General features: G+C 40.6%; 36 protein-coding genes (1 of these 36 running past the window's edge). 1 reads left to right on the top strand and 35 read right to left on the bottom strand.

Annotated features, from left to right (window positions below):
* Positions 1 to 151: 151 nt before the first annotated feature.
* From ltrA to BLS35_RS26510, 30 genes are all read right to left on the bottom strand, one after another.
* Entirely contained in the window at positions 152 to 1,396 is a 1,245-nt protein-coding gene (gene ltrA, locus BLS35_RS26365; protein WP_217634945.1) for a group II intron reverse transcriptase/maturase, read from the bottom strand.
* A 183-nt stretch (positions 1,397 to 1,579) separates the two neighbouring features.
* Positions 1,580 to 1,732 carry a hypothetical protein gene (locus BLS35_RS27995; protein ID WP_175459582.1) on the bottom strand — a complete coding sequence of 51 codons (153 nt, stop codon included), beginning with the start codon at positions 1,730 to 1,732 and terminating at the stop codon, positions 1,580 to 1,582.
* Positions 1,733 to 1,936: 204 nt separating this feature from the next.
* Positions 1,937 to 3,793: a RagB/SusD family nutrient uptake outer membrane protein gene (locus BLS35_RS26375; protein ID WP_090787355.1), complete on the bottom strand. Its 1,857-nt coding sequence runs from the start codon at positions 3,791 to 3,793 to the stop codon at positions 1,937 to 1,939.
* Positions 3,794 to 3,812: 19 nt separating this feature from the next.
* A complete protein-coding gene (locus tag BLS35_RS26380; RefSeq protein WP_090787359.1) occupies positions 3,813 to 6,968 on the bottom strand; it encodes a SusC/RagA family TonB-linked outer membrane protein in 3,156 nt (1,051 codons plus the stop codon).
* A 175-nt stretch (positions 6,969 to 7,143) separates the two neighbouring features.
* Positions 7,144 to 7,896 carry an SDR family NAD(P)-dependent oxidoreductase gene (locus tag BLS35_RS26385; RefSeq protein ID WP_090787362.1) on the bottom strand — a complete coding sequence of 251 codons (753 nt, stop codon included), beginning with the start codon at positions 7,894 to 7,896 and terminating at the stop codon, positions 7,144 to 7,146.
* Positions 7,897 to 7,908: 12 nt separating this feature from the next.
* Entirely contained in the window at positions 7,909 to 9,174 is a 1,266-nt protein-coding gene (locus BLS35_RS26390) for an MFS transporter (RefSeq protein ID WP_090787364.1), read from the bottom strand.
* Between the two features lie 24 nt (positions 9,175 to 9,198).
* Positions 9,199 to 10,365 (bottom strand): galactonate dehydratase, encoded by a 1,167-nt coding sequence (gene dgoD, locus BLS35_RS26395; RefSeq protein ID WP_090787368.1) that lies wholly within the window; start codon positions 10,363 to 10,365, stop codon positions 9,199 to 9,201.
* 11 nt (positions 10,366 to 10,376) lie between these two features.
* Positions 10,377 to 11,087 carry an MBL fold metallo-hydrolase gene (locus tag BLS35_RS26400; protein WP_132226083.1) on the bottom strand — a complete coding sequence of 237 codons (711 nt, stop codon included), beginning with the start codon at positions 11,085 to 11,087 and terminating at the stop codon, positions 10,377 to 10,379.
* A gap of 183 nt (positions 11,088 to 11,270) precedes the next feature.
* The gene (locus BLS35_RS26405; RefSeq protein WP_132226082.1) at positions 11,271 to 11,951 is read right to left on the bottom strand and encodes a GntR family transcriptional regulator; all 681 of its coding nucleotides are present in this window, start codon (positions 11,949 to 11,951) and stop codon (positions 11,271 to 11,273) included.
* Positions 11,952 to 12,113: 162 nt separating this feature from the next.
* The gene (locus BLS35_RS26410; RefSeq protein ID WP_090787378.1) at positions 12,114 to 14,657 is read right to left on the bottom strand and encodes a zinc-dependent metalloprotease; all 2,544 of its coding nucleotides are present in this window, start codon (positions 14,655 to 14,657) and stop codon (positions 12,114 to 12,116) included.
* A 50-nt stretch (positions 14,658 to 14,707) separates the two neighbouring features.
* Positions 14,708 to 15,598 (bottom strand): peroxiredoxin family protein, encoded by an 891-nt coding sequence (locus BLS35_RS26415; protein WP_090787380.1) that lies wholly within the window; start codon positions 15,596 to 15,598, stop codon positions 14,708 to 14,710.
* Positions 15,599 to 15,631: 33 nt separating this feature from the next.
* Positions 15,632 to 17,113 (bottom strand): PKD-like family lipoprotein, encoded by a 1,482-nt coding sequence (locus tag BLS35_RS26420; protein ID WP_165973439.1) that lies wholly within the window; start codon positions 17,111 to 17,113, stop codon positions 15,632 to 15,634.
* A 30-nt stretch (positions 17,114 to 17,143) separates the two neighbouring features.
* Entirely contained in the window at positions 17,144 to 17,914 is a 771-nt protein-coding gene (locus BLS35_RS26425) for a DUF4843 domain-containing protein (RefSeq protein ID WP_090787386.1), read from the bottom strand.
* An 8-nt stretch (positions 17,915 to 17,922) separates the two neighbouring features.
* Complete coding sequence (locus BLS35_RS26430; protein ID WP_207909198.1) at positions 17,923 to 19,434, bottom strand: RagB/SusD family nutrient uptake outer membrane protein; 1,512 nt, start codon at positions 19,432 to 19,434, stop codon at positions 17,923 to 17,925.
* Positions 19,435 to 19,437: 3 nt separating this feature from the next.
* Positions 19,438 to 22,854 carry a SusC/RagA family TonB-linked outer membrane protein gene (locus tag BLS35_RS26435; RefSeq protein ID WP_165973438.1) on the bottom strand — a complete coding sequence of 1,139 codons (3,417 nt, stop codon included), beginning with the start codon at positions 22,852 to 22,854 and terminating at the stop codon, positions 19,438 to 19,440.
* 218 nt (positions 22,855 to 23,072) lie between these two features.
* Positions 23,073 to 24,251 (bottom strand): FecR family protein, encoded by a 1,179-nt coding sequence (locus BLS35_RS26440; protein ID WP_090787395.1) that lies wholly within the window; start codon positions 24,249 to 24,251, stop codon positions 23,073 to 23,075.
* Between the two features lie 48 nt (positions 24,252 to 24,299).
* The gene (locus tag BLS35_RS26445; protein ID WP_132226081.1) at positions 24,300 to 24,923 is read right to left on the bottom strand and encodes an RNA polymerase sigma factor; all 624 of its coding nucleotides are present in this window, start codon (positions 24,921 to 24,923) and stop codon (positions 24,300 to 24,302) included.
* A gap of 179 nt (positions 24,924 to 25,102) precedes the next feature.
* Positions 25,103 to 26,371 (bottom strand): amidohydrolase family protein, encoded by a 1,269-nt coding sequence (locus BLS35_RS26450; protein WP_090787401.1) that lies wholly within the window; start codon positions 26,369 to 26,371, stop codon positions 25,103 to 25,105.
* On the bottom strand, positions 26,371 to 28,659 hold the full coding sequence (locus BLS35_RS26455) for a Gldg family protein (protein ID WP_090787404.1): 2,289 nt from the start codon (positions 28,657 to 28,659) through the stop codon (positions 26,371 to 26,373). Before BLS35_RS26455 ends, BLS35_RS26450 begins: the two co-directional genes overlap by 1 nt.
* 2 nt (positions 28,660 to 28,661) lie before the next feature.
* Complete coding sequence (locus BLS35_RS26460) at positions 28,662 to 29,591, bottom strand: ABC transporter ATP-binding protein (protein WP_090787407.1); 930 nt, start codon at positions 29,589 to 29,591, stop codon at positions 28,662 to 28,664.
* 60 nt (positions 29,592 to 29,651) lie between these two features.
* Positions 29,652 to 30,752 (bottom strand): TlpA disulfide reductase family protein, encoded by a 1,101-nt coding sequence (locus BLS35_RS26465; protein WP_090787411.1) that lies wholly within the window; start codon positions 30,750 to 30,752, stop codon positions 29,652 to 29,654.
* Between the two features lie 11 nt (positions 30,753 to 30,763).
* Positions 30,764 to 33,313, bottom strand: coding sequence for a zinc-dependent metalloprotease (locus tag BLS35_RS26470; protein WP_254779154.1), 2,550 nt, complete (start codon positions 33,311 to 33,313; stop codon positions 30,764 to 30,766).
* A gap of 15 nt (positions 33,314 to 33,328) precedes the next feature.
* Positions 33,329 to 34,744, bottom strand: a complete 1,416-nt coding sequence (locus BLS35_RS26475) for a RagB/SusD family nutrient uptake outer membrane protein (protein ID WP_090787417.1) — start codon at positions 34,742 to 34,744, stop codon at positions 33,329 to 33,331.
* Between the two features lie 11 nt (positions 34,745 to 34,755).
* Positions 34,756 to 38,073 (bottom strand): TonB-dependent receptor, encoded by a 3,318-nt coding sequence (locus tag BLS35_RS26480; RefSeq protein WP_090787420.1) that lies wholly within the window; start codon positions 38,071 to 38,073, stop codon positions 34,756 to 34,758.
* Between the two features lie 116 nt (positions 38,074 to 38,189).
* Positions 38,190 to 39,407 carry a FecR family protein gene (locus tag BLS35_RS26485; protein ID WP_090787423.1) on the bottom strand — a complete coding sequence of 406 codons (1,218 nt, stop codon included), beginning with the start codon at positions 39,405 to 39,407 and terminating at the stop codon, positions 38,190 to 38,192.
* An 89-nt stretch (positions 39,408 to 39,496) separates the two neighbouring features.
* Positions 39,497 to 40,093, bottom strand: coding sequence for an RNA polymerase sigma factor (locus BLS35_RS26490; protein ID WP_090787426.1), 597 nt, complete (start codon positions 40,091 to 40,093; stop codon positions 39,497 to 39,499).
* A 216-nt stretch (positions 40,094 to 40,309) separates the two neighbouring features.
* Positions 40,310 to 41,833, bottom strand: coding sequence for a RagB/SusD family nutrient uptake outer membrane protein (locus tag BLS35_RS26495; RefSeq protein ID WP_090787429.1), 1,524 nt, complete (start codon positions 41,831 to 41,833; stop codon positions 40,310 to 40,312).
* A 45-nt stretch (positions 41,834 to 41,878) separates the two neighbouring features.
* The gene (locus BLS35_RS26500; protein WP_090787432.1) at positions 41,879 to 45,181 is read right to left on the bottom strand and encodes a TonB-dependent receptor; all 3,303 of its coding nucleotides are present in this window, start codon (positions 45,179 to 45,181) and stop codon (positions 41,879 to 41,881) included.
* A gap of 142 nt (positions 45,182 to 45,323) precedes the next feature.
* Complete coding sequence (locus BLS35_RS26505) at positions 45,324 to 46,283, bottom strand: FecR family protein (RefSeq protein ID WP_090787435.1); 960 nt, start codon at positions 46,281 to 46,283, stop codon at positions 45,324 to 45,326.
* Positions 46,284 to 46,379: 96 nt separating this feature from the next.
* Complete coding sequence (locus BLS35_RS26510) at positions 46,380 to 46,976, bottom strand: RNA polymerase sigma factor (protein WP_165973437.1); 597 nt, start codon at positions 46,974 to 46,976, stop codon at positions 46,380 to 46,382.
* Between the two features lie 190 nt (positions 46,977 to 47,166).
* Between BLS35_RS26510 and BLS35_RS26515 the strand changes: the two genes are divergently transcribed.
* Positions 47,167 to 47,538 (top strand): DUF1801 domain-containing protein, encoded by a 372-nt coding sequence (locus BLS35_RS26515; RefSeq protein ID WP_090787442.1) that lies wholly within the window; start codon positions 47,167 to 47,169, stop codon positions 47,536 to 47,538.
* A gap of 55 nt (positions 47,539 to 47,593) precedes the next feature.
* Here the strand turns inward: BLS35_RS26515 and BLS35_RS26520 are convergent, their stop codons facing one another.
* The 5 genes from BLS35_RS26520 to BLS35_RS26540 all read right to left on the bottom strand — a co-directional run.
* Positions 47,594 to 49,630, bottom strand: a complete 2,037-nt coding sequence (locus tag BLS35_RS26520) for an FAD-dependent oxidoreductase (RefSeq protein WP_090787445.1) — start codon at positions 49,628 to 49,630, stop codon at positions 47,594 to 47,596.
* Between the two features lie 10 nt (positions 49,631 to 49,640).
* Positions 49,641 to 51,680, bottom strand: coding sequence for a golvesin C-terminal-like domain-containing protein (locus tag BLS35_RS26525; protein ID WP_132226080.1), 2,040 nt, complete (start codon positions 51,678 to 51,680; stop codon positions 49,641 to 49,643).
* Positions 51,680 to 53,281, bottom strand: a complete 1,602-nt coding sequence (locus BLS35_RS26530) for a RagB/SusD family nutrient uptake outer membrane protein (protein WP_090787451.1) — start codon at positions 53,279 to 53,281, stop codon at positions 51,680 to 51,682. The genes BLS35_RS26525 and BLS35_RS26530 overlap by 1 nt, the downstream gene beginning before the upstream one ends.
* A gap of 10 nt (positions 53,282 to 53,291) precedes the next feature.
* Positions 53,292 to 56,675 carry a TonB-dependent receptor gene (locus BLS35_RS26535; RefSeq protein WP_090787454.1) on the bottom strand — a complete coding sequence of 1,128 codons (3,384 nt, stop codon included), beginning with the start codon at positions 56,673 to 56,675 and terminating at the stop codon, positions 53,292 to 53,294.
* Between the two features lie 210 nt (positions 56,676 to 56,885).
* Positions 56,886 to 57,671: the 3' portion of a FecR family protein gene (locus BLS35_RS26540; protein ID WP_090787457.1), read on the bottom strand. 363 nt of this gene lie beyond the right edge of the window; the window shows 786 of its 1,149 coding nt (coding positions 364-1,149); the start codon falls outside the window, past its right edge; its stop codon occupies positions 56,886 to 56,888.

The raw sequence follows: 57,671 nt of genomic DNA on the forward strand, positions 1-57,671 counted from the left end.
TTGTTAAGTAAACCCAGGCATTTCAGCCTGAGATTCTCATAGATCCGTACGTGATGGTCTCCCATCATACGGCTCTTATTATCCAACCATTGACTTCGTGTCAAGCATCCCGCGTGCGAAGGTTGGACTTGGATTTCTCTGTTAGTTGCCATCATCTCGGTGTTACTCCGATCTCCCAGTGTAGGAATAAGGATGGTTGTCTAACTGATAGTCCTTTAAGCCACATTATGGCTTTCAGCAAGCTCGTTCGGAGCTTCTTGTACTTGCGACGTGCCCAGCGGGCAATCATTAAGTTTACTCTTGTCATAAAGTCCTTTAATTCTGTTCGGTAAAACTTACCGTAGTAATTGATCCAGCCTCTCAAAACAGGATTGATAGCTTTCGCTATGTCTTCGATCTGTACATCTGATGCCCGAAGTATCGTCCAGCTTTTCATCTTCTCAGTCATAGATTGTTTCGATTTCCTGCTTACTGCGGGCAGCCAGTTACTGAAAGTTTCCTTGCGTCCGCTGTGTTGAGCTTGCCTCGGCCTGAATGTATAGCCGAGAAAGTCGAACTCGGCGTAGGGTGAGTTTTGCCTTCTGTTACTGTCCTTGCAGTACACGATCTTGGTCTTCTCAGGATGCATTTCCAGTCCACATTCCTGCATTCTTTCTGCTAATAATTGCAATAGCCTTTCGGCCTTTGGCCTACTTGCGCAATGGATCACACTATCATCTGCGTAACGTTCAAACGGGCAGTCAGGATGGTTCCTGCTTAGCCATAAGTCCATCACGTAATGCAGGTAGAGGTTAGCCAGTAGTGGCCCGATTACCGATCCTTGCGGAACGCCTTTCGTTCTTGCCACTATGGTTCCATCCTCCAGTTGTAATGGAGCAACCAGCCATCTTTCGATGTATAGCAGCACCCATTTGATGTCGGTGTGTTTCCTCACTGCTTTCATTAGCAACTCATGCGGAATGTTGTCAAAGTAACCGCGGATGTCCATGTCTATCACCCAATCAAACTTCCAGCAGCGCTTACGGGCTTGCTCTAGTGCCTGATGGGCTGATTTGTTTGGACGGTAGCCGTAACTGTCTTCATGGAAGATCTTGTCCATGGCCTTTTCCAGCAGGTCTTTTACTACGGTCTGACCCACTCGGTCTACTATCGTAGGAATGCCCAGCGGTCTTTTACCGCCACCTTTCTTTGGGATTTCTACCAACTTCACCGCACAGGGCATGTAACTGCCGGAACTCATCTGGTTCCACAGTTTATACAGATGGTTTGCTTTGTCTAGCTCAAAGTCTTGTAAACTCATCTGATCCACACCTCCGCTGCCTTTATTGGCTTTTACCTTTAAATAAGCATTCATTACTTCTAGTTTTCCAATTGTAAATGGTTTTGTTTTCTTCATTTCTGTACCTCCTGCCCTTAAGCAGTTTCCTTCTATGTTTTCTAAAACTTGAATAATACGCTCCCTTCCCTCCACATCCATTACAGAGGCCTCATCAGTACTACGAAGAGTTCCGCCCCCGTGAAGCGCATCGGTACTTTCCCTCTTGCTGGCACTCCGGCTTGAGGTTTTCCCTTAACATCGCTACGACAGGTTCGCACGTTCCACATTAAAGCCTGTGTTAAGATCACGCCGTCTATATGCCGGATGCCATAAGGCCAGTAAACAGGTGACTTCCTTATTGATCCCAGGTAGATATTGATCCCCGGTTCTGACATCGTCCAATCCTTTCGACACCTCTTCGATCGGTTCGCTTTCGCTCGTCTTCTTAACACTTACCTGACACCTCTTACGATGCCTTTTCCACTAACGCTCGCCACCGTGACTCTTTACCACAGCAACTTAGTGGTGGTTTGGCTTCGGCACCTGCATGCCGAGCCGAGGGGCCCGCCCTCATCTTTAACGCAGCATTGCTTGTTTCACAACTAGCATTCGTGCCACTCAATATCCCGGGTTTTGTACTAATAAATTATTCAGTTGAATATCATGGATAGGAATGGGCATGAAAATATTCCTGGATGAAACCTTGGTAGCAGCCGTAGTAATATTCGTTGCCGTTCCTGCATTGCCATTTGCATAAGTAAGAAAAGCTTTCATATCCGCTACAAATTTACCCCAGCGGATCAGATCATTTCTTCTTAAACCTTCAAAGCAAAGCTCCCTTGACCTTTCTTCCTTGATGGCATCCAACAGTAATGTTTTGCTGGATATCTCTAATGCCGACAGGTCCGCATCGGTAGATTGGGTGATGGTGGCGGTAGCGGTCGCACCTGATCCGCCACCACCAGTAATCGTAACCGTGGGTACCGTTGTATAATACGGCCCTGCAGTGGTTAAAGTTCCAGGAGAAGTAATGATGATACCAGTAACGGCCCCAGCAGAAATGGTTGCCTCGGCAGTAGCCCCGCTGCCACCACCGCCAGTAATTGTGACTGTTGGCACGCTCGTATATCCTGTTCCCCCTTTAGTTACTGCAATGTGTTTTACAACATTTCCATACAATATACCGTATGCTCTTTTACGAACCATATTCACATATTGATAGGCATTAGCAGGCCCGTTCACTTCATTTTCAGCTTCAGCAAGCATCAGCAAAACATCCGAATAACGGAGGAATGCGAAATTCTGGGAAGTGTAGTTTTTGTCTTTTGGCTCCACAATCTCGTATTCCCTGCGCCATTTCCCTGCATTCATGAGCCAAGTATTTGTAACATTCGTTTTCACAGCGGTTGCCCCTGTTCCCCAGGTATAATTGGCACAATTCCAATCCCTTCTCCAGTCAAAAGAGGCTTTATTAGGTGTGGCAGTGCTTAATGGGTTTAATTGATAGGAATTATACAATTTCCGGGTTGCATTTATTGATCCGGAGCTGAATCCTTTATTTGCATCATTGCAGGTAATTCCGCAAAACCTCCCTGTATAGGTATTTCCAAAATTGACGCCACCAGTATTGTTGCCCCAAAATTCCAGTTCCCACATGCTTTCTTTCACATCGTACTGTTCTTTTGCATATTTTAAGAATATATCTCTGTAATCTGGATTAAGTGCATGTTCAGGTACATTCCCTGTCGGATGTACCACTTTATCTGCCCAAAACAAAGCATCCTTATATTTTTCTGTATCGTTTAAAGGAAAGCCAGCCATATAAAGATAAACCCGGGCCAGCATTCCCTGCACAGCTGTGCGGGTAACTTTGCCACCCATACCTAATGCGGTAGCTGTTTGCGTTTGCAACAAGGATTCGGCCTCGATCATATCCTTGGTAATTTGTGCGTATACTGCCTTCATTGGAGTTCTTGCAATATTCACTTCGGTTACAGATGCTGTAGGCGTTAGGATCAGTGGAACATCTCCATAATTGCTAACCAACATAAAATACTGGAAACCGCGCAAAAACAAGGCCTGCCCTTTAATTACGTTTTTTGCAGTCAGGTCCATCTCCACATTATCAATCTTGGAAAGCAATAGATTAGCCCTTTGAATACCTGTATACAGACCTTTCCAGAACAGTTCGTTCTTTGCATCTGCAGCATCGTACTGATAAGTAGTAGTTAATTCTACTAGTCTTCCATAAGACTCATCTGTATTGGTATTAAACATATACAGGTAATTGTTTCCATATACCTCAATTGTACCCAATGCATTATAAACTCCATTGAGTGCACTTTGCAACTGCTCTGGTGTTTTGTAAAAAGCGTTCGGATCGATAAAATCGGTTGGACTAGTGTCCAGCGCTTTCTGACAGGAAATAGTCATCGCTGCCAGTATGATGAGGTAAAAATATTTTATCTGTTTCATACTTTTATAGTTAAATAGGTTAGAGCGATACATTTAATCCGAATATGAGTGTACTTGCACGTGGATAGGCAGAAAAATCGAATCCAGGTGTGAGTGTTGAATTTCTAACTGAGACTTCGGGATCTGGTCCGGAATAGTTTGTCCAGGTGGCAATATTCTGAGCAGAAGCATAAACCCTTAAGCTTTTAAGATTGGCCTTTTTGAATATTTTTGCTGGAAAGTTATACCCTAGTGAAACCGTTTTTAATCTAAGATATGAGCCGTCTTCAACCACTCTGCTTGAGTAATAGAATGGTCCCTGTCCACCTGTCCGGAACAAAGTATTACTAGGGTTATCAGGCTGCCATCTGTCGGCATAACTTGCATACTGGTTAAAAAATCTGGATTGTTTTCCATTACCATCAAACAGCATCCGGTTGGCATTGACAATATCATTTCCGTATGACCATTGCAAAAACACATTCAGATCAAAGCCTTTATACGTAAAGTTATTTGACAAGCCTCCAGTATGAATAGGAAGTCCGCGGCCGATTACAGTAAAATCTGATGCATTCACATTTCCATCTCCATTGATGTCTTTATACTTAATGTCGCCAGGTTGCACTGTAGGGTTCCCATTTCTTGGGAGATTGGCCTTAAGCGTATAAGTGCCTGCAGGGCTTTTGTCAAAATCTTCGTATTGGTAAACCCCGTCCCAGATGGCTCCGTACAATTGTCCTACCGGCTGTCCTACCACAGCGATATAAGGAGAAAGCGCGTTCCATTTCTGATCAAAACTTACCGGACTGGTGATTGAAGTTTGGTTTTCAGCAAGTTCCAATACTTTGTTTTGGTTGAAACTAATGTTAAAATTTGAGCTCCAACTGAATTCTTTGCTTCTGATATTAATGGTGTTCAGTGAAATCTCAAGGCCCTGATTTTGCATTTTGCCTATGTTTTTATAGGCATCTGACAATCCCGTTGTATAAGGTAATAAGGCCAATAGCAATAGGTCGTGGGTAGTTTTTCTATATAGATCTACCGTTAAATCTACCCGTTGTTTAAATAGACTTAAATCATAACCAATATTTAACTGCTTTGTGGTTTCCCATTTCAGCGTACCATTTCCAAAGGCAGTTAATATTGCCCCTTTTGAGGGAGAGCCATTACCATAAGAATATCCTGCCGAATTGGGTTGGGTAATCTGATCCAGATATGGAAAGTCTCCAACCCGGTTGTTACCAGTTTCTCCGTAACTTAAACGCAATTTTGCATCAGACACAAATTTCAATTTCTTCATAAAATTCTCGGCACTCATACGCCATGATATTGCGCCTGAAGGAAAATACCCCCAACGATTTCCAGGAGCAAATTTTGAAGATCCATCCGAACGAAAGGAGGTAGTAAAGTAATATTTTGATTTATAATTATAATTTAAACGTCCCAGATAAGATACCAAACCCGATCTTGAGCTTAACGAAGTGCCGATCTGAGAAGGAGACTCATCCAGCCCATCCAATCCCAGGGATTCATTTGGAACATTGAGGGCATTAAAACCTCTTCTTGCCATTTTGCTCCCTTGCACGGTATATCCCCCTAAAACGGTAAGGTTATGCTCTTTATTAAATACTTTTTTATAGGTAAGGGTATTCTCATTCAATAAAATTGTGCTAGGATTATCATAAACTGATCCATTCACCCCATTGGAATTTCGGAAATTACCTGCCTGTGTTAAAGAGTTGTTAAATGTTTCATTTCTCAGCACAGTATTGGTGACGCCACCTGTAACTCTTAAGGTTAGCGAGGGTATAATTTTATACTCAGCATACGCATTGGCTATCAATGCGGTGGTTAGGTTCCTGCGAAGTTCATTTTTGGCAGAAATCACTGGATTGACACGGTAATCAGCAATTACGTTGTAATCAAAACCAGGATCAAACAGTTCATCATCCAGGTTCTTGTCGGTACCCGTTACCGGACGATAGCCCCATACCGCATAAAGAAGATTGGTACTGGCCGACTGTGAGGCAGAAGCATCTTTTACTATGGTTCCACTAGAAACACTGTAGCTGTAATTCACATTTGCGCCGATTTTCAGCTTCGGGTTTACATTCTGATCCAAGGTGATACGGCCCTGGTAACGCTTAAAACCGGAATTCAAAATTACCCCGTCCTGGTCGATAAGGTTACCTGAAATCGAATAACGCGTTTTATCTGCCCCACCCCTTATCGAGATGTCGTGATTCTGCATGCCTGCAGTTCTATAAATCTGATCCTGAAAATTAAGTCCTTTTACGTTTCGATAATCTTCCAATGTTTTTCCATCTTTCATATAGGCAATCGTCGCAGCTGCCGGGTCGAGCTCCAATTGATATTTAACAAATTCATAAGGACTCATTAAATCGATGATCTTCGTGTTTTTCTGAATACCATAATAACCACTATAGGCAATCACAGGTTCACCCGCTTTCCCTCTTTTGGTCGTAATAATGATTACACCGTTCGCCCCTCTTGCACCATAAATGGCTGTCGCAGATGCATCTTTTAACACATCAATAGACTCAATATCGGCCGGACTTATAGAGTTGCTATTAGCATCTTCCAAAGGAAAACCATCCACAACGTATAAAGGGGAGTTATCCTGTGTTATAGAACCTGCGCCACGGATCACGATGTTGTTCGTTTGACCTGGCTGGCCATCAGCTCCTGAGACCTGCACACCAGCAATTCTACCGGCAAGGGCTTCGTCAAATGACCTTACTGGCGCCTTTTCAAAATCGCTCATTTTTACCTGGCCTACTGATCCTGTAAGGTCTTTCCTTGTGGTTGTACCATAGCCGATCACAACAATTTCATTCAATGCATTGTCAAGGGATTTAAGCGCAAGGTTGATGGTGCTCCTATTGTTTAAAGGAATATCTCTGGATTGGTAGCCGACATATCTGAAGGATAATGTAGCATTTGCATTTGAAACCGTGAGTACAAATTTACCATCAGCATCAGTAGAAGCTCCGGTTTTAGTACCCTTTTCAAAAACAGTGACACCAAAGAGCGGCTCATTGTCATCAGAAGTCACTTTACCTGAAATTTTCTTGCTTTGTGCACTACTTTGGGTTGATAAAGCCATTAACAATATCCAGGAAAACAATACCCTGAAAGTAATAACGCCGCAAAGCTTTAGGGGTTTAAGTAACATATTTATATTTGGTTAGTTTGAAATAAAATCAGTCTCTGATCAACATTCTAAGCGCGCTATACAAACCTAATAAATTATATATTGTATACAATATATAATTGAATAAATAGGAATATTTTAATAAAAAATAGATAAATAGATGAATTTATCAACATACAGCCTAATATTTTGCGGTTTAGCGAAAATACAGACCACCATTAATGTCTATTGTGGCTCCTGTAATGTAGTTACCTCCCTCTCCTGCCAGAAATGCAACCGCAAGTCCGATGTCACGAGGTTGTCCAATACCCAGCGGTACCCCTTCAGCTATTTTAGCGACCCCATCAATACCATGTGTTTGATTTAACAGATCAGTTTCAATAATTCCAGGAGCAATACAATTTACCCGTATCCCAAATGGCGCAGCCGTCCGTGCTAATGTTTTGGTTAGCCCTAAAATTGCACTTTTGCTCGCTGCATAATGCGCATGACCATACAAAGCACCTTGCTGTCCGACTACAGAACTGATGTTAATGATTCTTCCAGCTTTCTGTTCGCGCATCATTTCCATGGCATATTTCGAACATAAGAAACAGCTGGTTAGGTTAGTTTCGAGAATATATGACCAATCTTCAGCTGTGATTTCAAAAATATCTTTTGCCTGAGATGTACCGGCATTATTGACCAATATATCCAATTGACCAGTCTGATCTTTTACAAAATTAAAAAGTTCTGCTACTTCATCTTTTACACTTACATCTGCAGCCTTAAAAAATACTTTTCCATTAAACTTTTTAAGGGTAGTAATGAACTCCTGAAGTTCATCACTTTCTGCTCTGTCATTCAATATAATATTTGCACCTTTTTCAGCAAGGGTTAAGGCTACGCCTCTACCTATTCCTCTTAATGATCCTGTTATTAGTGCTGTTTTACCAATTAATTCACTCATTACAATACTATTTTAATTAAAATTCTGATCTGGTGATGCTTTATGTACTTCCTTAAACAAGGTAAATTTTAACGCAATAAAAATGAAAATACTACCTAATAAATAGGCAAAAGAAAGTGATGATAGACCATTAGACAATCCTAAAGTAGGTTTTAAATAGCCTAAAATCCAGGGTGCAAAGGCACCAATTAAAAAAGCAAACATGATCATCGCTCCTGAAACTGAAGCTCTGATACGAGTTGGGGTAACCAAGAACAAGGAGGCATAAATATTAGAATCATAGATCCCCCTAAAAAAGCCAAAAAGTCCCATCCCGGCATATACCCAAAACAGATCATTTGCTGAACCTAACAGATAAATGAATGGACAACCTAATAGTAACCCGAAGGCCTGTATTTTTAGTCTTGCACCCACATTAATCTTCGCGAATCTATCAGAAAAACGTCCGCCTAACAAAACACCAAGAAAAGCAAAAACATGATGATAGAACATGGACGAGAATCCTGCATTTGCCAAAGAGAGCTTAAACTTTTCATGCAAAAACGTGGGGGCCCAGGTCAAATACCCCACGTTAACAAACACCATACAAGCAAATGCAAGCGTTAACAGAATCGCCGTTTTTCTTTCAAATAATCCTTTTAAGCCGTCAAACAATGTTATTTTATGAATCGCCTCCGAGACTTCCGGCAAAATAATTTTCTTAAACCTTAACATCAGAACCCCAGAGAGTAGGATACCTATCCCACCAAAAAAATAAAATGCAGTACTCCATCCAAAACGCTCGGCAATCAATGCGCCAATCAAACCGCTCATGATGATTCCTGCATAAAGCGCAGTTTGATGTATAGCCATAGCAAGGCCCGTTTTATCTTTATATTTTTCTCCTATAAGCGCATTGGCTGCAGGAGCATAAAAAGATTCACTACTTCCTACAATACCTCTCAGAATCACAAGATGAAATAGTCCCGCACTAAGGCCTGTAAAAAAGGTAGCTGTACTCCATAATAACAAGCTAAAAATAATCACCTTTTTTTTGCTAAAAACATCCCCTACATAACCACTTAAAGGCACGCATAATCCAATTGCCCAAATAAATACTGATGCAATCATCCCCAATTCGGCATCTGTTAGCTTCAGGTCAGTCTTAATTTGGGGCAATATCACATTAAACACCTGACGATCTGCCTGGTTGAAGAAGAACACCAACCATAGCAGTACAATCAATTCCCAATTAAAGGATTTGGTGCTTAAGCCATTCTGAGCACTTTTTTTGAACATATTTGATGTTATTCTCTAGGTAAATTACTTTACAAAATAGCCCTTTGCATTGTCTGGGCGTATTTCCGTTAGTTTTCCATTGTAATGTCTTAAATCTCTTGGCTCATAAGCATATTCAGCAATTGCCTCTTCGTTGATGTCGATTCCCAGACCTGGTAAATTGTTAATTTGCATCATTCCATCCAAAAATTCAACTTTTTCAGTACTTATTTTATTGCGGTAAGGCACATCACTACTCATGGTTTCGAGGAAATGAAAGTTAGGGGTTGAAGCCGCAATATGTAAGGTTGCAGCGTTGGCTATCGGTCCACTTGGATTGTGTGGACAAAGCGGGATATAATAGCATTCGGCCATAGTTGCAATCTTTTTAAGCTCTGAGATACCACCGGCATGACTTACATCTGGTTGAATAAAATCTGCGCATTCCTGGTTTAGAAAACTTCTGTAATCCCATCTGCTATAAAGTCGTTCTCCTGCGGCAATCGGAATTTTGGTTTTCCTTCTTATTTGCGCCAGTCCCTCCATGTGATCTGGTGGAATTGGCTCCTCAAACCAGGTAATGTCAAAATCTTCAAGCGCATGGGCCACTCTTATGGCAGTAGGCATATTGAAGCGACCATGTCCTTCAATTAAAATATCAATATCACTGCCCACAGCATCTGTTACTGCGCCAATACAGGCTAAAGCATATGAAAATTCTTTTTTACTCAGGTTCATATATGCTGAACCGAACGGATCCCATTTCAATCCTTTGAATCCGTTTTTAACTGCTTCTTTGGCTTTCTCGGCAAATTCCTCCGGCGTCTTTGCAGGTGCAAACCAACCATTTGCATAACATGGCACGGCGTCCCTTACCTTCCCGCCCAATAACTGATATACCGGAACGCCCAAATCTTTTCCCTTGATATCCCATAAAGCCATATCTATAGCAGCAAGGGCACTCATTAAAACCACGCCACCACGCCAATAGGCATCGCGATAGCAATCATGCCAGATCGCTTCTATATTGTGCGGGTCTTTTCCTATTAAATATCTTTTAAGTTCATTTATAGCCTGTAAAACAGTCAGTTCCTTCATCTCGAGAGTCGCTTCACCAACTCCGTAAAGACCGGAATCCGTAATGACTTTCACAAACACCCAGTTTGTTCTGTAAGCATGACAAATAAAGGTCTTAATTTCAGTGATTTTCATAATAGCTGTGTTTATAATTCTATGCTGGTATCTATTCGCATTATTTTTGTGTTTAATCCCCGGGCATCACATAAAGTGGCAAAATATAAGGGATCAGCAGTATTCTCGGCAAACATCCCGTAATGGTTAGGAATAACAACTTCAGGATTCAAGTCGATGGAAAAACGTGCAGCATCGTCGGCATTCATGTTGCCCAACTTTCCATTGATGCAGACAAAAAATAAATCCAGTTTTGCGCCTAACAGTTTTTTGATGAGTCCGGCAAGCTCAGGTACATACTCTGTATCTCCGGAAAAATAAATAGTACGTTGTTTATCCTTAATTAATAATCCTGTAGAAAAGGGATCGGAGTGAAAAGCTGGAGTCGCGGTAAGCTTCAATTCGCCTAATGAAAGGCTTTCGTATTGCTGAATTAAAATCAGATTCCGACTGTTAATTTTTAGCCGCTTTGCATGTTCAATTACACTTGCAGGACCGATTATTTTACACTTCGGATAAAGCTTCAGCATACTGAGGATAGTTTTCGGGTCAAAGTGATCCAGATGATTATGTGTACAATAGATATAGTCAGGATGTAAATCTTCAATAGCCACAGGTATGGGAAACATCCGCTTCAATCCCTGGATTTCCTCTATTGAATTACTTAGATATGGATCTATGACTAACTTAATCCCCGCAGCATCTAAAATATAGCCGCTTTGTCCAATCCATTTTATATTCATCTGATGGTTTAATTTTTGGTTAGTATGCCCAAACGCTTTTAAATCATGCGTATCCGACAGCAATCCAAAATTAGCACATTATATATTGTATACAATATATAATTGAATATTTAACAAATTAGAAATGAATCAACAAAATAGTTAAAGATTTACTAACAAGTAAGCGAAATGATTAAAGAAATGCTATTTAAACTTATCACTCATCTGAGCCAATAGATCAGCTTTAGCGTTCACACAGTGTATTGCAGCTGCAGCTTCCGCTGCTGCTGGATTTCTGCTTTCCAAAGCTTCGAGGATAGCTCGATGCTCCTCTATAACCTCAGTTGTCCGCTTCGAACCAAAGCCATAAGTAAGACGTAATGTATTAATCAGTTGCCAATGTTTTTCCAAAATTTGCAAACCTTCACTATTATTTGCCAGTTCGTAGATAGTAGAATGGAACCTTCTGTTTAATTGTAAACAGGTGGTATAATCCTCTTTTGAAGCCGCAGCTTCGTAACTTTTTTGGATCTGATTCAGCAGCTTCAGGTCTTTCTCTTTTAAATTATCAATACATTTTACCGTGAGATACACCTCGATTAACTGCCTGATCTCGTAGATGCTTTCTAAAAACTGTCTATCTACTTTTCTCACATGAGCTCCTTTATTGGGCTCAATAATTAACAAACCTTCCCCCTGCAATTGTTGCAGAGCCTCCCGAATTGGCATTTGACTTACTTTATACCGCTCAACCAATTCTGCTATTTTTAATCTTTCTCCTGAAATAAAATATCCCGAAAGAATATCTTCCCGAAGTTTTTCTCTTACCCTGGAATAAGTAGGATTCGCCAGTTCGCTTAAATCAGATTGTAATTTGTCTTTCAATTTCGCAGTTATTTTAAATAAACATCGAATATACAATATATATTGTATACAATCAGACAGAAGGAAAGGCTATCATAAAAAAGCCACCTTTAAACGTAATTAAAGATGGCTTAGTGTTTCTCTTGAATTACAAGAGTCGAAATTTATACCTGATTCTGGAACTTATGGTGTTGGAGTTACCAGTGTTTTTGGCACTAGTCCTACATCAATTTTACGTACCATTTCTTGCAAATGGAGCTTGGTTAAACCACTCGCAGCAGGGATTGCTTTTTTGATGTCTGCTTTAAGATCTATTAGATGCGCACGCATAATACTTAGGCCATCTGATTTAGTAACATCTGGATTCAAGTAAACATTAATGCCCCCCAATTGGTTAGTCATCACAATTTCAGTAGTGGCAACAAATGTTTTTATCGCATTGCTGATGTAAATCTGCTGAAGATTTCTCCTGTAAATATCAATTGGTTGATGCTTGTAAAGCTCCCCCCAAACACCCATTTTCAGATCTTTAAGGTATTCTATAACCGTATAATTCTTCACCGGATCTGTTGCTTCCCTATTGATCATTTTAACAAAAATATCTGAGCCCATCATACGCATTAATACCGCATACTGCAGGTTACCGATGGTATTTACAGCATTCATGCCCGTTACATCTGATATCTGTTTATTAAGTAGCCAGGTTGGTGTATTAAAGAACTGATCATTGATGAATTTCATCGCTTCTTTCTGTGTAGCATAAGATACAGGCGCAAATAATCCCCCCGGCTGTTCTACACTTTTAAAAGTGATGTAATTACCTGCAAAATTTCTGATCACATGGCCAAGATATAAGGTGTATTGTTTAATTACTTCCTTATACATTTCACCTACCTTCTCATAGCCTTCGTTCGGCTCACGGTTCCAGGTCATCAGATTTGGCACTACCCTTTTCAGATTTTTGATACCATAAGCACCTGCTTTCATCGCATTATCTCCCATATCTTCACTTTGTGAGCGGGGATCTGTAAACAAGTTTTCTCCACCAAAGAACAGGCGCTTGTTCTTGCTTAAGCTGTCTATGATTAATTTATTCAAATAAGGCGTTTCTTCTTCTGCCGTTTTAAATTCAGGCATCCAGCGATAGCCAAACTGTATGGCCCATTTGTCGTAATCACCTATTCTAGGAAAAATACCCTTTTCCGAGATACCATCTTCCGGTTGTGCCACATAATTAAATCTGGCATAATCCATAATCGATGGTGTATGTCCATGCGCTTCTACAAAGGCTTTGTCTCTCAGTTTTTCTACCGGAACAGTAGAGCTTGAACCAAAGTTATGCAATAAGCCTAAGGTATGTCCCACTTCATGCGAGGAGACAAAACGGATCAATTCTCCCATTAAGGCATCGTCAAATTTAGGCTTACGTGCCCTTGCATCTAATGGACCTGCCTGGATCATGTACCAGTTTTTAAGCAGCTGCATAATATTATGATACCAGTTGATATGGCTTTCTATAATCTCCCCACTGCGTGGATCATGCACATTAGGTCCGCTGGCATTTGCTACAGCAGAAGGTTTATAAACGATAGCGCTATGTGTAGCGTCGTCAATGCTCCAGCTTGGATCATTAGTTGGAGCAGGTAGCGCCATAATGGCATTTTTAAAACCAGCTTGCTCAAACGCTTTTTGCCAGTCGTTTACTCCGGCAATTAAATAAGGTACCCATTTTTTAGGTGTTGCTGGATCAATATAATAGATGATCGGTTTTTTAGGTTCTACCAATTCTCCACGCTTGTATTTTTCAATATCTTCCTCTTTAGGTTCAAGGCGCCAGCGTACAATTACGGCCGACTGCTTTACCCCCTGGGCATCACCATCAAAATCAGTATAACCATGTGCAAAATACCCCACTCTGGCATCCGCATAACGGGTTTTCATAGGAACTTTTGGCAATAATACCATAGAGCTGTTCAGTTCGTAGGTTACCGGGATGGTAGATGTATTAGCCTGCCCGCCAATGGGGCCTCTTGAATAAGTACGAACGGTGCGTACTTCTACATTCTTTGCGAAAGCACTTACTGAACTGATATAAGATTTATCTGCCTGGAAGCCTCCAACTCCCAAGAGTGCTTTTGTGGAAGCACTAAAGAAGAAAATCTCATTCTCTGTATTCATAAAGTCGGTGATCTCTATTACCGAACTTCTAATGCTACTGGAATCTCCCCCATAAGCTTTAACCTGGAATGAGGCTACTATTGGTTGGATATTAGAATTTCGTACAGACGTATACAGTCCATTTGAGGTACTGTCGCCCGAACGTTCGTTGAAAGAATTGAGGCGTAGCAGAATGCGGTCATTAGGTCCCTTTTCAAAACTCACTACGTTTTCGGCAATTCCGTCACCAGCATATCCCATCATTTGTGGTCGAGGTCCCGATGCAGATTTAGATATCCTGTTTACGACAAGCATTTCCCTTCCCAGTAGGGTATCAGGAATTTCAAAATAATACTTAAGGCCAATCTGATGAACACTGATCATTCCAACAGAAGTTTTTGCTTTCGCTGTGATGACATCCTTGTAGGCCTTCGGTGCTCCGGGCACGCTGTCTGTCTTTTTTACCACTGCAACAGGTGTTGGTGCAGATTTAGAAGATTTCTTTTTCTGGGCGGTTGAGGCAATAGCAAAGCTCCCCAATGCTAGAATGAGTAGAATAGGTTTAAACATTTGTGTGTGTTTTTTGCCTGATTTTTATGTCAGGCGTCAAGAAATAAATACTATTTTCTGGCTTTTGATTCTGGAATAAGTTCGGCAAGTTTTTTATTCAGTTCGGCCCCTCTCAGGTTAACTGCAATGATCTTTCCTCGAGGGTCAATCAGAAAATTTTGAGGAATGGAGCGTATCATATACAATTTAGCAACATCATCGTCCCAGAATTTTAAGTTGGAAACATGTTGCCAGGTAAGCTGGTCCTCATGTATTGCTTTTAACCATGCATCGCGTTTACCCGTCTGATCTAAAGAAACTGAAAGAACATCAAAATTTCTGTCTTTGTATTTTTGCCATGCTTTTACCACTGTTGGGTTTTCTTCTCTGCAGGGTCCACACCAGCTTGCCCAAAAATCTAACAGCACATATTTACCTTTATAATCTGCAAGCCCAATGCTTTTTCCGGAAGTATCGGGAGCGGTAAATAGTGGAGCCATTCTACCAACACTAACCGCATCAAATTTGTCCAACGTAGTTTTGGTTTTAATGCCCATTGGTGTTTGTTGCACCTTGCTATTCAATTTATTAAACAACTTTTTTAGAGCAGGAACATCGGTCGGCAATGGTCCGATTACATCATTAAGCGCAACCAGGCTAATAAAATAATCAGGGTGCTTACTGATGAATATAGCTTGTTCTTGCTTCTTTTCCGCTTTAAGAACAGCCATTTCTGCGCGCCAGGCGCCTAAGCCGAGCGTATCGTATTTTACTTTTTTTATCTGCGCATCTCTATACGTTTTCTCACTTAAAACAAGTTTCTCTTGTATGCCAGTTAAGGCAGCATCCAATTCTTTTTTCTGTTTTTGGATAGCCGGAGATTCCATATCTGGATCCTGCTGCGCAAAAACCGCCCCTGTTAGCATACATGCCAACAGGGTGAAGTTTAATTTTAGTTTCATTTATGTTTGTGTGTTTGTGTACTGATTTCAGGCTTAATAAAAACGGTTTCCAATTCCGTTTTCAATATAATTTACAGAGGTAACTTTTCCTGTACCTTCAAAATTTGGTTGTGGCAAGGCTTGTATGGTTCCGATAGAACTGATTTTATGCAGCCATACTTTATACTTTCCTGTTGCACTCGAATAAGCGGCAATCACCAGATAGTCAGTAGTCACCACGATATTAGCAGCATTCGGCACAGGGTATTTAACATGCTGTATACAGGTTACCTGATCACCAGCAGCAAGTGTAATCTGCAGGTTCTCCGAAAGCGAAGTAAAATCCGTTAAATAGATTTTATTTGCCTTGGCGTAATAAATATAATCAGAATCATAATTGCCGCCAATCACATCGGCAGACATGATTCCGTGCGCCTGAGGTACAATTTTACCCTCGATAAAAGGATTTGAATAACCCGCTAATGGGCCATAAGTACCAAACAGCTTCGCCAGATAACCTTCTCCTGAAGTTTTACGGAACAATTCAAGTACAGCAGCCCTTACACCGGGATATGCTCCAGCCCATATTGGCTCTGCATCCATATTTTTAAGCGTAGTGGCCAAATTATGTACCGGAATAAAATTTGTTCCGTCTACTGTCACTATGGATTTAGAATTCTGGTCAAACATGACATCGGTTCCTGCTGACCCAACTATCGGCGACATCTTATAAGTAGACAACGGTGGATTTGTAAACAATGCCCCTTTTTGCATAGAATATACCTTTCCATCGTTGATCAAGCGGACCAAATTGTCACTTTGAGGTTGCAAAATATTCTGAGGCTTAAAAACAGCAGGTTTGGAAAAAAACATGTTATCTGCATTTAGCATCAATTTTCCATTATCTATTCTAAAAATAGCTGCATCCTGATCAGAAATCACGACCAATGCACCAAAAAGATCGGTCGATGAGGGGCTCATCTTAAATGACCCGGCAAATACAGATCTTATAGACTTGCCTTTCATGCTCATTCCATCATTATGAAAAGCCATCCAGTTGTCAATCCTTCCTGTTGAATGAATAAAATCAAAGTCTGTTTTCAGTCCGTCGTCTTTCAATAAGTACCAACCGTTCATGGTTAGGGTAGATACATTTAGTTTACTTGTGAAAATCTGGGTGACTCCGGTTTGTTTATTTTTTACGTTGAAAGTAAGGATGTAAGGCCCCGGATTAAGCAATACGGTGTAGTTCAAATTCTTTGTACTGGCAATCAGATCTCCTTTAGGAATAACACCGCTGTTAACTACAAAATTAGTTGAATATACCCTCCAGGAAAAATCGTACAACGATTCATCCTTTACCGTCGGACTAATACTTAGTACATCCCTACGGGTAAATGTGGTATAGCTATTTTCGAACCCACTTATAGAGGGGCTAGGCAAATTGGGTATAAAATCATCCCCCTTGCTCTTGATGCAGGAATAATTTAAAACAGTAATTAGCCCCAGGATAAAAATATATAATAATCTCTTCATAACAAGTTTTCTAAATTTCCAATGCATAAATTAAGGGAATGTAACTAGTGGACTGCCTGCCACATTTGTTTCGCGCATCGGTGCAGTACCGTTTGCGATGTTCGCCGGATTACTGTTAAATTCGTTCAGCCCCTCCTTTAATGCATTTTTATAATTGTCCAAAGCACCCGTGGCAGCAAGGGCCTGATACCAGGCTTCATCTATTTTCACCTTTAAGAAATCGTACATAAACTGGTGTTTACGGGTACTGTATTTGCCGAATCTACTGACAGCAGGAGATACCCCGGTATCCGTTCTCCAGGAATAAAATCGCTCCAAACGATCAGAAAATACGACAGCACAGCTCCGACTCTGCTTTTCACCTAAACCAAACTGATCGTTGCCCGCCAGTTCCAGGCGCAAACGAAAACTATTTGTTCTCAGGCTTGCATCTCTAAGTAGCACCACGGGAATCATTGCATTTACCTGATTTCCCTTAACCACCATCATGTGTTTCAGAGCAGGATCGTCCATTGCTACATAATGCACACCAGGAACAGCTGGATTAAGTACACCTGGTTCTACAACCTGCACCAATTTTACGGCTCTCTCCTTATTGCTAACATCTCCAATGGTATTTACCTGAATGTATACTGTATCTCTTAAAACAGTATTAGGTTCATAGAAAAATGTACTGGTAATTGTACTGGTATCATTCAGCTGAACCCTTGCACTATCGTTAAAATACAGGTAATCTGTTTTGGTACAACTAGTAACTGCTGCTGCCAAAAGAATTATCAAAAAATATATCAATCTTTTCATAAGTATCCTTAATTATTATTGTAATTAATTTCACGCAAAGGTTTAGGAACCACATATTTTGCAGGTGTTCCATTATAATAAGACTGGGTCCAGCTTGCTGGCAGTGTGGTAACACTAAGGCGCTTAAAGGCAAAAAAGGACTGTCCTTCGCCATACAATTCCCGTACATATTCCCGGATCATTTTATTTTTACGGTCGGTTAACCAATCACCATCATTAAATTTAGTAAAAGGGATTCCTTTCTTATCACAATAAAAAGCATATGCAGTTTCTGCTCCCACTTTTGTTTCTGCACATTCCGTAAGGATCAGGTACATCTCGCTCAGACGCAATAAAGGAACCTGGAGTACCTGGTTCTCAGGTAAGGCAGATGCTTTTTGCAAGAACTTTTTATACATTACATCTGTTGCAAGTGCCGTTCCAATAGGGGCCTTGTAAACCCACATTTCTTTGTAACGAATGTCTGAGGTTCTTTCGTTAGCTGGGAAGAGCTGACTCAGATAAAAACTCGGATTAAAATCATATTTCATGATACTGCCCGTTTGCCCAAAAGTATTATTAGCAATCGATTCAAGATTATACACACTCAGGGCCATGATGTGCTCGGATGACATCGTAAAATCTTCATTTGCACGGTCAGTCTCCACACCTAGTCTAAATGTTTTTGCCCCATTCGGGCTTACAGCATCGACTACCATTTGCGCATATTTTGCTGCATTTATTTTGTTCGAACCATCTGAGGCTGCCAACCAAAGGTAAATACGCGCCTTAAGGGCAAGTACCGCATAATAATTCATACGAACCTGTCTGTACATCAAATAATTATCAGGAAATGGAGTGGCATCATTCCGACCCGGATTCAACTGTGCAATAGTATATTTACGGATCGGATCAATATCCCTCAATAAAATCTCTGCTTCATCAAGATCATCCAATAAAGAACGGGTAAATTCCTGGTAGGCAAGTAATGGATGAATGTCCTTAGTTACCGATTTTACATAGGGTAAAATTGGAGCTGCTCCCGGAGTTGCTGGCATAGGGCCAAATAAACGCAAGGCATCAAAATGACAAAATGCGCGCAAGGCCAATGATTCTCCCTTAACGATCCCATAGTTGTCTGCTGTAAAAATAGATTTCTTATCGTCTATTTTATCCAGGATGCTGTTGACATCAGCAATCACCTTAAACAGGTTCTGGTAAGTATTATCGAATCCACTCCTTACATTGGCATCGTTGTAATCTCCAGACTTTAATTTAGTTACGTTAATGGTTGTCGCATCCCAGTTATAAGCCATATATTCAACAGTTCCCCACATTAGGGAGCTGCCATAAATATTGCCGTCTTTCATCCGGATATAAGCACCCGTAAGGGCATCTTTAAATCCTTTCTCTGTTTTAAACAACTCTTCCTGGGTAGCTTGGCCCTGTGGTTTTACATCAAGCCATTTTTTGCATCCCGTTGTAAACACCAAAGTGCCCAACATCAGGATAATGGTAAATATTTTTTTCAAGGTTTTCATAATTTAAAATGATGCATATAAAGACATGGAAAACTGACGGGTAAAAGGATAGGCTGTACCACGTTCCTGAGGTACCGTAGAAATGTAAAAAAGCTCTCCGGTGTTACCTGTTATAGATAGTGACCGCATTCCTAAACGTTTTAATATTTTCTTATTAAGTACATCGTAGGATAAATTCACATTCTGACAGGTGAATGTTGTTTCATCTTGTACAAAACGCGTAGAGGCATTCACAGCAGTAGTTTCGTTTATTCCTCTGAAGAAGGTCTTATCTCCCGGCTGCTTCCAGCGGTCGTAATAAACACGAGCATCCACGTTGACCAATCTATCTGCGTTCTCTATCTTGTCAATCAGGGTTTGGTTGTACAATTTACCGCCAAAACGGAAACCAAAGGACGCATTCATAGAGAAACTACCATAGCGTACCAGTGTACTAAAATTACCTCTGTATTTAGGTTGGTCAACACCTACAGCCACCCTGTATTCTGGTCTCCAGAAATAGGTTGCCTCTCCATTATTGTCTAAGAAAAGTTCTTTTCCTGTACTTGGATCAATACCTAGGGAGCGAACCGCATAGATTGTATTTTGTGATGCACCTTCCTGAATGATTTTATTTGGGCTTGTAGATAGACCATCTTTCATGGCGAGCAAAAGCTTTGCATTAGCCGCTTTCATTGCTTCAGATAATTTAACAATCTTATCCTCGTTGTGCGCGATATTCCCTGTTACGGACCATGCGAATTTTTTACCAGAATATGGAATTAGCCAAACAGTCGCAGATAACTCAAATCCTTTCTGCTGTAATTGACCGATGTTCTCATTGTAGCTAGCAAATCCGTTGGAATAAGGCAGTTCCAATGAAGAAAGTAGATTAGATGTTTTCTCCAGGTATACATTACCTTCTAGTGTTAACCTGCTTTTGAATACTTCCAACTCCAGACCTGCATTATACTTGTCGGTTGTTTGCCATTCCAGATCTGGATTTCCAAGCGCATCCTGACGGGCACCCAACCAGGTCTTATAACGATCCTTTACAATATAGCTGTAAGTACCTAATGCCTGATAGGCACTAAACTGGGTTGATCCAGTAGAACCATACGATCCTCGTAGCTTTAACCTATTCACAAAAGGCAGGTTATTTTTTACAAAGTCCTCATAATGTAAATTCCAGCCTATACCCGCAGACCAGAATGGGGCAAAGCGTCTGTTTGCACCAAACTGCGAAGCTCCATCTACACGATAAGTAACATCGGCCAGATAACGGTCTTTCAATGCATAACTTACGTTCGCTACAGCACCAACTCTGCGCGCAGTAGACTCGCCTCCACTAGGCGTTCCATTTTGCTTGTATTGAAGCGCCATAGACAAAAGATCAATAGACTCATCAGGGAAACCTTCGGCATCGAAAGTATAAGTGGTACTGCTAGTCTGACTGATGTCTAAATTTATTGCTGCAGAAATACGGTGTTTTTCTGCAAAAACATCAGAATAACCTGTTGTCAAACTTCCTGTATAATTTAAAGCTTTCCCGCTACCATAAGAATAGCTACCTTTTCTAAAGATATCTGCATCTGAATAGTTGGCAAAAGAAGAATGGCTTGCAGGTTTAAAATTGTCTTCTGTACTTAAATTACTGCTCACACTAAATCCGCCACGCACATACATTTTTTCTATAGGTGCCCAGTCTATCATCAGGTTATTGGTGATATTCGTATAATTTCGAATGTCGTAAGTATTCAATGTCGCATCGTGCAAAGGATTAGCATATGGCTTGCCACCATAAAAGCCCGCCATTGTCCAGTAATCATAGTTATAAGGCGAAAAAAACTGCACTACATTTCCTGCCGCATCATAGGGCTCCCAATATGGATTTAATTTAACATAATCAGAAAAAGTCCCATATGGAGATTCGCTTTCTTTGGTCTGTCCAACAACCAGATTGTTGCGAAAAGTAAGATTTTTGTATCGGTAAGATAAATTGATGGTACCATTAAAAGCCTCTCTTCCAGAACCTTTCATCACGCCATTCTGATCATTGTAGCTGAGTGCCAGGTCATACCTGAAGACTTCATCGCCCCCCTCTACTTTAAGGTTATGATTCTGGCCAACCTCCGTACGTAATGGAATAGACATCCAATCTGTGTTTACTCCTTTTTTTACTTGGGCCAATACCTCGTTGTAATATTGCTGCAAACCTATATTTGCTTCAGGAGTACGGGTAGAACTTCCATAGTAACCAGACAAACGCTCTAACTCCAATTTGTCTGCTGAATTTAGCAGGTTGTAGCTACCCAGATCAGGAATGCTCAAATTCAAGCCCGCTCTATAAGTCAGTCTTAACTTGCCGGCAACCGGTTCTTTGGTCTTGATCACAACTACACCATTTGCCCCTCTGGAACCATATAAGGCTGTTGCTGATCCATCTTTTAATAAAGTAATAGACAGTACCTCATTGTTGTCCAGATCCATCATGCGCTGCAGCGTGGTTTCAAATCCATCAAGAATAATTAAGGGTGTATTCAACCTCGCAGAAGTCTGATCCTGAAGCTCGTCTATATTCGGTAAGCTTCTTGCTCCACGCAGCTGTATATCGGGTATTTTGTTCGGATCAGCACCGAAAGAATTATTTGGAACTATATAAAATGAAGGATCTATGTTACCAATAGTTGTAAAGAGGTTACGGCCCTGAAACTGTTGTAATTCCTTTTCGCTTATGGTACGTTCTGCCCCGGTATAGGTTTCTTTTTTCTTATTGAAAATACCGGTCACCACCACATTGTCCATTTTATTTTCGGCCAATTCCATTTTTACCGTTATGGTAGACTGATCTTTTTTAAGCCTCAGCTCCTGAGTTGCATAGCCCAAATAAGTGACCACTAAAGTTGCCTTATCGTTAACGTTGGTTAATAGCACTAATCCTCCAGCTCCAGCTACAACTTTACGGGAGGTCCCCTTAACAGTAACTGTAGCCCCGGGTAATGGTACCCCGTTTGCATCGGTTACAATTATTCGTACATCTATATCCACAAAGGCCGAAATCACTTTATCGAGAAAGGTTGATTCTTTCTCCTTAAGCATGACGGCCTTGTCCTCCACCTTATAAACCAGTGGTTGGTTACGAAAACAAATGGCCAAAACTTCCTCTAAAGAAGCTTCTTTAACATGAATGGTTACAGGGTTCGCTTTTTTCAGCAACTCGTTGCTATAAAAAAAGTCATACTTACTTTGGTTCCTAATCTCATTAATAATCTGAGTAAGCGGGACGTTGGTTTTGCTGAGTGTAATTTTTTGTGCAAAACCTATTGCAGATACCTGCATTAGCGAGGATATCAGTATAACGGTGGTTAATCGCATAATAAGCAATATTTTTCGGAGATACCCTTCGGGCACACCAATTTTCTTAGTATAAATTCTATACATTTGTTTTGGTTTGGCTTTATGCAGCATGCTTCAGGCTTCGAATCTTTGAGCAGTTGCAATAAACAGTTGATAATTAATTTATTAATGAAGGCTTTACTCAACCAGAGGTGCTTCCAGGCACTTCTGGTTTTTGCCTCCCACTTACCAGCGAATGGACTTTTGTAGATTTTTTTTCATGTTTGTTGGTTTAGGTTTAATACTGAATTGATTCTCTTTTATTATTTGATCACGTAGACTTTTTTTCCATCAATCTTAAAGCGGACATCACTGTTAAATCCAATGATTTTTAATACCGCCGAAATATTCCTGGATCTTGATATTTTCCCTGAGTAGGTTAACCCAGGATCTGGCATCGTCTGATAAACCACCTCAACGCCATACCAACGAGAGATTTTACCCATAATGCTTTCCAGGCTTTCATTAAATTTAAAATAACCATTCTTCCATGCAACAACATCTTCCAGGTCAACATGATCAATCACATTGATCTTAGCCCCATCCAGCTTACTCTGCTGGCCTGGTTTCAGTAAAGCATTTGCTTTTCCGGCACTTACTTTTACAACTCCCTCTAATAGTGTTGTTTTTACCACCGGTTCGTCGGTATATGCCGCTATATTAAAATGTGTGCCCAAAACCTCTACGGTTTGTCTAGCATTCTTTACTTTAAACGGCATGGCCTTATTTGTTGCTACTTCAAAGTAACCCTCTCCTTTAAGCTCAACATTACGGTAATCACCAACAAATTTAACTGGATAACGCAGCGACGATCCAGAGTTTAACCAGACCTTTGTACCGTCAGAAAGATTAACCTGATATTGTCCACCTATGGGAGTTTCTATAGTATTGTATTGATCTGAGGCTGCCTTTCCATCTACATCAGAAATTTCATAAACAATCTGTCCATCTGCCTTTTTGACAACTTTAATTCCAAACTGACTTACTACTCCCCCATTGGCAACCCCTGTCAGGTCGACCTTTTGACCATTTGCCAGTATCAGGATCGCATTATTCCCACCGGGAGAAATATCTTTTGCATTTACAATCTCTACAACTTCATTAGCATTCTGACTAATAAATAATCCTCCAGCAGCTATTAACAGCACCGCAGCGGCTGCAATGCTCCATTTTTTCCAGAGTGGATATGATTTTGGTTTTATATCTACTTTAGACTGAGCTATCTTACCTTGCAATTCCGCAAAGTTTGCATCACTGATTTTTTTTCGAGACTCCTGTCCCATCACTATCAGTATTTTCCGGAAGTCCTCAATTTGTTTGCTATGCTCAGGATTCTTTTGCAACCATTCTTCCCAGTATTTTACATCATCACTGTTTCTTTTAAAACAATAATTGAGAAAACTCTCCTGATTTACCAGCTGCAAAATGTCTTTATCTAGCATTGAATTTTATTAAACTTTAGACAATAGAGCAGAAATTTGAAATATTACCTATGAATTTTTTAAAAAAAATAAAATTAATAATGAAAGGAGGGAAAGAAGAACAGATAATGGCCCAACTCCCTCCTCTTCAATTATCTTTTTAAGCCTTTCTACAGCATTATAAATGGTGTTGTAGGCTGTTTTTACTGTGATTTGATTAGATTCAGAAATCTCCTCATAGGAAAGCCCCAAATAAAACTTTTGATAGATTAATCTTGTCTGACTCTCCGAAAGCCTATTGATATAAGATTTTAAAAGTGAGCTAACGCTAGTATTCGTATACTGTTGTATATACAACGCCTCTACAGAAGGATGTGTGAGTGTATCTTCAAAGTCTAAAAGATCTAAACTTTCTTCAGCGCTAAAATGCTCTTTACGCAATAATTTCCGAAGGAAACAAGTGATCAAATAATTATGGTGATTAAGAATATGACCTAACTTTTGTCTGTTTTCATAAATGTATAAAAAGAGATCATTGACACAGTCTTTCGTTTTTTCAGGACTTACACCTTTCTTTATTCCAATATAAGTAAGGTAATCGTGGTAGTGGGAGTATAAATCATAAAAAGAAGACTGATCCCCATTCTGAATGAATGATTCCCAATCCACCATTAAATCTTTTCCTTTTTTCACGATCTTTTTGTTCCCCAACAATTCTGTTTATAGATTCAAACACAAAATTGTTCAATATTAAGCATTTATATATTCATTCAAAGTAGTTTGATCAATTATAGAAATTTTGACACTATTTTAAGAATTGCATTGACCGAGTAGCTTTGTAATATGATTAAAAACAGGCAGCCTTTACCCTTTTAATTTCGAACAATCTTCCCTGATTTTATCACTACTTCAATATTCGCCAAGGCCCTAATGTTTAGAAGTGGATTATCGTTCAATACCAGCAAATCTGCCTGTTTATTTTTTTCGATTGTACCAATATGCTTTTCCTGTCCGATCACCCTGGCGCCAACAATTGTTGCTGCGCGTAAGGCCTCGCAATTGGTAAAACCACAGTTCTCAACAAAATAACTAAGCTCATCAATTAACCTGGGATAAGGCCGGTTAAGATCCACGATCTGATCGGTACCAGCGGCAATCTCAACACCTTGCTGATGTACTCTTTTAAGTAATGGAAACACCCATGGATCACGTTCTTCTGACACGCACAAGGTCGCATCCAAAATGGCATTCTTCTTTTTCATCATACGGCAAAAGGTACTGACATCTAGATGGGCGATGACACTATCTTTGTAAGCCAGCGGCGTTCTTCTCTTGAAAAACAGGGTATCAATAGTTAAGTTCTCTAACATAGAAACATGTGATAGGACTTCTAATCCGGCCCCTACAACCTCTACCGGTGTTGCAGGGTACATCATGGTATGCCCCCAGGCCTTCAAACCATGCTTTTTAGCCGAGGCGATCACTTTTGGCAAAAACTCCCGATCAAAAGAATGGTACAGTTTTACCCCAGTTGCCCCACAATCCTTTGCTGCTTTCATCGCACTATCCAGGTTGGTCGCTGGAACTAGCCGTTGTTCCCAGGGATGGTAGGGTTCATTCCTGAGTTGCTGATCTCTATTGAAATACCAGTCTCCCGCCATGAAAGCCGCAAAGTAAACATCTGCCCCTGTTCTCCTACCCTGCCGAATCTCTGTCTGTGCCTGAAGCAGTGCTGAGCCATCTCCCGCAGCATCTCTTACAGAGGTAATGCCATGCCGCAAGAAATACTCCAGGTGTTTATAGGTATTTTCTATATTGTTCTTCCGATGAGCCGTTACATGGACATGCGCATCGATCAAGCCAGGAACTATGAATTTCCCCTGAAGGTCGATCAACTTCGCAGCTTTCCATTTTTTAGGTGACGAAGTCAAAGCGATGATTTTACCTTTCGAAATCACGATGTCCTTACCCTTGATAAATCTGCCCAGTTTGACATCCAGCACATTTGCGTTTGTTAAGATCAGCGTAGTTGTGTCAACAGGTTTCGAAGGGCGTGCTTTAACGGGAGTAAATGCGGCGATTAACCCGAATAGGCAAATCACAATCAGCAGCTCCTTCATTTCAATTTTCCTAATGCCCATTATCGTCTTTTTCTAGAAATTAACATCCAGGATACTGAAATTGCAATCAGACCTGGCAACAGACCTAAAAGTCCCCAACGGATCCAGGTCAGTTGACTATTACTGATCAATAGTTTATTGTCTTTAGGCTCCTCTCGAGTGGTGTCAATTGGAAACTGACCATTGCTAAACCACCTGAAGAGTTCCGTTACGAAAGAAAAATTTAAAGATTTTAGATTCTGCCGGCTCAGCTCAGCATTGCTCATAAAATCGGCATCTCCGATTACAAAAATCCGTTGTTCCTCTTTTCCGATTTTCTTGCGCATGGCGAAGGCAACCGGGTAAGCATTCTTGTCCTCATTCTTACGCGGGTCAATCAACACCTCGGTTTTACCTACAACCAAGCCTGGAATCAACCAGGTACTTGCGGCCTGAGTCACAAGAACCGGAAGCAGCTCGAAGCCCGAACCAGACTTTGCTTGCAGGGCTGCGACAGTTGGTGTGGTAACACTGGCACTGTCCATATTCGCAAATGTACTGTTCTTCAGCAATTGCATCCAGTTTTTGTTGGCGACATTACTTAGCACGAAAGAAGGCTCAAAATTTGCACTTTTTTGAACGAGTAATCCCTCGCTCAATGATATACCCACCAAGTCAAGAACCTGATTGTTTATCCCCTGACTTCCAGGTTCTGCTGCAATAAGCAAATTCCCTCCACGCTTTATATAACCTTCCAGGTTATTCAATTCGGTTTTATTATAGGCTGTCAAGGCATCCGCAAGTACAAGGATATCGACCTCCTTATCTATCTTGTTATCGTCCAAGGAAACTTCCTGAACATCGAAGCCCTGGTTGACAAGTGAATAACGGAAGCTGATCTCTGTGGTAGAGACTTTATAGTCCCTATCCCCCGAACGATTAATGCTTCTTTCACCATGACCATTTACAAAGCCTACCCTTGGTGGATTTACGACGAGCCTTTTCAAGGCCGCGGTAATTTCCTTTTCACCGGGCTGCTTAAACAGATCATCATATATACGCAAGAAAGTCGTTTTTCCATTATAAGAAACGGTCCGTACAGACCTGTTACGCTCCGCTTTCAGGTCAATCAGTTTATTGATCTCTTCTGGTCGTAGAAAATCTTCGAACTTCATCTTGTTTGCCTTAGCCATTTTTCTTGCCAACTGTTCATCATTCAGGCCCGGATTTTCCTGGTAAAGCCGTGTATTCTCTGAATGTGCCCAATAGAAAACGTATTCCATACGCATATGAGGCAGGAAGCGATAATACATATCAAAGTTCCTCTTGTCGTTGTTTTGGTATTGCGGCAAACCGAAATAATAATTTTCATCCAGCAGATTGATGTACGTAGTAATCACAACCGGTCCTTCAATTTTTTTGATCAGTGCCTTGCTTTCAGCAGTTAGCGTACGGCTTGCGGTCGCAGTCATGTCTTTATAGACAACAAACTGTGGCCTTGAACTTACATACCCTATCAATAGCATGAATCCCAGGAAGCCAACATATCTGATAATTTTAGCGAATACTGAAATTGTTCTGCGTTCAAACTCCAATTTAAATAGTGTAAGTCCGATGAATAACACAATGACAATCAGAAAATAAAGTATGTCGTTACTACCCAATAATCCATTGATCGATTCTTCGGCCCTGCCTGACATAGAGAGGAAGTAGGTGATGTCGCGGACGAAATCTACATCCTGCCATAATCCACCAATAAAATTGAGTGCAGCAAGTACAACCAGGGTACTGATCGCCGCAACAACCTGGTAACTGGTTAGACTGGACATAAACAGTCCGATGGCTGAATAGGCACAAATGAGTAGATAAAGTCCTATAATACCGGAAAAGATAAACCAAAAATCGGCCTGATGGATAGTAAATAGCGAAATTACACCTATACCCAATAAGACACTGATCAGTATAAAGCAATAACTGATCATAGCCAGGTATTTACCCACAACTATATCCAGCACTCTGATCGGTGAAGAATAGAGTAGTTTAATAGATCCGCTATGTGTTTCCCTGCTGATGAGCCCCATCGTGAGCAATGGAATATACAGGTAAAGGTATTCCTGCATCTTTGGGAACAAACCGGAAAATCCAGAGAAAAACCAGTTGGTCAGATTAGCGGATTGCTGTCCCATTTGTTGGGCCCGTTCCATGCGCTCAAGGAGTGAACTGTACTGCCATCCAGATTGAAAAATAAATACCAACAATACGATCCAGGCTACAGGCGAGTAGAACAATTGGCTAAGCTCGATACGCGCGATCCTTAATATATTTTTCATGTCTAGGAAGATTTTTTATTAGATAATTGTGCAAAAATTTGATCGAGAGAACTTTTTTCAAGTGTAATTTCGCGCATACGCCATCCCTGGTCGGCGCTTATCTGAATAAGCCGCTCACTAATTTCCTGTCCTGCATCAAACCTGATCCTGAACTTTGTTGAGCCCAGGGCTTCCACAGCATTGACACCACTAAGATTTTCAATTGTGGCAATGGCAGGAGGATTAAGCAATGTCATAATGAGGCTGTCTGGTTCGATATAATTATCGAAAGCCTCCATGGTATCGGAAAAAACCATGGTGCCATTTTCAATCATTTTCACCTGACTGCAGGTGGCCTGAATTTCTGAGAGAATATGAGAGGAAAAGATAACAGCCTTCTCTTCGCCAACTTCTTTAATCAACTTCCGCACTTCATAAATCTGATTGGGGTCCAGACCATTTGTCGGCTCATCCAACACGACCAATCTGGGTTCGTGTATAATCGCCTGCGCGATACCGACACGTTGTTTGTATCCACCGGATAGATTAGCAATCAAACGATTCTTAAAATGAGACACGCCACATTTGGCCATCGCTTTATCTACTGCGGCATTGACATTTCTGGCATCAATCAAACGCAGATATGCGCATTGTGTTAGGTATTCTTTAACGGTTAGATCCATATATAGCGGGGCATTCTGCGGAAGAAAGCCGATGAGCTTTTTAGCGGCTATCGGGTCCTTGTGCATCATATAGCCCCCTACTTCTACTGTGCCTTCGGTCTGGTTGAGCACACCACACATGATGTTCATGGTGGTTGATTTACCGGCACCGTTGGAGCCGAGCAAACCTAGAACACCGAGTTCGTTGATCTCAAAATTGATATCGCGGACGGCCCATGCAGATCCATAACGATGAGAAAGGTTGGTGATTTTTACAATCTTATTATCCATTCATTTGAAAATTAAATATTTCCTATTTTTCCGAACGCAGTGGCATCCGCCAAAGCATTTTTAATTGTTAAAAACTAACAGGGATTTTATTTTTTCGGCCAATGCTTCACCTCTTAAATTCAGGGCGATAATTTTACCCTTAGGATCAATCATAAAATTAAATGGCAAGGCGCTGATGCCATAAAGTCCAGCTGCAACTCCATTGGTTGATTCCGGATCGTTTAATTGCGGCCAGGGCAATTGATCTGTTGCAATAGCAGTTCTCCAGGATGCAGCGTCCGCATCCAGAGAAACGCCTAGAAATTTCAATGAATCAGAGCCATAGCTTTCATAACATTTGACAATAGTTGGGTTTTCCTTGCGACAAGGACCGCACCAGCTCGCCCAAAAATCGACGAATACATAACTGCCTTTATAGTCAGACAAGCGTATGGTCTTTCCTTCTGTATTCTTCAATGCAAAATCCGGTGCTAAATTTCCTATTGCGATGTTTTTACCAGCCAACAGAAACCCAGCTATCCGTTTCCCATAAAAGGATTGCTGTACTCCTGGCGAAAGTAATTTAAAATACTTCAACACCTCAGCACGGTCGCCCCTGGTGATGTACAGATCGCTAATGGTGATCGCTGTAGCCACATGATTCGGATTAGATTTTGTAATTGCAGCCAGTAGACTATCTTGTCTTTGTTGTAAAATGACTGATGCGGTACTGGTTTTGTCTTTCAAATCTCCACCAGCGTCTTTAACCATTTTGCGATAGTCGCCCACCAGCGCGTGGGTTTGTTCATTAAAGCGCATATACAAATCATTTTCCGTAGAATTGCTGACTACAGCTTTGAAAAGCTGACCCGCATTGCCCTTGATTTTCATCGCCGAGTTCTCGGCTAAGAAAATCCGGATCTGTTTGTTGGCGGAGTTACTTAATGTACAAATGACTGCCTCAGGCAAACGCCCTTTGATGCTGAATTTGTTTGCATTGGAAATGGCCGTTTTCTGTACTTTATCTCCTGCTATTTTGTAGGTAAGGAAAAACTCAGTGCCATCAATAGCTGTAACTTCTCCCTGCAAACTGTATGTATTCTGGCTAAAGCCCAGAAGGGGCATTAGCCAGAATATTGATGCGGTGAATACTTGGGAGATTACTTTAAAAAGTGTATTCATGAGGTATCTTTTTAGTAGTTTAAGCCTGGTATTGGTGATTCATTGAGGATCTTATCAAGCATCTGCTTTAAATACGCTAAGTGAATTTTGGTATCCCTATCAGTCGTTTTGGAAATACCGCTACCAATGTCCTTGCGCAAATCTTTGAGATGTGCAAAAGCCAAAGCCTTCACGTTAGAATACAATAGCACGTCAGTTGGGGTTACGGACGCCAGGATATTGTCTGTAGAGCCCTGCAAGGCGAAGCGCTTGTTGTACATTGTGATTATGCTCCCTATGTACATTTTTTGTAAGGCCCTGCGGTACTCATCCCCAGACGCACCGGTTGATAATTCAGTGAATATGCCTTTCTTTAAATCATTCAACCATTCGGCAGGAGAATAAGCGCCTTTACCGTTGTCCCTCTGGTTTACAATCATGCGATACAACCTGCTTTGAGAAGTAACCGACGCCACTACACCTTGTTGCAATTTCTGGACTTCATTAAAGCTATACCCCGGGTCAATTTTATTGATGATCTGCCTATCCAGCAACCAGGTTGGCGTCTTGAATATCTGCTCGTTGAAAAATTGGATGGCTTCTTTCTGCTTCGCTAAGCTCACCGACTGATAAACAGCACCGGGTTGATCATAAGTCTTCTCTGTCGTCATCACACCGCCCAAATTTTTCATCACATGAAATGCGTAACGTTCTACCTGGCCGACAACCTCTTTGTACATGATCTTCAATTGACTGTAATCTTCGCCATCTTCTCTTGTCCAGTTGATTAGATTAGGTACAATCCGTTTTAGATTTTTGATTCCGTACAAACTTGCCTTAATGGCATCGTCACCCAGGTCTTCCGACTGGGAACGAGGATCGTAATCTTTACCTTCTCCACCGAACCATAGGCGTTTATTGTTAGCCAGGCTATCTTTAGTGATCACATTCAAAATTTTGCGATCTGCCTCTGCATCCCTGGTATCCAAAATCGGACGGTATCCCCATTGGATCGCCCATTTATCGTAATCATTAATTCTTGGGAACAATCCTTTTTCCGAGATGCCGTCTTCCGGTTGAGCCACATAATTAAAGCGCGCATAATCCATAATAGATGGCGTATGTCCATGTGCTTCAACCCAGGCTTTATCACGCAACTTTTCTACTGGCACAGTACTACTTGCCCCCATATTGTGGCGCAAACCTAAAGTATGGCCAACTTCATGCGAAGAAACGAACCGGATCAGTTGGCCCATCAGCTCATCATCAAACTTATTTTTACGAGCACGTGGGTCTACTGCAGCGCATTGAATCATGTACCAATTGTGCACCAGCGTCATCACATTGTGGTACCAACCGATATGGCTCTCTAAAATTTCCCCTGTTCTGGGATCAGCCACGTTAGGTCCGTAAGCATTGGCTTTAGGCGATGCGAAATAACGGATTACCGAGAAGCGCGCATCATCCAGGCTCATGGTCGTATCATTCTCTGGCCATTCTTTACCGATGATCGCATTTTTAAAACCAGCCTGTTCAAAAGCTTTTTGCCAATCGTTAATACCAGCAATCAGAAATGGACGCCATTTCTTAGGCGTAGCTGGGTCAATGTAATAGACAATCTGCTTTTTAGGTTCCACCAATTCGCCACGTCTGAATTTCTCCATGTCTTCGTCTTTCACTTCCAATCTCCAGCGATGTACAAAACCTTCTGTTTTTACAGCTTGTTGCTCATCTGAGAATTTGTAGTACCCACTGGCGAAATAACCTACCCGAGGATCAAAATACCGTTTACGCATTGGATTTTCAGGCAACAGAATAAAGGAACTATTCATTTCCAAAGTCACAGCCCCCGCAACTCTGGTAGCTGGAAGCGGACCTGCCAAAGAATTGTAGGTACGCATAGTTTTCACTTCTGTATTAATCGGAAAGGTTTTCACACTTGCGATATAAGAACGATCGGCAGCTTGACCAGCTAGTCCATAGCTCTTTTTGTCTTCAGGATCGAATGCCAGTAGTGGGTTTTCACTCAGCAGAAAATCTGTCACATCAATAACCAGGGAAGCAGAGTCCTTACCTAGTGCCTTTATCGGAAAAGCAGCGGTGATAGGATTGATGTTTGAATTGCTCACTGCTTTAGAGATCATATCTGTCGAATCTGCTACACTGATAAGTGCGGCAACTTTCAGGAACAATTTATTATCCGGACCTTGTTCCCAATAGATCATTCTTTTGCCAACTTCTTCTCCACCGAAGTTACTTGCTCCTGGTGTAGAGCCACTGAGACGGGTAACCACTAAAATTTCTTTTTTCAAAAGCTTTTTAGGGATTTCGAAGAAGTATCTGTCGGCCACTTTGTGTACCGTCATCAATCCATTTTGGCTAACAGCTTTACTGGTAATCACATCCTTATAAGGCTTAAGGGCCGTTTTCAAGCTATCTGTTTTTGGCTTTACTATCGCACCACTAACAGACAAAGCACTCTTTTTCGTTGGTTTATTTTTAAATAAAGCACAAGAATTGAGCCCGGCAGTAAGCAAAAGGATAGCAATAGCCAGGCTAAAAAGCCTGACTTTATTGTTCATATAGTTAATCATATTTTATTTATATCCTTCGTTTTGGCTTAGGTTGGGATTGGCGTCTGTAGCTACCAAAGGGATAGGAAGCAATTTCGCAGTTGGTTTGTAGGTAGGTTTAAGCGCTCCAAGCACCGCATCGGCCTGACCAGTACGTTTGAGATTGAACCAACGGAAACCCTGTTCAACGAAAAACTCCTTGCGGTTTTCAAGCGCAATCTCTTCAATCAATATATCTTGCGCCGTACTGGTACTTACCGTGGCCGCCGCCCGACTGCGGATTACATTCAAGTCATCTCTCGCACCGGTCAGATTGGTTCCGATTCTGGCCCTGGCTTCCGCACGGATCAGGTACTGCTCCGCAAGGCGCAAGATCACAGTCTGTTCAGAAACGTTAGCGGCTACAGCAAGCACATTGTTGCGGTACTTGTACTTGAAAGGTATACTGTAAATCTCTGTACCAATTGTCACATTATTCATCCATCGTAAATAACGCAGATCGGTCAGTGCAAAGCGGTCAGTCAGGTCTTTACTTACGCGATATTGAATATTCGCTACTGTGTAAGTACTTGGGAGCAGCGTACCCGCCTCTGCGGTGTACTGGTTGATTGGGTTGATTGGTGGAGACAACTGCCAGATACACTCTGCGCTGTTTTTGATGAATACTTTCGTACCCATATCCGCTGCTTCCACAATCTTGAAAAGATTAGAAGCAATCACTTCAGAAGCACTGGCTTCGGCATCCAGGTAGCGGCCCAGGAATAGATATACTCTAGCCAGCAACGCACTACAAGTAAACCGGTTGACGCCGATTCGGTCACCCGAAGAAGCACTATAATCTGGCAAAAGGCTTGCTTTGGCCTCTGTAAGATCCTTCAGCATCTGTTGGTATACATTTGCGACAGTTTCTCTGGGCTGAAATGCGGTCTTTGTCACATCTGTTTCCAGGACCAAAGGTACATCACCGAACATATTGACTAAATTAAAATAGGAATATGCACGGACAAACTTGGCTTCTGAAATTAATCGGTTTTTTAAAGCTGGCGTCACCGTTGTTGATTTTTCCAGTCCAATGATGATCAGATTCGCCTGATAAATGATATTATACCAGGTACTCCAATGATCGTTAGGAAATGTACTAATGCGTGTGTAACTGTTATTCATGATTTCTATAGGCGTTGTACTTACGCCAAGAAAGCGTAGGTCATCTGCCTGTAGTGAAGGTTGTACCGTAAGATTGATGTTCTGGGCTGCGCTCTGTGATAACGTTGCAAACATGCCCGATACAGTACTCTTCGCACTGTTATCTGTAGCAAATGCCAATGCTGAAGACGTTTCATTCAAAGGCGGATCGATCTCTATTAACTTTTCGCAACCTGTGCCAATCAGTGTCACGACAAATAAACAAATGGCGGTGAAGTTATATATTTTCTTATTCATGATATTCGTGGTTAAAATGAAAGTTGGAGGCCAGCAACTATAGTACGCAAAGGAGGAGTCGCGACTCCTTGAGATTCAGGATCAAAACCTTTGTATTTGGTAATCGTAAATAAGTTTTGCGCTTGGGTAAACACCCGCAGATTTTGCGCTTTTACTTTTGACAGCCAACTTGCCGGCAAACTATAGGAAAGATTTACATTTTTCAATCTAATGAACGAAGCATCTATTACTGAAGCATCTGAGAAGCTGTAATTAGAATAGGCGGTATAAGCTCCCGCATATCCTGTAGTCGCTAATTTTTCAAGAGAACTCAACGCAAGGTATTCTTCCGTAATGTTTGCGGCTGCGTTAGACATAAATCCTGGTGGATAGAATGAAGCTGCGATCAAACTACGACCTTGTTGTTTAACAAACTGAAAAGTGAAATCTAAATTTATTCTCTTATAAGTAATCGAGTTGTTCAAGCCTCCGAAAAATTTAGGATAGCCTGTACCTACATAATAGCGGTCGCCAGCACCTGTGGGTAAAAAACCGGAGTTCAATGCCCCACTTTTGTTCAGATCGGCAAACTGAGGCAAGCCCGTGGCTGGATTAATACCGTCATACTGGTAAAAATAGAAAGAACTCAATGGCGAGCCCACCACATATCGTGTATAGTAAGGTGATTTCTCGATGTTCGGGAAAGACAATAGTTTATTGCGGTTCTGTGAAATGTTAAAAGAGGATGTCCAACTGAAATCTTTGCTCCTGATGTTGGTGCTGGTAGCGCTGAACTCCCAACCTGAGTTTTGTACAGTGGCAGGAAGGTTAGATTGATAACTTGGGAAACCGGCCTGCGCACTGATTCCGAAATCTAACAATTGGTTACTCGTTCTGTTGCGGTAGGTGGAAGCCGTGAGCGACAATCTGTCTTCGAAAAAGCCCAACTCAAGTGCTAATTCAAGCTTGCGTGTAGCCTCCCATTTATAATCATTATTTGCAATTCGGCTAGGTACTAATCCAGAGCTGCCGTTAAACACATAAGTATTAGCCCTATAGCTATCGAAATACTGATAATTCCCGATCTCATCGCTACCGATCAGCCCATAGCTTCCACGTATCTTACCGAAACTGAACCATTTAAATTTGTCTTTAAGGAAACTCTCTTCTGAGAAAATCCAGGCACCAGCTACTGAACCAAAATTTCCGAAACGGTTATTGGGGCCAAAACGAGAAGAACCATCACGGCGAAACGTGAAGTTCGTAATATACTTATTCTGAACGTTATAAGTAGCCCGTGCAAATACGGAAGTATATTTGTAATCTGCTGAGGCTGTGCTTACCGAACTTACTGAGGCGGCAGATATATTGGTGAGGAACTCATCTGAAGCGAATCCCGATGCATTGATGTAATAGGGCTGTCTTGACTGCCTGTACTGCCATGTTCCACCAACCAGGAAATCTAAGTTTCCTTTCCAGATATCATGCTTATAAGTTAGTTGCGGCTCTATAATGTAATTTGTAGAGAAATTATAGGCGCTGCTTACTGTTCCTGTTGTAGGTGCGGGTGCACCATACATTGGAGTAGGATTCATAGACGATAACGGACGAATGGTCAACTGTTCCATATCTGTTTTACTGTAGCCTAAGGTAGCCTTGATGTCCAACCCCTTTGCCAGGGTATATTTAGGTGTCAGACTACTCAAGAGATTAGAAGTCTTATTGTCGTTGGTTTGGTACAGGTAACCTAATGGATTGTTTAGTGCAGTAGACCAATTTAAACCACCTTCTGCGTTGTAAAGTGCGTAATTGGGTGCCAGACTATATGCCCAAACCGCCATATCTGTTGCAGATATATTATTCTTATCCGCAGAATATATCGTAGAAAAGGCTACTGAAAAACGCTGATCCAAGGAGCTGTGGTTCAAACTAAAGTTTGCGGCACCACGGTGATAGCCTTGCTTACCGGGAAAGACATTGTTTTCCTTATGGAAGGTCCCGCTCATATAGAAATTGGTCCTTAAATCACCTCCGGAAAGGTTCATATTGGCATCATAGGTGCGAGCAGTATTACCCATCAGCTCCTTTTGAAAATTGGTATTCAGGTTCTGGTCCCAAACCGTTAAATCTGGCGCATTTGCCGCAGTCGGCGTGATATTGTCGTTGATAAAGGCCTGCCTGCGGATCTGCAGATAGCGCTCTGTACTGAGCGTTTCTACAAAGTTAGCGACTTTGGATGCTCCTGTGGAAACATTCACACCGAAAGTGGTTTTACCGGCTTTACCTTTTTTGGTCGTGATAAGCACAACGCCATTTGCTCCTCTGGAACCATAAATAGCGGTTGCATCTGCATCTTTAAGGACATCTATGCTTTCAATATCCGCTGGATTGATGGAGTTCATCGGACTTGTACTACCTTCGGCTGAGGGTAATGTACTTCCTGAAGTTGCTGTATTGATCGGGGTAGACAAAAAGGGTACTCCATCAATGACAAATAGAGGCAGATTACTCTTGGTTAATGAATTAGCACCTCTGATCTGTACGGTAATCCCGGCACCGGGCAAGCCATTACTTTGCACAACAGTTACACCTGGTAATCGTCCCTGTAAGGTTGACAATACATTTGTTACAGGCTGTTTCTCAATATCTTTAGCACTGATACCCGCCTGGGAACCTGTACTTAGTCTTCTGGTGGTGGTGCCATAACCTATTACCATTACTTCATCCAGCTTGGCAGGATCCAATACCATGGTAACATCGAGTTTAGCTTTAGCGACTACCTCTTTAGTTTTATAACCAACATAACTAAAAATCAGAGTTGGGTTATTCTCATCCACGCGGATATAATAACGTCCGCTGAGACCAGTCACCGTAGTTTTATTGGTCCCCTTTACTTTTACCCCCACCCCTGGCATCGGCTGTCCATTTTCATCCAACACTGTACCGATCACCTCAATATCAGCGAAATAGGTCTTTACATCGTCTATAAATGTTTTCTCTCTGACAATGACGGTCCTATCTTCTATCGCATAGGTAAAATCCTGGTTGGCAAAGCAACGTTTCAGTGCTTCTTCCAAACTGGCATTATTCAATGAGATCGTTACTGGCCTTGCTTTCTCCATCAATTTCAGATCGAAAACAAAATCATAACCACTTTGCGCCCTGATGCTTTTAAATACCTCCTTAAGCTCAGCGTTTTGTTTGTTCATAGAAATCCGCTGCGCTACTGAGGCTGCACTTACCTGCATCATCGTGGTGAATAAAAGAATAGTAACTAAACGCATAGCACGCAGGATTAGTTGGACACGACCTAGCGGTCTATCCGGTTTGATAGTATAAATTTTGTACATTTGAATGGTTTAAGTTGAATAGTTTGTCAATAAATTTTGAGGCTTAAAACCAATTTTTAGCCAGAAGTGTCCCACCACTTCTGGTTTTTTTTTATTTTAAGCCGGTTTTTAGGTAATTATTTACTTACGGTCACCCTCCTTCCTTCCAGCTTAAAGTGGACCTTACCGGTTTTTTGCATAATATTTAAAATTGAAGATATATTCTTAGTACGGGAGATCCAGCCTCCCAGCTTAACCTGCTCCGGAGCAGAGTCATCATAGATTACTTCCACATCATACCACCTGGAAATCTTGCGCATTATACTTCGGAAATCGTCGTTGCTCAAGTTGAATTCACCGCTCTTCCAGTCTACATAATCAGCGGCATTCACCGTTTTCACATTTAACAAGTCTCCTTTACTAATGGCCTGCTGTCCCGGCTTTAGTATTACCTTGTCATTGATCTTCACCATCCCCTCCAGCAATGTAGTCGCAACCAATGGCTCATCGGAGTAAGCATTTACATTAAAATGCGTCCCCAGTACCCTGATTTCCTGTTTTAAAGTGCTAACGACAAAAGGCAAGGCCATGGCTCCCCCTTTAATAACTTTATGAACTTCAAAATACCCCTCTCCTTTAAGTTCTACACGACGAGGTCCGTCTTCCGAAAATGAGGTTGGATAAGTGAGCGAAGAGGAGGCATTCAGCCAAACCCGGGTACTATCTGGTAAAATAATTCGATACTTCCCACCAATTGGCGTTTTTATCGTATTGTAACTGGTTGCTCCCGGCAGAACCGAACGTTCATCTATTAAATTATAAATCACCTCTCCTTCTCTGGTTTTCGTAATCTTTACGCCAGTCTGCTTGATAGCAAGTTCTCCGTCCTTTAAAGTCGTCAGATCTATTTCAATACCATTCGAAAGCGTAAGTGTGGCACGTTCAGCACCGGGTCTGATATCTGTAGAACCTTTAACGATCTCCAAACCGGAAAAGCGGGAATTGTCGAAAAAGAAAATACCCGCGCTAATGACCATGATGATCGCTGCTGCCGATGTGATAATCGACCAAAGGTTTCTATTACTTTTTAATTTGACTACCTTATTCCCAGAAAAAACAAGTTCTTTTTTTGCATTTGTCAATGCAGATACAACATTTGCATTGTTATAAATTTTCCCACTGTATGATAAAGCCGGCTCATTCACTATACTTTTAAAGATTTGCTTATTCTCCTCTGTAGCATTGATCCATTGCGTTAATTCCTCTAACTCGGCACCATTCAAATCATTGAACAGGTAACCATTGATCAGATCAGCAATCCGGTTAACTACATATATGTTCGGCTCTTCTATCATTTTTCTATTGGACAATTTCCTATATAACAGGAAGCCTATACATTTTGTCCAAAAGAATTTGATATTTTTTTTTAGAAAATTAATTCGCGCTATTTCCAGACACCAGGAAGCAACAGAACAATCGCAGTAAGCATATCATGATCAGACAATTTCCCCTTCAACAATTGCAATCCACGCATTTTCTGACTATTAACAGTACTTACAGTAATATTTAGCGCTTCTGAAATTTCTTTTGGAGTTTTACCCTCCATATAGGTCATATGAATTACCTTTCGACATTGTTCAGGTAAGGTATCTACTTTAGCAAAAATCCGGCTTACAACTTCGGCATGGATCATATCTTTAAGTGGATTATAATCGTCTGCAGGTTCAGATTTTTCAAGTGTAGACTGGTACTTTATTTTGACTTTATGTTTTTCCAGTTCGTTAAAACTGGCATTGCGCACACAGGTATACAGGAAAGACTTCAGTTTGCCAAAGTCAAGGAAATCGTTCCTTTTGTTCCAAGCTTTTATTAAACTGTCCTGAGCAATATCCTGACTAAGGGCCTCATCCTGGAGAATTCTTTCTGCAAAGACACACAATAAAGGATAGAAATGGATAAAAACCTGGTCAAAAGCCTGCTCATTGCCAGCCTGAAATTCAAGTAGCAAAGCAGAATTCTCTTCCAAATTAACCGAAATCATAATATTTCTCCACCTATATGATCTAATTTACAGAAACAGCGGCAATTTTATAGAATTAAATCCATATTAACGTAAAATTTACGTTTATTTTACTTTACCAGATACAGGAAAAAGCCTCTTTCTTCTACTTCAACAGACTCCCCGCCTATACAACAAAAGCGGGAAACCCTAAGATTATCCCGCTTTTAATTATCTACTTATAAGAAACGTTACGCCTTAATATCCGTCATTTTGAACAAGATTCGAATTGGCTTCAATAGCACTAATAGGAATTGGTAACAGCACTTTATAGGCTGGTGTAACAAAATTCTTTTCTGCCCTGGCATCACGGTATTTATTAAAACGCACCAAGTCAGTACGACGGTTCCCCTCCCAATAAAGTTCAAATCCTCTTTCCTTCAATATCTTATCAAGATCGAGTGAGGTATAAGCAGGCATACCACGTTTTGTATTTCTCAAATAGTTGATGTCTTCGAGTGCTCCTGTTACATTATTCGATCTGAATTTCGCTTCTGCACGCATCAGATAAGTATCAGAAAGACGGTATAATGGAAAATCATTACCCGCATTACTTGTATTTGTAGTTGAGGGGTTTGGAGCGAACTTAACAATCCTCACTCCTGCCTCTTCCTTTGAATTTTTAATACTAAACTCCTTTGTATAGGCCAAGGGTTCTCCCGTACGTGTTTTTAAAGCAACGCCCGCAATTGAATATTGCTGACCTATCAACAATCCTTGGTTAAATCCTAGTTGATTAATTAACCTTCTATCACTAAACCGCTTATCAGAAGTATCCCAGGTATCCACAAATGTTGGTGTTGTGCAACAGCCATTTAGTAGACTCGTAAAATTTCCAAACCTCTGATTATAGTGCAGCGTAATAGGCACCCATACTGAACCAGTGAGACCGATGGTTTCATCGTAAATCACAGATAAAATAGATTCAGTATTCTGAAGATATTTCGCATTATCGTATTGAAACATTCCCCAATAATCGTCTGCTACAGTATACTGCCCTGAACCGATTATGGCGTCACATGCAGCAATTGTTTCCGGCCATTTGCTTGTTCCAGTATAAACCTCATGATTTAGATACACATTTGCCAATAGCATTTGCGCAGCTGCTTTAGAAACCCTACCATAAGGAAGTTCCGACTTATTCTTCAATACCGGGATAATTTCATTCAGTTCCTTAATTATGCGCTGTACTGCGGCCGGACGTTCAAGAATTAAAGGGGTAACTGAATAATCTGTCTCAGTATACTCTCTAAATGGGAACTTACCAAAATTATCATTCAGCTTAAACATGCATAGTGCCCTAATGAATCTCACTTCAGCAATATATCCATCAATTTTATCCGATTTTGGAAAAGCTGATAAGTATTGAAGTGCAACATTACAGCGCGTGATCCCCAGCATAAAGCTATTCCAGGTATTTCTGATATAAGTATTCCGGGGATTATAATCATGGGTAAACAACGCTTGCAAGTCTGGTGATACCCAGTCAGAGCCCCGGGCTGGCCATGCCAGCTCATCAGTAACGGATTGTAAAGTGCCCCATACCCCACTTCTATTTTGAATATCTCTCAGATACGCATACGGAGGGGCAACAATCATCTCTGCATTATCAGGGTTAGTAATCACTTTATTTCCATTCACTTCATCTAAAATTTCCTCCTCGACACTACATGAGCTAAGGAAAACTAATAAGGTGATGGTCATTAAATATATCTTTTTCATCAGTATATAATTTTGTTTAAACACTTTCTACTAGTTAAGGCTTCTTTATAACTCAACATTTATCCCAAATAGAACAGTTCTGGCTTTGGGATAAGCAGTCCAGTCTATCCCTATCGAAGGCACACCACTGGCAGAATGATCGGCATTTACTTCGGGATCGTATCCTGTATATTTGGTAATCATAAAGAGGTTGTTGGCAGTAAGACTTAACCTTACTTTATTTAGCCAATCTACATGCTTAAGCTTTAATGTATATCCTAATGTAGCATTAGATAGACGTAGGTATGAACCGTTTTCTATAAATCTGCTACTATAAGTTAAAGTTCCATTAGGATTTTCATTCGTATTTATTGCATCTTTTCTCACGTTCCATTCCTTGGCAATTAAAGTATTCTGATCAATAATATTGGCAAGGTTGTTATAAACTTTGTTGCCAAATATTCCGTTGAAAGCCACATTAAAATCAAATTGCTTATAAAAAACACTTGTATTAAATCCATAAGTAAACTTAGGGAGTGCAGAGCCGAGCTCTTGCTGAAGTTCAACTCCATTCGCATCTAACTCAAACATGCTGTTTCCTTGCTGGTCAAAACCAAGAAACTTCCTGCCCCAAAAAGTACCGATTGGATACCCATTTTTAATAATCTGCGAAGAAAATCCGGTAATACCAGGACCGCTAGGTGCTCCAGTAGTGATTTGGCTGATTGGCAACCCTGAAACGCGATTTTTTATGGTCGTAAAATTCAATCCCATATCCCAGCTAAAACCCTCTTTTTCTATAACCAGTCCATTCAATGAAAGTTCAAGTCCACGGTTTTTAATCTTCATATCTGGAACATTGGTCCACACCCTGGTTGTTGGTGCAGGGGCCACTGAAAAAACCTCAAGCAGTACATCTTTGGTGGTCTTGTCGAAATAATCTATCGTTCCATTAATTCTGCCTTTTAAGAAACCGAAGTCAAGACCGAAGTTGTACTGACTGGTTTTTTCCCAACGAATGTCTGGATTAGGTGTACGTGTAAGTGTAATTCCCTGGATAACATTCTTGGTCGAGCCATCCAAGATTGCACCACCAGATGAGCCCAGTAAAATTTGAGATATTTTATTTGGAATCTCCTGATTTCCGGTAATTCCCCAGCCCATGCGTAGTTTTAAATTACTAAACGCATTCAACTGTTTAAAAAACTGTTCTTCGCCGATTCTCCAGGCAGCTGAGGCGGATGGGAAATATCCATATTTGTGATTCGCACCAAATTTGGTTGACCCATCGGCTCTGAGTGTTGCGGTAAGCAGATATTTATCACTCAAATTATAATTCAGTCGACCAAAAAAAGATTGAAGCGCATTTTTTACAATATAAGAACTCACACTTACTTGTTTTGAATTTCCCAAGCTCAAATCGTTGACATAATCAAAATCATCAATGGTAAACCCTTCTTCACTTAACTTGTAAGACTGCGCTTTGAACTGTTGATACGAATGTCCAGCAAGCGCATTGAACTTATGTTTTTCTCCAATGGTAAAATCATAAGTGAGAAAATTCTCAATCAAGTTGCTCGACAGTTCTACATTACTGATATCTACAGTTCCTTTATTGCTCAGGTAGATCAAACTATGATGTTGAGTAACCTTTCTTGAGGCATTAGAATGATCCGCAGCGACATTGATTTTATATTTCAATCCTTTGAAAATCTCCAATGAAGCTGTAATATTCCCTAATATCCTGTCGTTTTGATTTAAATCATTAGTACGATTAATCATCGCCAATGGATTTCTTACATCTTTACTCATTTGGTAATAGGATCCATCCGCATTGTATACAGGAAGGGTTGGATTATTCTTAAGCGCCGACAAGATAACATCACCTTCGAAGCCGCCTGTTTCACCTATTGGTACGCGCTGATCCTTAGTCCTTGCCGCTGTAAGATTGGCCTCAATTCTAAGTTTGTCATTAATTAGATTCTGCGCAACATTAAACCTTGCGGTAAGCTTTTCCAAGCCTGTTTTTCTGATGATTCCCTCCTGATCAAGATAACTGATAGAGCCTCTATAGTTACCTTTATCATTTCCACCCCCGTAAGAAAGATTATGACTCTGAGAATAAGCTTTTCTATAAATCTCGTCTTGCCAATTGGTATTTGCACCATAGTCTCCCCCAGCAATCCCCTTCGACGTACGATAAGCCTTAAATTCTTCAGCATTTAACATATCTAACTGCCTTGGCAATTCTGATAATGATCCGGTTGCTGAATAATTTAAGACTCCTTTTCCGGCTTTGCCTTTCTTGGTGGTGATCAGAATTACACCATTCGCACCTCTAGATCCATAAATTGCAGTTGCCGAAGCATCCTTTAACACATCCATCGAAGCAATATCATCAGGATTTAAAAAGTTAAGCGGGTTCTTGGCAGCATTACTTCCGGCTCCCGCGATTGTGGCCCCCGATGGCTGGATATCTGTAATATCCAAAGGAACACCATCTACTACATATAGAGGATCCTGACCAGATCTTACAGAATTAGATCCTCGAACTCTAACCATTGCTCCTGCACCAGGCTCTCCACCGTTTGTAATCACGTTAATTCCAGACAAGCGGCCCTGCATTAAATCAACAGGATTAGTAACCAGCCCCTTATTAAAATCCTTACTACTCAAAGCAGCTACCGAACCTGTCAAATCTTTCTTACTCACTGCACCATATCCTACTGAAACCACTACTTCATTTAAGCCAACAGCACTACTTTCGAGCCTAACATTTAGTATTGCTCCTCCATCCGCTTTTATTTCCTTAGGTTCCAGTCCCACGTAAGAAAAAACAAGAACATCACCAGTTTGCAAAGAGATTTCATATTTCCCATGCAGATCCGTAGTTGTTCCTATTTTTGAATTCTTCAGTTTGACCGATACTCCCGGAAGTGAAATGCCTGAAGCATCAGTTACAGTACCTGAAACCCTTTGCCCATTAACCTTTCCCGGAGCCTTTTCCAAGCGAGGTTTTAAAATAATAAGCTGATCTTTCTGAATACTATACGTGATCGTTTTATCGGCAAACAGCGTACCGAGAATTTCCTGAATTGACTTGTTTTTAGCATGAATGGTAACTTTACGATTTACATCGATCTGCTCCCTTTGGTAAAAAAAACGATACGGTGTTTTTTGCTCGATTGCTTTCAATACCTCAGCAATTCTAGCTTGTTCGTAATCTAATGTTAGTGTATTTTGTGCCTGGGCTTTGAGGGTTGAAACACTAAAGATGAGACCGGTCAGCCAAATAAAAAATGTCCACCTAAGCCCCCATGATTTTATTGCATTTGAAACTAATAAGTAGTTTTTATATATTTTTTGCATAGTTTTAAATAAAGATTAATTCTAAAATCCTTTTGAGTTTGTCTTTGTGCCGAAAGAAAGGTTGAAGCGTCTTTCGGCATATTTTGGTTTAAATCTTTCTCTTGCTTACATAGGCTCTTTTTTTATTTAAGAAATTCATTAGCTATTGTTTCTCTATGTGTATTATTCCTTTCTCTTCTATGACATACCTGAAGGGTAATGTTTCTTTAAGGATATCCAGCACCTTGCCAAGGGCTTCATTTCTAATTGTTCCATCATAGTGATAATTAAACAATTCGGGGTCCTTAACTACAAAATGAACGTTATACCTACCTTCCAGCATGGTTAACAAATCTTTAAAGCTTTTATTTTCAAAACGAACTTCAGGTTCTTTCCATAAGGAAGAAAAACCAGCCTGAACATTCTTCAGGTCAACAGATCCCGTTGATTTGTAGAGCGTAAACTGCTGCCCCGGTTTTAACTTAAGAGATGAAATGTTCTTTTTACCTTCAACCGGAAGAATCTCTATTGATCCTTCCTGAAGTGTAGTAACAACTTCCTGTTTATTCCCATAAGCGCAAACATTAAATTTAGTCCCATGCACGAGTACACGATAGTTCGAAGTATGAACAACAAAAGGTACACGGCTATTTTTTCGGACATCAAACCAGGCTTCTCCGTTTAAAAAAACTTCTCTTACATCATCAATGGTATTCAAATGATAACGAATTTTGGAATTTGAATTAAGAAAAATTCTGGTACCATCTGGTAAAATGGTTTCCGATATTGATTGACTTGGAGCTATAAATGTAAACTCCATTTTATCTTTCTGATTAAAATAAGATTGGACAAAAAGCACATAAAAAAGCACGCCAAGCACAAATATGGCCGCGCTGGAGGCTGCATATTTAACCCAATGAATAAGCCGTTTTCTCTTTATTAACTTCTGATTTTCAGCTATTGTATTACAAATTCTGTCATACAAGGGATCCAGATCAACATCTTCTTGCTTAAATGACGATTCACTCTCTAAAATTCTATATAAGTCTCGCTTTACCTCAAACTCCAATTCGGGCTGGTAAAATGATTTAATAATTTTCTCCTGATGTTTTTCTGTATCCATGTTTCCAGTAAGGATATTGCGACAAAAGTCCTTGCCTTACCTAACTCATACGAATGAAAGGCGTTAACTACTCACGCAGAAAAAAAATAATTGTGATCAATAGAAATAATACAACACCAAATACAAAATGTACTTGCTGTCGATATGCAATTTAAGGAAAGCCATTGCCCTGTAAATCTGATTTTCTACAGTTCTGACAGAGATATTTAATTTCCTGGCGATTTCCTCATAGCTGAGTCCCTCCACCCTACTCATGGTAAAGACCAACCGTCGTTGATCAGGCATCTGACCAATTAATTGATCAATTTGCTCCTGTAGCTCATTAAACACGAGACTATTCCAGGTGGTATCGTCTTGTTCGTTCAACTTATAGGCAGCCAATTCGGTTGATAATTTTTCAAGTTTTCGTTTCCTCAGCTGATCATAAATCATGTTAACAGCAATCTTATAAATAAACGCCTTAACATTTTTCGATTCGTCAATATAAGCACATTGATTCCACAACTTCATAAATACGTCCTGAACCAATTCCTCGGTATCATGCACAGATTTTAGATAGGACATTCCAAATGAATAAATTTTTGGGCCATAAAGCTCGAATAGCGCTTTAAATACTTCGCTCCCGTTTTTTTCATTGTCCCTATCAGCAGAAAGAAAACTAATCTTAGGCCCCGTGCTCAACTTAAAATTCAATTTGGTTTTGGTTGGAAAGATACGCAAGTACCTCAATAATGCAAAATTATAAAGTAAATGGAATATTAATCATTGAAACTAATATCCTTCAGGAATAAGGAATGCAGAAATTCCACCTTGAATATTCTAATGTTTTTTAATTCAGTAAATTTACTACACTAGATAAACACAACCGTCAGAATAAGAGAAAATGTTAGAAGAACTTCAAAACTACTATCTAAAGAAAGAAGAACCGAACAAAGGCTACCTACTTGCGCTGCGAAGTATTATTCTTGAGCAAGATGAAAACATTACCGAAACACAGAAATATGGAATGCCCTGCTTTTGCTATAAAAAGAAAATGTTTTGTTATTTATGGACAGACAAAAAAACAGACGAACCTTATATCCTGATGGTTGAAGGGAAATACCTGGATCATCCCCAACTGGAACAGGGTGACCGTTCGCGAATGAAGATTTTCAGGGTTAATCCAATCGAAGATTTGCCCATAAAGGCAATTAAAAGCATTTTGCAAGAAGCATTAGACTTATACAGGAAAGGAATAATAGAAATTAAAAATTAGTTGTGATGGGCTAACCTAAACGCCCATCACAACTATAAATAAGATGGAATCGTTGTTACTTCCCAACCTTTAATGGTTTAAATAATATCGCATCAGCGACTACTACACCACCAGTTTTATTACCAATAATTTTAACAAAAGCCTTTCCTGTTCCTTTAAAAGTGTACTTACCCAATGACACCCACTCGCCCGAAGTTTGTCCAAGCACATTAATATCGGCTTTTACAATTGTATACTTATGGTGGTCAGCACCATCAAACACTTGAACTTCCGTTGTCGCAGCACCATTGTTTACTATCGGATGGTAGCTAAACAATTCATACTGACCAGCCTTCAAATTATTACCGTAAAAAGTAACAGATGCGGCGGCTTCACTTTTCTGATTGTGATAAAGTGCATTAGGTCCATATGAACGACCTTTTTTCAAGCCCCATTCGCCTTCAGTTTTTATATCTTTTGAAAGGTTATCAACAATCAGTTCGGGATAACTACCATCCAACAATGGATCCTTTTTCAACCGTTCGTTGATTTTACGATAATTAACATGCTGTACAGCGACTTTTTGATCTACTGCTAAAGTTGCCGCTACTGCCGCCACTTGTCCAAGCACCATAAATACCGGTTCCATCCTGATAGAGCCATAAGCGATGTGGCTGGCCGATAAGCAAACCGGTACAATCAGGTTACTGCATTCCTCTTCTTTGGGTATTAAAGCTCTGTAACTAATCGGATATGGCGACAAGCCCGGAATCTCCACATTACCCTCATTTTTAACCATGTGGTTAACAACCATCCGGTCCGTATTATGAGAGTCCATATTATAAGCCGCCAATGCAATTCCATCATCAGCTACGGATTCCCCTAAACAATCTGCCTGACTAACCACATATGCGCCCACCATCCTTCTGGCCTCCCTAATATAAGGCTGATGCGACCAGTTATTATTTCCCTTAAATTCATCTTTTGGATAACCCCACTGCAACATTTCGTTTCTAAGCTCCAGGGGCACCCTTTTATCGTGGCCAAAAAAGTACAATAAGCCCTGTGTATACAGTGTCAAATCCTCAATGTATTTTTTTCTAACAGCATAATTTCCATCCGGATAGGCAAAATTAAGACCAATCATATCTGTAGAAAACCCATTGCGATTGTTGATATCTGTTTTGCGATTAGGCATTCTACTCCAAATAAAATAATCATCCAGTTTTACCTTTTTTTTCTGTTTCTCCATTAACCTTAGCAATAGTTCAAATTGTGTGCTGTCATATCCTTTTGGCTTCTGTATATCTATGCGGTTATTAGGATCGTCCGTCAAACAAATTCTATAATTATAAGATTGAACTTTATGATCTCCTGAACCTTGTGGCATTAAGCGATTTTTGCTCACTCCCCAAATTAATCCGCTTGTAGAATCACCTTTAATGCGATATGGATCAATTTGATCCGGAAACTGATGTCCATCCAACAACTGAACCCCATTATAGATTTCCTTATATTTTGAATTCGCCTCACGTCCTACAGTGTACGACACCTTTGCCTTTGCCATTAAATCGCCCTCATAACTACAGTCTATAAAGACTTTAGCATTTACAACTTTATGCTTCAGTTTTGAAGCTCCCGCAGAGGGCTCAATTGTGATGGATTTAATCACATTGTTAACCTTGGTCAAGCCCGAAAGCCGATAATTATACACAACATTTACACCAGCCCGATTAACGTAATCCTTAAAGATATTTTCCGCCACATGTGGCTCGAAAATCCATTGTTCAAGCTTTCCATAATGTGATCCGATTCTGCGGTAAAAATCTTTGGAAAGACCGCTCACCACATTCTTATTCCCTATATCTGTAAAACCTAGTCCACCGGAAGTTAATCCACCCAAATTTTTTCCAGGCTCAATCAACAAAACTGTTTTCCCCAGTTTTTTTGCACTATAGGCCGCAATTACACCGGCCGAGTTGCCACCGTAGATACAAACATCAACCGTATAGCTCTCCGCTTTCTGGGCATTGGAGAATTGTATGTTTGAAAAGAAAATTATCGAAAGGATCAGTAATCTTTTAAAAAAAATGGAATTCATCATTAGTTTCATTGAGTGTCGTTTAATTGATTAATTTATAGCTGATCACATCTGCGCGTAATGGATTTTCAGCCTTTTCCGCAGTTAGCTCCACATAACTATTAGTGCCCCTTGGCAACTTGTAAGTACCCAAATCAAACCATTTCCCCTGATTAGCAAATTGATCTACCTGGATTGTCTTTACGTTTTTGCCGCCTACGTAAACGGTATAAAGGGCATTTCTGGTTGCATTAATTTTTAATGCGGAATTAGATGGCAGATATACAGAGAGCTGATAATCCCCGGGTATCGCAATTGCAGATTTCCAGGTCGCCTTAGCTTCAAGATCAGCTTTCGCCACTACTCGTGTCCTTTTACCATCCTGGCCCTTGACTTCTTCTATCGCCGGAAACCATTTTCCAGCAGATTCCGTATAACCTCCAACATAAAACCCATAGTTTAATTTTATCCGACTGCTGGCATTGAGCACATACTCTTTAACAAACGGCGACTTCAATTGTCCTCTAATATAAACCGGGTTTTCATCCAATGTTAGAGAAACTACCCCATTTACCGCCTTATAAGTTTTAAGGTTGCCCATCACATCAACAATATCGATGGAGGCTTCCTTAGGATAAAGATGAACACCCGTACCGGAAGGGGAATACATTACCCGAATATCCTGTCCGGCTTTGTTAAACTTATAAGCGTAAATTAAGCCTGGGGAAACCGCTTCTTCCTCAACAAACTTTGCCCCGGATAATTCACGGGTCAACGCCGCATAAGTTGCGAAACCGGGCTTAGGCGTATAAGCACCCAAAGTATCATCTTGATGCCTGATTAAACCATAAGCACCTTCCCTATCAAACAAAGTAGATTTATTCTGCAAATTATAAATGCCTATTTTTTGGATACCATTTGCTAATGCAGTCACAATTCTTCTTGGTAAATAATTGGCCTGCTCTTTCTCTGTAAATGTATAAGATGTAAATCCGGTTTCCGATAGGTTTATAGGGATTAACTTGTCACCATTATGGGATTTCAGAATCGCTTTATGCCTGTTTATCTCCTGTTCAATCGCTTCAGGAACAGATTTGTAAGAATGAAAAGCATACTCATCCATATACTTCATCCCCCCTTTTTGTAAGATTTTAGTTAGAAACTGATCCGTAGCAAGTTCGCCCAATACAATACCACTGATCTTCACTTTTGGGAACTCGGGATGAACCAGTTCATAAGATGTTTTTAAAAGATTGAAGTAAAAACTGGTCTTTTCATCTACTGTGATCAAGCCTTTGGAAAAGGTAGCAATATCGGGTTCATTCCAGATCTCGATATCAGTAATGGAAGGATAATGCCCTAGTAACTGCTTTACGTAATTGGCAAAAGCCAATTGCGCTGGTTCAGAAACAGGCGCCAGGCCATTATCATAAAGTGGATTGTACAAAGCACAAACAACATAAGGTTTCATACCATTCAGTGCAAGCAAGGAAATGAACTGATCTTGTTTGTCAGTAAATTTATAAACCCCTTTCTGCTTTTCGATGGCATCCCATCTGATCGCATCACGAACATATTTTACACCCATTTTTTTGGCAATAGGAATCAATATTTCAGCCGACTGCCAGGAATGTGTTTGCCCCATAAAGGCTGACTCGCTGACTTTACTCAGGTCGAAATTTGAAACCACGGCAAAAGATGTTGCTTTTAGCCCTGTACTCAATCCATTTTTCTTTGCATCAACCATAAGCTTAAACCAGCCAAGTCTTTTAGGGGCAATGCTAAGTGCGACTGTATTGGCAACAACTGCATTTTTCCCCGACAGCACTTTATTGTCCCAATAGTCATAACAGGCCCATTCAATCGAATCAGCAGCTACCTGGATAGTAAAGTTCTTTGAATCATTTGCATAAAAAATATTCCCCGGCACTGTTTGCAGGATACTGATCTGGCCAGGTTTTGCTTCTTTAGTGACTGGCTCCTGTTGTCCATAAGCAAAACCCAGGTTTAGCAAACAAAGTTTCACAGCAACAACCAGTGAAACGCATCGGCATCTCACTAATAAAAAATCTATGTTCTTCATTAGTATCCTGGATTTGGTGTTAACAGTTTATTTAAGGAAAGGTCATAGCTTGGAATTGGTAATAACAGATTCCGTTCGGTGACCATTCTTGATGCCGTGGTGATGGTTAAGTTATTACCTCCATTGGCAATGGCATAGGCCAAAAAGGTTTTCATGTCCTGCACAAAATTACCCCAGCGAATCAAATCTGGCCTTCTTAAAGCTTCAAAACAAAGCTCTCTCGACCGTTCCGCTTTAATGGCTTCAAGAAATTTATCCGGTTGGAGCCCTGGTGTCAGGGCCGAATTTACAGTAGGATTTGGTGGCGTTGGCAACATCAATCCATAAGCTCTTTTTCGTACTTCATTAATTGCATCGTACGCAACTTTTGTCGGTCCGTTCACTGCATTTTCAGCTTCTGCAAGCATCAACAAAACGTCACTATATCGCAACATTGGGAAGTTCTGTGGTGTGTAATTGGAATTTTTAGGTACAACCTCTTCGTATTCTCTCCTCCATTTTCCGGCACACATTAACCATGGACTGGTAACAGCGGTTTTCTTTGCAACGGCTGCAGATCCATAATTGTAATTTGCACAATTCCAATCTCTTCTTAAATCATAAGATTCTTTATTTGGCGTTGTTGTACTTGTTGGATTGATCTGATAAAGATCAAATAGCTTTCTGGTAGCCACGATGCTCCCTGTACTGTAACCTACAGAATTGTCTGAACACCTGATGCCGCAAAAGCGACCTGCATAGGTACCACCCTTGTTTGCAAATCCATTGTTATCTCTAAAAAACTCAAGCTCCCATAGATTTTCTTTTACATCGTATTTATTTTTCGCATAATTGATAAAAACCTGGCTATAGTCTGGATTTAAAGCATGTTCTTTTGAGTCCACCACTTTCTGTGCCCAAAACAAAGCATCCTCATACTTGTCTGTCTGCATTAGCGGAAAGCCTGCCATATACAGATATACCCTTACCAACATGCCCTGTGCGGCAGTTTTGGTTATTTTACCAGAATACCCCAATGAAGTGACCGTCTGCGTTTGAAGTAGGGTTTCTGCCGTGGTCATGTCTTTCACAATCTGTGCATAAACATCCTTTGTTGGCGTTCTTGCTATATTAACATCCTTTACAGAAGCAGTAGGCGTAAGTTTTAAAGGAACATCTCCGTAATTACTCACCAGCAAAAAGTAGAAATATGCCCTTAAAAACAAAGCTTCGCCTTTAATGATACCTCTTTTGGTCTCATCCATCTCTGGATTATCAATGTTGGCCAACAACATATTTGCCCGTTCAATACCAATGTAACTGCTGTTCCAAAGTACATTTACCTTTGTATCTGTAAAAGTATATTGGTAAGAAGTGACTAAATCAATACTGAAGCCATAAGATTCATCTGTATTGGTATTAAACATATACAAATAGTTATTCCCATAACAGTCCGCATCAATCAGCTGTGAATAAACACCATTTAATGCCATCTGGAGTTCGGCAGCATTGGAATAGAAAAATTCCGGAACCACAAAATCCGTGGGCTTGGTATCTAACAGCTTCGAGCAGGAAAAATTAAAAAACAAAAGCGTTGTGAGGATAAAAAATATTTTCTTCATGATCGTTTAATTAAAGAACCAGGTTTAATCCAAAAGTTAGCATTCTGGGACGGGGGTAAGCTGAGTAATCAAAGCCCGGCGTAAGGGCAGAATTACGAATGGAGACTTCAGGATCAGGTCCGGAATAATTGGTCCAGGTAAATAAATTTTGTGCAGAAGCAAACACCCGAAGCGACTTTATAGAGAGCTTCTTCGCATACGCCTCTCCAATCTTGTAGCCCAGTGTAACCGTTTTAAGCCGGAGATAAGATCCATCTTCAATGACCCTGCTCGAGAAGGCGAACGGCCCTTGTCCACCTGTCCTAAACAAGGTGTTACTTGGATTATCAGGCTGCCACCTGTCTGCCCAGTTCTCAAACTGGTTCAGCGATATCGTATTTTTTCCATTCCCTTCAAAAACCAATCTATTGGCATTCAGGAGGTCATTACCATAAGACCATTGAAAAAAGACATTGAGATCAAAATTCTTATATGTAAAGTCATTTACGAAACCTCCGGTATGAAGCGGAACACCTTTTCCGATGGTAGTAATATCACTCGCATTCACAACCAGATCGCCGTTAAGATCCTTATACTTAATGTCGCCCGGCTTAACATTTGCACGTGCAGTACCATTTGTCGTCACCGTGCTTTTAAGCACATAGTTGCCTGGTGTTGGCTGATCAAAATCGCTGTATTGGTATACACCATCCCATAAATAACCACGCATCTGTGCAACAGGCTGTCCTTTTTGCGCAGTATAGGCAAACAATGAATTGTAAGAAAAATCAAATAATACTGGGCTTAATATTTCCTGCTGATTTTCTGTCAATTCCAGCACCTTGTTTCTGTTGAAACCAATATTAAAACTCGTTTTCCAGTTAAAGTCTTTTGTACTCACATTGACTGTAGTCAAGGTAAATTCCAATCCTTCATTCTGTACTTTCCCTACATTTTTAAAAGCAGAGCCAATTCCCATCGTGAAAGGAAGATTTGCCAGTAACAATAAATCTCTGGTTGTTTTCCTATACACATCTGTAGTTAACATCACCCTATTTTTAAACAATCCAAGATCGTAACCTATATTGGTCTGGGCTGTTGTTTCCCATTTCAAGTCAGGGTTGCCCATTGAATTGAGTTGTGAACCTGTAGAAGTTGCTCCATTGTTATAGGAATACCCCGGTAACACGCCCAATGTGATCTGCGATAAATAACCAAAGTCGGCAATCCTATTGTTACCTGTTAAGCCATAACTTACCCTTAATTTTGCTTCTGATATAAAGTTCATCTTGACAAAGAAATCTTCCTTGTTCATATTCCAGGCGATGGATGCCGAAGGAAAAGTTCCCCAGCGATGACCGGGAGCAAACTTGGAAGAGCCATCAGCACGAATTGAAGCTGTTAACAGGTATTTTGACTTATAGTCGTAATTTACCCTACCTAAAAATGAGGCCAGGCCCCAACGAGAACTCATAGATACAGCAGATAATAAGGCCGACTGATCTAGTCCATCAAGTCCAAGTGCTTCATTTGGCACTTGTGTGGCACTAAATCCATAGCGGCCCGACTGTAAACCTTGCATGGTGTAACCTCCCAATGCAGTTAGGTTATGTCCACCTTTAAAGGTTTTCTTATAGTCTAGTGTATTCTCATTTAACCACGAGTTAGAAACAGCAGTATAGATAGATCCATTTACCCCAAAAGTATTGTAGATACTTCCTCTACTGGTCATAGAATTAAAAAAGGCTTCTGTTTTTCTGGTATTTCTAGTTATCCCGCCTGATATGCGCAGACTAAGATTAGGAGTTATCGAATAGACCAGTACACCGTTAGCAATCAGGTTGTCTGTTATGGCATTTAAGACCTCATTTTTTGCAGAGATCACAGGATTTACCCGATAGTCGGCAAAAAGATTACCTTCTAAGGAAGGGTCTATCAGATTATCCAATAATGCAGCATCGTTATCATTACCTGTAACAGGCCTATAACCCCAAACGGCATAAAAAAGGTTGTTACTATATGACACATTTGAGGTTGGTTCTGATGGACTTACTCCATAAGATTTACTGTTGCTATAATTGACGTTCACGCTAGCTCTCAACTTTTTGCTGATGGTCTGATCCAGGTTCATCCTACCCTGGTAGCGTTGAAATCCCGAATTGATCACAATACCCCGCTGATCAAATATATTTCCAGAAATGGCGTACCTGGTCTTGTCATTTCCTCCCCTTAATGAAATGGAATAATTTTGAACAGGCGCGGTTTGATATATGAGGTCCTGAAAATCGATCCCTTTTACATCTTTGTAACTATCTAAAGTTTTGCCTTGTGTTAGGTAAGTCTGGGGAGCAATTGTTGGATTAAGTTCCAACTGGTACTTCACAAATTCATATGGACTTAACATATCCATTTTTTTAACGACGTTCTGCAGGCCATAATAGGCATCAAACCCAAGCGTAGGCATTCCTGTTTTCCCTTTTTTTGTGGTAATGATGATTACACCATTTGCTCCCCTGGCGCCATAAATAGCGGTCGAAGAGGCATCTTTAAGTACACTGATTGATTCAATATCTGTAGGGTTTATGGAGTTATTCATCCCATCTTCCAGTGGAAAACCATCCACGACATATAATGGCGAATTGTCCTGCGTGATTGAACCGTAGCCCCTGATGACAATGTTATTTACGCCACCGGGCTGACCATCGTTTCCTGAAACGTTAACACCGGCAACTCTTCCTGCCAATGCCTCGTCATAAGATTTAACGGAGGCCTTGTTGAAGTCTTTCATATTAACTTCTGCCACAGAACCTGTCAAATCAGTTCGCTTTACCGTACCGTAGCCAATCACCACCACTTCGTTTAAATCCGTTTTTTTCGGTTTCAATGCAACATTGATGGTCGTTTTTCCAGCGATAGGAAGTTCTTGCGTATCAAAGCCGACCATAGAAAAAACCAGTATCGCATTTTGGTCCTGAACAGTTATTTTGTATGCCCCAACTTTATTACTGGTCGTAAAAATCTGCGAATTTTTCAGTCTAACCGTGGCACCGTATAAAGGCTGATCATCGACATCTCTAACAATTCCCGTGACTGAAATTTGTTGCAGCGATGGAGCGACAGCCATTTTAGGTGTAATTAAAATTGTCCGTTTATCAATTTTGTAAGTAAAAGGCTGGTTTAGAAAGCATTTATTTAAGGCGTCTTCCAAGGAAACATCTTTAATATTAATGCTAATCTGTTTTGCCTTATTGATGAGGTCGACATCATAAAATATGCTATATCCACTTTGGTGACGAATGTCATTCAGCGTTTCTTTCAGTGAAGCGTCTTTTTTATTTAAAGTGATTCTCTGTGCTACCGAAGCAGCACTCAATGCATTCAAGGAGATCAGACAGAGAAGATAGGACAGTCTCATAATCAGCAAAAATTTAGGGTGAAAGTAGCAATACCTCCCGCATCTGATTGCAGTAGTTTTTTTATACATTTGAATGTTAGGTTTCTTAAATATTTGGTTGATTGAAAAGCGATCATTAGGCTACTTAACAGCGGCTACAATTAGCTACAAGTCGGGAGCGGTGGTACGCTCCTGACATTTGTTAAATTCCTATGATTTATTAGGTACCCGTTAATTCATAAGAATCACCCTCCTTCCTTGGATTTTATAGTTAATGCCCCCGGTTATTTTCATGTATTCAAGTAACTCTGTGATGTTCTTATATCTGGACGTGGTTCCGCCGAATTTTTTACTTTGCACGTCGCCCTGGTATTCCACATCAACGTCATACCAGCGACTGGCTATTTTCATTACTTCTTTTATACTTAGGTCTGCAAATACAAAGGATCCTTTTGTCCAACCCATAACTTGTTCGATGTTGGCATCCTGTACGGAAAGGGTGTTTACACCTGATCTTGAAATCCCTTGTTGCCCTGGTTTAAGCAAAGCAGTAACGGTTCCTTTATTTATACTAACGGAGCCCTCAAGTAAGGTAGTAGTTATCGCTGGATCATCCGGATAGGATGAAATGTTGAAATGGGTACCCAAAACTTTAATTTCAATATCACTTGTTTTTACCACAAAAGGCATTGCTTTCCTTTTTGCAACTTCAAAATAAGCCTCACCTTTAAGCTCCACATTTCTTTGCTTACCATTAAACTGTGTTGGATATGTTAAGGAGGATGCAGCGTTCAATAAAACTTTAGTTCCATCAGGTAAAATCACTTCATATTGTCCCCCTCTTGGGATGGTTATGGTATTGAACAAAGTTTGAGGATTGGCATCCTTATTTTCAACCTGATAAGCCAGTTCCCCATTGGCTTTCTTAACAATTTTAGTTGAACCCTGGTTGGTCAATACCCCGTTATCAGCATCCGACAAAACGATTTCCTTTCCGTTACTTAAAGTCAGCACGGC

The organism is Pedobacter sp. ok626 (assembly GCF_900100435.1).
Lineage (GTDB): Bacteria > Bacteroidota > Bacteroidia > Sphingobacteriales > Sphingobacteriaceae > Pedobacter.

Coding starts and splice junctions, on each gene's coding strand:
- ltrA (WP_217634945.1), bottom strand. CDS start 1,396: ATGAAGAAAACAAAACCATTTACAATTGGAAAACTAGAAGTAATGAAT.
- dgoD (WP_090787368.1), bottom strand. CDS start 10,365: ATGAAAATCACTGAAATTAAGACCTTTATTTGTCATGCTTACAGAACA.
- BLS35_RS26490 (WP_090787426.1), bottom strand. CDS start 40,093: ATGATTTCGGTTAATTTGGAAGAGAATTCTGCTTTGCTACTTGAATTT.
- BLS35_RS26375 (WP_090787355.1), bottom strand. CDS start 3,793: ATGAAACAGATAAAATATTTTTACCTCATCATACTGGCAGCGATGACT.
- BLS35_RS26450 (WP_090787401.1), bottom strand. CDS start 26,371: ATGGGCATTAGGAAAATTGAAATGAAGGAGCTGCTGATTGTGATTTGC.
- BLS35_RS26535 (WP_090787454.1), bottom strand. CDS start 56,675: ATGAGACTGTCCTATCTTCTCTGTCTGATCTCCTTGAATGCATTGAGT.
- BLS35_RS26460 (WP_090787407.1), bottom strand. CDS start 29,591: ATGGATAATAAGATTGTAAAAATCACCAACCTTTCTCATCGTTATGGA.
- BLS35_RS26390 (WP_090787364.1), bottom strand. CDS start 9,174: ATGTTCAAAAAAAGTGCTCAGAATGGCTTAAGCACCAAATCCTTTAAT.
- BLS35_RS26475 (WP_090787417.1), bottom strand. CDS start 34,744: ATGAATAAGAAAATATATAACTTCACCGCCATTTGTTTATTTGTCGTG.
- BLS35_RS26415 (WP_090787380.1), bottom strand. CDS start 15,598: ATGAAACTAAAATTAAACTTCACCCTGTTGGCATGTATGCTAACAGGG.
- BLS35_RS26455 (WP_090787404.1), bottom strand. CDS start 28,659: ATGAAAAATATATTAAGGATCGCGCGTATCGAGCTTAGCCAATTGTTC.
- BLS35_RS26430 (WP_207909198.1), bottom strand. CDS start 19,434: ATGAAAACCTTGAAAAAAATATTTACCATTATCCTGATGTTGGGCACT.
- BLS35_RS26465 (WP_090787411.1), bottom strand. CDS start 30,752: ATGAATACACTTTTTAAAGTAATCTCCCAAGTATTCACCGCATCAATA.
- BLS35_RS26380 (WP_090787359.1), bottom strand. CDS start 6,968: ATGTTACTTAAACCCCTAAAGCTTTGCGGCGTTATTACTTTCAGGGTA.
- BLS35_RS26480 (WP_090787420.1), bottom strand. CDS start 38,073: ATGTACAAAATTTATACTATCAAACCGGATAGACCGCTAGGTCGTGTC.
- BLS35_RS26500 (WP_090787432.1), bottom strand. CDS start 45,181: ATGCAAAAAATATATAAAAACTACTTATTAGTTTCAAATGCAATAAAA.
- BLS35_RS26440 (WP_090787395.1), bottom strand. CDS start 24,251: ATGCTAGATAAAGACATTTTGCAGCTGGTAAATCAGGAGAGTTTTCTC.
- BLS35_RS26420 (WP_165973439.1), bottom strand. CDS start 17,113: ATGAAGAGATTATTATATATTTTTATCCTGGGGCTAATTACTGTTTTA.
- BLS35_RS26520 (WP_090787445.1), bottom strand. CDS start 49,630: ATGAAACTAATGATGAATTCCATTTTTTTTAAAAGATTACTGATCCTT.
- BLS35_RS26505 (WP_090787435.1), bottom strand. CDS start 46,283: ATGGATACAGAAAAACATCAGGAGAAAATTATTAAATCATTTTACCAG.
- BLS35_RS26495 (WP_090787429.1), bottom strand. CDS start 41,833: ATGAAAAAGATATATTTAATGACCATCACCTTATTAGTTTTCCTTAGC.
- BLS35_RS26425 (WP_090787386.1), bottom strand. CDS start 17,914: ATGAAAAGATTGATATATTTTTTGATAATTCTTTTGGCAGCAGCAGTT.
- BLS35_RS26435 (WP_165973438.1), bottom strand. CDS start 22,854: ATGTATAGAATTTATACTAAGAAAATTGGTGTGCCCGAAGGGTATCTC.
- BLS35_RS26485 (WP_090787423.1), bottom strand. CDS start 39,407: ATGATAGAAGAGCCGAACATATATGTAGTTAACCGGATTGCTGATCTG.
- BLS35_RS26530 (WP_090787451.1), bottom strand. CDS start 53,281: ATGAAGAAAATATTTTTTATCCTCACAACGCTTTTGTTTTTTAATTTT.
- BLS35_RS26400 (WP_132226083.1), bottom strand. CDS start 11,087: ATGAATATAAAATGGATTGGACAAAGCGGCTATATTTTAGATGCTGCG.
- BLS35_RS26385 (WP_090787362.1), bottom strand. CDS start 7,896: ATGAGTGAATTAATTGGTAAAACAGCACTAATAACAGGATCATTAAGA.
- BLS35_RS26525 (WP_132226080.1), bottom strand. CDS start 51,680: ATGAAGAACATAGATTTTTTATTAGTGAGATGCCGATGCGTTTCACTG.
- BLS35_RS26515 (WP_090787442.1), top strand. CDS start 47,167: ATGTTAGAAGAACTTCAAAACTACTATCTAAAGAAAGAAGAACCGAAC.
- BLS35_RS26470 (WP_254779154.1), bottom strand. CDS start 33,313: ATGAACAATAAAGTCAGGCTTTTTAGCCTGGCTATTGCTATCCTTTTG.
- BLS35_RS26410 (WP_090787378.1), bottom strand. CDS start 14,657: ATGTTTAAACCTATTCTACTCATTCTAGCATTGGGGAGCTTTGCTATT.